Annotated in this window: 59 protein-coding genes and 5 pseudogenes (2 of these 64 cut by a window edge); 25 read left to right on the top strand and 39 right to left on the bottom strand. The window is 71.7% G+C overall.

Features of this window, described 5'->3' with window-relative positions; genetic code table 11:
- Positions 1 to 67: the final stretch of a nucleotidyltransferase family protein gene (locus ABZ267_RS27890; protein WP_356755667.1), read on the top strand. Its footprint begins 653 nt before the window's first position; 67 of the gene's 720 nt are visible here — the last part of the coding sequence; its start codon lies beyond the left edge, outside the window; it ends in the stop codon at positions 65 to 67.
- Between the two features lie 83 nt (positions 68 to 150).
- Here the strand turns inward: ABZ267_RS27890 and ABZ267_RS27885 are convergent, their stop codons facing one another.
- On the bottom strand, positions 151 to 1,800 hold the full coding sequence (locus ABZ267_RS27885; protein ID WP_356755669.1) for a DoxX family membrane protein: 1,650 nt from the start codon (positions 1,798 to 1,800) through the stop codon (positions 151 to 153).
- A gap of 161 nt (positions 1,801 to 1,961) precedes the next feature.
- Between ABZ267_RS27885 and ABZ267_RS27880 the strand changes: the two genes are divergently transcribed.
- Positions 1,962 to 3,443, top strand: a complete 1,482-nt coding sequence (locus ABZ267_RS27880) for a hypothetical protein (protein WP_356755671.1) — start codon at positions 1,962 to 1,964, stop codon at positions 3,441 to 3,443.
- 67 nt (positions 3,444 to 3,510) lie between these two features.
- Positions 3,511 to 4,137 (top strand): NUDIX hydrolase, encoded by a 627-nt coding sequence (locus tag ABZ267_RS27875; RefSeq protein WP_356755672.1) that lies wholly within the window; start codon positions 3,511 to 3,513, stop codon positions 4,135 to 4,137.
- 83 nt (positions 4,138 to 4,220) lie between these two features.
- Here ABZ267_RS27875 and rlmB read toward each other — a convergent pair whose 3' ends face one another.
- The 6 genes from rlmB to ABZ267_RS27845 form a co-directional block, all read right to left on the bottom strand.
- A complete protein-coding gene (gene rlmB, locus ABZ267_RS27870) occupies positions 4,221 to 5,177 on the bottom strand; it encodes a 23S rRNA (guanosine(2251)-2'-O)-methyltransferase RlmB (RefSeq protein WP_356755674.1) in 957 nt (318 codons plus the stop codon).
- 101 nt (positions 5,178 to 5,278) lie between these two features.
- Positions 5,279 to 6,679: a cysteine--tRNA ligase gene (gene cysS / locus ABZ267_RS27865; RefSeq protein ID WP_356755676.1), complete on the bottom strand. Its 1,401-nt coding sequence runs from the start codon at positions 6,677 to 6,679 to the stop codon at positions 5,279 to 5,281.
- 196 nt (positions 6,680 to 6,875) lie between these two features.
- A complete protein-coding gene (locus tag ABZ267_RS27860) occupies positions 6,876 to 7,280 on the bottom strand; it encodes a PPOX class F420-dependent oxidoreductase (protein WP_356755678.1) in 405 nt (134 codons plus the stop codon).
- A gap of 215 nt (positions 7,281 to 7,495) precedes the next feature.
- Positions 7,496 to 8,014 (bottom strand): 2-C-methyl-D-erythritol 2,4-cyclodiphosphate synthase, encoded by a 519-nt coding sequence (gene ispF / locus ABZ267_RS27855; protein ID WP_356755679.1) that lies wholly within the window; start codon positions 8,012 to 8,014, stop codon positions 7,496 to 7,498.
- Entirely contained in the window at positions 8,004 to 8,771 is a 768-nt protein-coding gene (gene ispD / locus ABZ267_RS27850; RefSeq protein ID WP_356755681.1) for a 2-C-methyl-D-erythritol 4-phosphate cytidylyltransferase, read from the bottom strand. The genes ispF and ispD overlap by 11 nt, the downstream gene beginning before the upstream one ends.
- A gap of 293 nt (positions 8,772 to 9,064) precedes the next feature.
- Positions 9,065 to 9,547 (bottom strand): CarD family transcriptional regulator, encoded by a 483-nt coding sequence (locus ABZ267_RS27845; protein ID WP_006380568.1) that lies wholly within the window; start codon positions 9,545 to 9,547, stop codon positions 9,065 to 9,067.
- Between the two features lie 711 nt (positions 9,548 to 10,258).
- Here ABZ267_RS27845 and ABZ267_RS27840 point away from each other — a divergent pair.
- Positions 10,259 to 10,912, top strand: a complete 654-nt coding sequence (locus ABZ267_RS27840; protein ID WP_356755683.1) for a DUF461 domain-containing protein — start codon at positions 10,259 to 10,261, stop codon at positions 10,910 to 10,912.
- Between the two features lie 121 nt (positions 10,913 to 11,033).
- On the opposite strand, the gene ABZ267_RS27835 is transcribed toward ABZ267_RS27840, so the two are convergent.
- Both ABZ267_RS27835 and ABZ267_RS27830 read right to left on the bottom strand, forming a co-directional pair.
- Positions 11,034 to 11,714 carry a response regulator transcription factor gene (locus ABZ267_RS27835; RefSeq protein ID WP_003968183.1) on the bottom strand — a complete coding sequence of 227 codons (681 nt, stop codon included), beginning with the start codon at positions 11,712 to 11,714 and terminating at the stop codon, positions 11,034 to 11,036.
- On the bottom strand, positions 11,711 to 12,991 hold the full coding sequence (locus tag ABZ267_RS27830) for an ATP-binding protein (protein ID WP_356755685.1): 1,281 nt from the start codon (positions 12,989 to 12,991) through the stop codon (positions 11,711 to 11,713). The genes ABZ267_RS27835 and ABZ267_RS27830 overlap by 4 nt, the downstream gene beginning before the upstream one ends.
- A gap of 198 nt (positions 12,992 to 13,189) precedes the next feature.
- Between ABZ267_RS27830 and phoU the strand changes: the two genes are divergently transcribed.
- Complete coding sequence (gene phoU, locus ABZ267_RS27825; protein WP_356755687.1) at positions 13,190 to 13,867, top strand: phosphate signaling complex protein PhoU; 678 nt, start codon at positions 13,190 to 13,192, stop codon at positions 13,865 to 13,867.
- A 218-nt stretch (positions 13,868 to 14,085) separates the two neighbouring features.
- Positions 14,086 to 14,235: a hypothetical protein gene (locus ABZ267_RS27820; protein ID WP_176727548.1), complete on the top strand. Its 150-nt coding sequence runs from the start codon at positions 14,086 to 14,088 to the stop codon at positions 14,233 to 14,235.
- A gap of 88 nt (positions 14,236 to 14,323) precedes the next feature.
- Here the strand turns inward: ABZ267_RS27820 and ABZ267_RS27815 are convergent, their stop codons facing one another.
- Positions 14,324 to 15,649, bottom strand: coding sequence for an MFS transporter (locus ABZ267_RS27815; protein WP_356755688.1), 1,326 nt, complete (start codon positions 15,647 to 15,649; stop codon positions 14,324 to 14,326).
- 242 nt (positions 15,650 to 15,891) lie between these two features.
- Between ABZ267_RS27815 and ABZ267_RS27810 the strand changes: the two genes are divergently transcribed.
- A complete protein-coding gene (locus tag ABZ267_RS27810; protein ID WP_356755690.1) occupies positions 15,892 to 16,653 on the top strand; it encodes a phosphoglyceromutase in 762 nt (253 codons plus the stop codon).
- A gap of 404 nt (positions 16,654 to 17,057) precedes the next feature.
- Here the strand turns inward: ABZ267_RS27810 and ABZ267_RS27805 are convergent, their stop codons facing one another.
- The gene (locus ABZ267_RS27805; RefSeq protein WP_356755692.1) at positions 17,058 to 17,354 is read right to left on the bottom strand and encodes a hypothetical protein; all 297 of its coding nucleotides are present in this window, start codon (positions 17,352 to 17,354) and stop codon (positions 17,058 to 17,060) included.
- Between the two features lie 347 nt (positions 17,355 to 17,701).
- Between ABZ267_RS27805 and ABZ267_RS27800 the strand changes: the two genes are divergently transcribed.
- Positions 17,702 to 17,950 (top strand): hypothetical protein, encoded by a 249-nt coding sequence (locus tag ABZ267_RS27800; protein ID WP_356755694.1) that lies wholly within the window; start codon positions 17,702 to 17,704, stop codon positions 17,948 to 17,950.
- Positions 17,947 to 18,189, top strand: a complete 243-nt coding sequence (locus ABZ267_RS27795) for a hypothetical protein (RefSeq protein WP_018511077.1) — start codon at positions 17,947 to 17,949, stop codon at positions 18,187 to 18,189. Before ABZ267_RS27800 ends, ABZ267_RS27795 begins: the two co-directional genes overlap by 4 nt.
- Positions 18,190 to 18,218: 29 nt before the next feature.
- Here ABZ267_RS27795 and ABZ267_RS27790 read toward each other — a convergent pair whose 3' ends face one another.
- Positions 18,219 to 19,040 (bottom strand): hypothetical protein, encoded by an 822-nt coding sequence (locus tag ABZ267_RS27790; RefSeq protein WP_356755696.1) that lies wholly within the window; start codon positions 19,038 to 19,040, stop codon positions 18,219 to 18,221.
- Positions 19,041 to 19,311: 271 nt separating this feature from the next.
- Between ABZ267_RS27790 and ABZ267_RS27785 the strand changes: the two genes are divergently transcribed.
- Positions 19,312 to 19,932, top strand: a complete 621-nt coding sequence (locus ABZ267_RS27785) for a phosphotransferase (protein WP_356363416.1) — start codon at positions 19,312 to 19,314, stop codon at positions 19,930 to 19,932.
- Here the strand turns inward: ABZ267_RS27785 and ABZ267_RS27780 are convergent.
- Entirely contained in the window at positions 19,898 to 20,410 is a 513-nt protein-coding gene (locus ABZ267_RS27780; protein WP_356363413.1) for a YbjN domain-containing protein, read from the bottom strand. The genes ABZ267_RS27785 and ABZ267_RS27780 overlap by 35 nt on opposite strands.
- A gap of 42 nt (positions 20,411 to 20,452) precedes the next feature.
- Positions 20,453 to 21,844: a D-inositol-3-phosphate glycosyltransferase gene (mshA, locus tag ABZ267_RS27775; RefSeq protein WP_356755699.1), complete on the bottom strand. Its 1,392-nt coding sequence runs from the start codon at positions 21,842 to 21,844 to the stop codon at positions 20,453 to 20,455.
- Positions 21,845 to 22,070: 226 nt separating this feature from the next.
- Between mshA and ABZ267_RS27770 the strand changes: the two genes are divergently transcribed.
- The 3 genes from ABZ267_RS27770 (at position 22,071) to ABZ267_RS27760 (ending at position 25,876) form a co-directional block, all read left to right on the top strand.
- Positions 22,071 to 22,859 (top strand): class I SAM-dependent methyltransferase, encoded by a 789-nt coding sequence (locus ABZ267_RS27770; RefSeq protein ID WP_356755700.1) that lies wholly within the window; start codon positions 22,071 to 22,073, stop codon positions 22,857 to 22,859.
- A 260-nt stretch (positions 22,860 to 23,119) separates the two neighbouring features.
- Complete coding sequence (locus ABZ267_RS27765; protein ID WP_356755702.1) at positions 23,120 to 24,208, top strand: NlpC/P60 family protein; 1,089 nt, start codon at positions 23,120 to 23,122, stop codon at positions 24,206 to 24,208.
- Between the two features lie 276 nt (positions 24,209 to 24,484).
- A complete protein-coding gene (locus ABZ267_RS27760; protein WP_356755704.1) occupies positions 24,485 to 25,876 on the top strand; it encodes a SpoIIE family protein phosphatase in 1,392 nt (463 codons plus the stop codon).
- Here ABZ267_RS27760 and ABZ267_RS27755 read toward each other — a convergent pair.
- From ABZ267_RS27755 to ABZ267_RS27735, 5 genes and pseudogenes are all read right to left on the bottom strand, one after another.
- A complete protein-coding gene (locus ABZ267_RS27755; protein WP_356755706.1) occupies positions 25,849 to 26,190 on the bottom strand; it encodes a DUF2516 family protein in 342 nt (113 codons plus the stop codon). The genes ABZ267_RS27760 and ABZ267_RS27755 overlap by 28 nt on opposite strands.
- A 174-nt stretch (positions 26,191 to 26,364) precedes the next feature.
- Positions 26,365 to 27,045, bottom strand: a complete 681-nt coding sequence (locus ABZ267_RS27750) for a hypothetical protein (protein ID WP_356755708.1) — start codon at positions 27,043 to 27,045, stop codon at positions 26,365 to 26,367.
- Between the two features lie 37 nt (positions 27,046 to 27,082).
- Positions 27,083 to 27,508, bottom strand: coding sequence for a helix-turn-helix transcriptional regulator (locus ABZ267_RS27745; protein WP_356755710.1), 426 nt, complete (start codon positions 27,506 to 27,508; stop codon positions 27,083 to 27,085).
- 90 nt (positions 27,509 to 27,598) lie between these two features.
- Positions 27,599 to 27,955 (bottom strand): annotated as a pseudogene (locus ABZ267_RS27740) (hypothetical protein); the annotation flags it as partial.
- A 111-nt stretch (positions 27,956 to 28,066) separates the two neighbouring features.
- Positions 28,067 to 28,416 (bottom strand): annotated as a pseudogene (locus ABZ267_RS27735) (helix-turn-helix domain-containing protein).
- Between the two features lie 49 nt (positions 28,417 to 28,465).
- Between ABZ267_RS27735 and ABZ267_RS27730 the strand changes: the two are divergent.
- On the top strand, positions 28,466 to 29,380 hold the full coding sequence (locus ABZ267_RS27730; RefSeq protein WP_356755712.1) for an NAD(P)-binding domain-containing protein: 915 nt from the start codon (positions 28,466 to 28,468) through the stop codon (positions 29,378 to 29,380).
- A 113-nt stretch (positions 29,381 to 29,493) separates the two neighbouring features.
- Positions 29,494 to 30,417 (top strand): LLM class F420-dependent oxidoreductase, encoded by a 924-nt coding sequence (locus ABZ267_RS27725; RefSeq protein ID WP_356755713.1) that lies wholly within the window; start codon positions 29,494 to 29,496, stop codon positions 30,415 to 30,417.
- Between the two features lie 4 nt (positions 30,418 to 30,421).
- Here the strand turns inward: ABZ267_RS27725 and ABZ267_RS27720 are convergent, their stop codons facing one another.
- Entirely contained in the window at positions 30,422 to 31,576 is a 1,155-nt protein-coding gene (locus ABZ267_RS27720; RefSeq protein ID WP_356755715.1) for a WYL domain-containing protein, read from the bottom strand.
- A 113-nt stretch (positions 31,577 to 31,689) separates the two neighbouring features.
- Here ABZ267_RS27720 and ABZ267_RS27715 point away from each other — a divergent pair, with 113 nt between their 5' ends.
- Positions 31,690 to 32,262, top strand: a complete 573-nt coding sequence (locus ABZ267_RS27715; protein ID WP_356755717.1) for a DinB family protein — start codon at positions 31,690 to 31,692, stop codon at positions 32,260 to 32,262.
- Positions 32,263 to 32,279: 17 nt separating this feature from the next.
- Positions 32,280 to 33,397 (top strand): annotated as a pseudogene (locus ABZ267_RS27710) (winged helix DNA-binding domain-containing protein).
- A gap of 99 nt (positions 33,398 to 33,496) precedes the next feature.
- Here ABZ267_RS27710 and ABZ267_RS27705 read toward each other — a convergent pair.
- Complete coding sequence (locus ABZ267_RS27705; protein WP_356755779.1) at positions 33,497 to 34,399, bottom strand: MarR family transcriptional regulator; 903 nt, start codon at positions 34,397 to 34,399, stop codon at positions 33,497 to 33,499.
- Positions 34,400 to 34,506: 107 nt separating this feature from the next.
- Positions 34,507 to 34,959 carry a MarR family transcriptional regulator gene (locus ABZ267_RS27700; RefSeq protein ID WP_356755719.1) on the bottom strand — a complete coding sequence of 151 codons (453 nt, stop codon included), beginning with the start codon at positions 34,957 to 34,959 and terminating at the stop codon, positions 34,507 to 34,509.
- 131 nt (positions 34,960 to 35,090) lie between these two features.
- Between ABZ267_RS27700 and ABZ267_RS27695 the strand changes: the two genes are divergently transcribed.
- Positions 35,091 to 35,723 (top strand): HAD-IA family hydrolase, encoded by a 633-nt coding sequence (locus ABZ267_RS27695; RefSeq protein WP_356755721.1) that lies wholly within the window; start codon positions 35,091 to 35,093, stop codon positions 35,721 to 35,723.
- A 32-nt stretch (positions 35,724 to 35,755) separates the two neighbouring features.
- On the opposite strand, the pseudogene ABZ267_RS27690 reads toward ABZ267_RS27695, so the two are convergent.
- A pseudogene (locus ABZ267_RS27690) lies at positions 35,756 to 35,977 on the bottom strand (MFS transporter); the annotation flags it as partial.
- A gap of 20 nt (positions 35,978 to 35,997) precedes the next feature.
- Between ABZ267_RS27690 and ABZ267_RS27685 the strand changes: the two are divergent.
- Positions 35,998 to 36,258, top strand: a pseudogene (locus ABZ267_RS27685) (MFS transporter); the annotation flags it as partial.
- On the opposite strand, the gene ABZ267_RS27680 reads toward ABZ267_RS27685, so the two are convergent.
- Together ABZ267_RS27680 and ABZ267_RS27675 are read right to left on the bottom strand one after the other, a co-directional pair.
- Positions 36,259 to 36,969, bottom strand: coding sequence for a TetR family transcriptional regulator (locus ABZ267_RS27680; RefSeq protein ID WP_356755781.1), 711 nt, complete (start codon positions 36,967 to 36,969; stop codon positions 36,259 to 36,261).
- A gap of 62 nt (positions 36,970 to 37,031) precedes the next feature.
- Positions 37,032 to 37,802 (bottom strand): TetR/AcrR family transcriptional regulator C-terminal domain-containing protein, encoded by a 771-nt coding sequence (locus ABZ267_RS27675; protein WP_356755723.1) that lies wholly within the window; start codon positions 37,800 to 37,802, stop codon positions 37,032 to 37,034.
- Positions 37,803 to 37,913: 111 nt separating this feature from the next.
- Between ABZ267_RS27675 and ABZ267_RS27670 the strand changes: the two genes are divergently transcribed.
- Positions 37,914 to 38,894, top strand: a complete 981-nt coding sequence (locus ABZ267_RS27670; protein ID WP_356755725.1) for an ATP-binding cassette domain-containing protein — start codon at positions 37,914 to 37,916, stop codon at positions 38,892 to 38,894.
- Positions 38,887 to 39,675 carry an ABC transporter permease gene (locus ABZ267_RS27665; protein ID WP_356755727.1) on the top strand — a complete coding sequence of 263 codons (789 nt, stop codon included), beginning with the start codon at positions 38,887 to 38,889 and terminating at the stop codon, positions 39,673 to 39,675. The genes ABZ267_RS27670 and ABZ267_RS27665 overlap by 8 nt, the downstream gene beginning before the upstream one ends.
- A gap of 19 nt (positions 39,676 to 39,694) precedes the next feature.
- Here ABZ267_RS27665 and ABZ267_RS27660 read toward each other — a convergent pair whose 3' ends face one another.
- The 3 genes from ABZ267_RS27660 to ABZ267_RS27650 form a co-directional block, all read right to left on the bottom strand.
- Entirely contained in the window at positions 39,695 to 40,945 is a 1,251-nt protein-coding gene (locus ABZ267_RS27660) for a GNAT family N-acetyltransferase (protein ID WP_356755729.1), read from the bottom strand.
- Between the two features lie 82 nt (positions 40,946 to 41,027).
- Complete coding sequence (locus ABZ267_RS27655) at positions 41,028 to 42,002, bottom strand: asparaginase (protein ID WP_356755730.1); 975 nt, start codon at positions 42,000 to 42,002, stop codon at positions 41,028 to 41,030.
- Between the two features lie 97 nt (positions 42,003 to 42,099).
- Positions 42,100 to 42,612: an ABC transporter substrate-binding protein gene (locus ABZ267_RS27650; RefSeq protein WP_356755783.1), complete on the bottom strand. Its 513-nt coding sequence runs from the start codon at positions 42,610 to 42,612 to the stop codon at positions 42,100 to 42,102.
- A 223-nt stretch (positions 42,613 to 42,835) separates the two neighbouring features.
- Here ABZ267_RS27650 and dtd point away from each other — a divergent pair, with 223 nt between their 5' ends.
- A complete protein-coding gene (gene dtd, locus ABZ267_RS27645) occupies positions 42,836 to 43,285 on the top strand; it encodes a D-aminoacyl-tRNA deacylase (protein WP_356755732.1) in 450 nt (149 codons plus the stop codon).
- Between the two features lie 50 nt (positions 43,286 to 43,335).
- Here dtd and ABZ267_RS27640 read toward each other — a convergent pair whose 3' ends face one another.
- The 3 genes from ABZ267_RS27640 to ABZ267_RS27630 form a co-directional block, all read right to left on the bottom strand.
- Positions 43,336 to 44,301, bottom strand: a complete 966-nt coding sequence (locus tag ABZ267_RS27640; RefSeq protein WP_356755734.1) for a folate-binding protein — start codon at positions 44,299 to 44,301, stop codon at positions 43,336 to 43,338.
- Positions 44,302 to 44,311: 10 nt separating this feature from the next.
- Entirely contained in the window at positions 44,312 to 44,752 is a 441-nt protein-coding gene (locus tag ABZ267_RS27635) for a transcriptional repressor (protein WP_356755735.1), read from the bottom strand.
- A gap of 64 nt (positions 44,753 to 44,816) precedes the next feature.
- Entirely contained in the window at positions 44,817 to 45,389 is a 573-nt protein-coding gene (locus ABZ267_RS27630; protein ID WP_356755737.1) for an FABP family protein, read from the bottom strand.
- 293 nt (positions 45,390 to 45,682) lie between these two features.
- Between ABZ267_RS27630 and ABZ267_RS27625 the strand changes: the two genes are divergently transcribed.
- Positions 45,683 to 46,045 carry a DsrE family protein gene (locus ABZ267_RS27625; RefSeq protein WP_356755739.1) on the top strand — a complete coding sequence of 121 codons (363 nt, stop codon included), beginning with the start codon at positions 45,683 to 45,685 and terminating at the stop codon, positions 46,043 to 46,045.
- 19 nt (positions 46,046 to 46,064) lie between these two features.
- Here the strand turns inward: ABZ267_RS27625 and ABZ267_RS27620 are convergent, their stop codons facing one another.
- The 8 genes from ABZ267_RS27620 to ABZ267_RS27585 all read right to left on the bottom strand — a co-directional run bounded on the left by ABZ267_RS27620 (position 46,065) and on the right by ABZ267_RS27585 (position 51,587).
- Positions 46,065 to 46,322 (bottom strand): DUF3099 domain-containing protein, encoded by a 258-nt coding sequence (locus ABZ267_RS27620; RefSeq protein WP_356755741.1) that lies wholly within the window; start codon positions 46,320 to 46,322, stop codon positions 46,065 to 46,067.
- A 125-nt stretch (positions 46,323 to 46,447) separates the two neighbouring features.
- The gene (locus ABZ267_RS27615) at positions 46,448 to 46,735 is read right to left on the bottom strand and encodes a DUF1416 domain-containing protein (protein WP_018490348.1); all 288 of its coding nucleotides are present in this window, start codon (positions 46,733 to 46,735) and stop codon (positions 46,448 to 46,450) included.
- A 42-nt stretch (positions 46,736 to 46,777) separates the two neighbouring features.
- Positions 46,778 to 47,617, bottom strand: a complete 840-nt coding sequence (locus tag ABZ267_RS27610; protein ID WP_356755743.1) for a sulfurtransferase — start codon at positions 47,615 to 47,617, stop codon at positions 46,778 to 46,780.
- 168 nt (positions 47,618 to 47,785) lie between these two features.
- Positions 47,786 to 47,866, bottom strand: a complete 81-nt coding sequence (locus ABZ267_RS27605) for a putative leader peptide (protein ID WP_350240574.1) — start codon at positions 47,864 to 47,866, stop codon at positions 47,786 to 47,788.
- A 261-nt stretch (positions 47,867 to 48,127) separates the two neighbouring features.
- Positions 48,128 to 48,817: a DUF2993 domain-containing protein gene (locus tag ABZ267_RS27600; protein WP_356755745.1), complete on the bottom strand. Its 690-nt coding sequence runs from the start codon at positions 48,815 to 48,817 to the stop codon at positions 48,128 to 48,130.
- Positions 48,818 to 48,981: 164 nt separating this feature from the next.
- The gene (locus ABZ267_RS27595) at positions 48,982 to 50,355 is read right to left on the bottom strand and encodes a hypothetical protein (RefSeq protein WP_356755747.1); all 1,374 of its coding nucleotides are present in this window, start codon (positions 50,353 to 50,355) and stop codon (positions 48,982 to 48,984) included.
- Between the two features lie 10 nt (positions 50,356 to 50,365).
- On the bottom strand, positions 50,366 to 50,620 hold the full coding sequence (locus tag ABZ267_RS27590; RefSeq protein ID WP_356755748.1) for a MoaD/ThiS family protein: 255 nt from the start codon (positions 50,618 to 50,620) through the stop codon (positions 50,366 to 50,368).
- Between the two features lie 46 nt (positions 50,621 to 50,666).
- On the bottom strand, positions 50,667 to 51,587 hold the full coding sequence (locus ABZ267_RS27585; protein WP_356899730.1) for an alpha/beta fold hydrolase: 921 nt from the start codon (positions 51,585 to 51,587) through the stop codon (positions 50,667 to 50,669).
- Positions 51,588 to 51,856: 269 nt separating this feature from the next.
- Between ABZ267_RS27585 and ABZ267_RS27580 the strand changes: the two genes are divergently transcribed.
- On the top strand, positions 51,857 to 52,663 hold the full coding sequence (locus ABZ267_RS27580; protein ID WP_356755752.1) for a response regulator transcription factor: 807 nt from the start codon (positions 51,857 to 51,859) through the stop codon (positions 52,661 to 52,663).
- 24 nt (positions 52,664 to 52,687) lie between these two features.
- On the top strand, positions 52,688 to 53,309 hold the 5' portion of the coding sequence (locus ABZ267_RS27575) for a LacI family DNA-binding transcriptional regulator (RefSeq protein ID WP_356755754.1). The gene runs 413 nt beyond the window's last position; 622 of the gene's 1,035 nt are visible here — the first part of the coding sequence; the start codon lies at positions 52,688 to 52,690; its stop codon lies beyond the right edge, outside the window.

The raw sequence follows: 53,309 nt of genomic DNA, 5'->3' as shown, positions 1-53,309 counted from the left end.
GGCGATCGACACGGCGAAGGACCTGACCGAGGCGGCGCGCGAGCTGGGTGCCCGGAGCGGCAGCTGACTCGTACGGCAGGACAGCTGAACCCGTACGGCGAGAGGGGCGGCCCCTATCCGGGCCGCCCCTCTCGCCGTGTGCCGCTCCGGTCAGCCGAGGAGGCCGCCGATGGGGTTGCGGCCGCCGCCGGTGGAGCCGCCCGGGTCGGCGCCTTCGCCGCCGCCGGTGGCGGGCGGGGCCTCGGGTTCAGCGGCGCCGCCGCCGGTGGAGCCGTCGCCGCCGGTGGAGCCGGAGGAGGTGGGTCCGGCGCTGGTGGCGGCGGGGGGCTGCTGGGGGGTGGTCTGCGGCGGGGGCTCCTGGCCGGTGCCCTGGGTCTGGCTGGGCTGGGTGTCGTTGCCGGTGCCGGCACTCTGGCCGCCGCCGGACTCGCGGGTCTCGTCGGGCGTGGTGGCCTGGCCGCCGGTGGCCGGGGTGGTGGGGGCGCCGGAGCTGGTGGGCTCGGGGCTGCGCTCCTGCTCATCGGGCGTACGGGAGGCCTGGCGTTCGCCGGTGGACTCCTGCGGGAGCGGCTGGCCGGGGAGCTGGTTGGTCGGGTAGTCGTTGCGGCCGGGGACGGTGACGACCTCGGCCGAGCGGACGGCGCCGCCGAGGATGGAGCCGATGAGGAGGGTGAGGCCGATGACGACGGAGCCGACGACCGCTCCGCGGCGCAGGACGCGGCGGCGCAGGTCCCAGATCTCGGAGCGCGGCCCGAGCGTGCGCCAGGCCTCTCCGGCGAGCCGTGCGTCGACGGAGTAGACGGGCGCGCCCGCGATGATCAGCGGGCTCCAGGCGGCCAGCAGGATGATGTCGGGCGCGTCGTACACGGCGACCGTGCGCCAGCTGACGGTCACCAGGAGGGCGGCGGAGAGCAGCGCGCCGACGGAGGCGGCGACGCGCTGCCAGAGGCCGAGGACGGTGAGGACGCCGACGACGACCTGGAGGAAGGCGACGGTGAGGCCGGCGCCGACCGGGTGGGAGAGGGCGAAGTCGCGCAGGGGTTCGGCGAGGGCCCAGGGGTGCAGCGAGGTCAGCCACTTGACCATGGAGCCGCGTTCGCCGCCGTCGAAGTAGACGGGGTCGCAGAGCTTGCCCATGCCGGCGTAGATGGAGATGAAGCCGAGGAGGACCCGCATCGGGAGCAGGACGACCCCGAGGTTCATCCGGTGGCCGGGGTAGTAGGCGTGGCGGACGGGGTCGTTGCCGTGGCGCCGGGCGCGGGCCTCGGTGCTCTCCTCGTAGCCGTCGTCGTCACCGTCGGGGCCGGTGGTGGCCGCGTCGTCGAAGGAGTCGTACGCGCCGGTGGCCTGGCGCATGGGCGGCAGGAGCGGGCCGGTGCGTCCGGGCTGCTGCGGGGCGGTCAGTACGGGGTTGGGCTGGGTCTCCTCCAGGAGCGGGATGACCTGGGTCGCGCCCGACGCGAGGCCGTCCGCGGCTCCGGCGGTGAGCGCGGTGTCGAGGTGGCCGGCGGTGGAGTTGCGTACGGCCTGGAGGAGGCCGGTGGCGCCGGGGTCGCCCGGGGCCGATCTGCCGCTCCAGACGACCGGCGCCCGCCTGCGGCCGCCGCCGGCTCCGGCACCGCTCATGGCGGGGATGCGGGCGGTGTCCGCGAGACCGCGCAGCCGTGCGCGCTGGCCCGGGGCGAGCTGCACCCGGAAGCTGGCGTGGTTGACGATGACCTGCGCGGGGTCGCTGTCCACCTTGGTCATGCTCAGGGCGGGTTGCTCGTCGAACCGAGGCGTTCTGGTGTCCACACTCATCTAACCGAGTGACGGCTGTTTAGGACACTGCCTTGACAGGGCTGATGTGTCCGAGACCCGTCAAGATCCGGCCATTCCTCCCCGCCGGGGAACCTTTGTTCACCACTCGGGCGTCAACTACGGGACCATCGCGGCGTGTTGCCGGAGTGATCGGGGGAGACGTGGCCGGACAGCAGCTCACTTTCGCGGACCTGAACCGGTATCCGGTGATGGCCCAGGCCCTGGACAGCCAGTGGCTGCCCAGCGATCTCACCAAGGCCAGGCAGCGGCTGAACGCGCCTCCGGGCCGCTCGCCGCAGGACGTGGCGGCGTCGGCGGCGGAGCTCCGGCGCGCGTTGGTGAACAGCGGCACGCTGGTGGTGAACCGGGCGTACTTCCTCAACAACGAAGCGGTTTCGGCCAATTATGTTCCGGAGGCCGAGACCGCCGAACGCGAGGCGCTCATCCGCCTGTTGAACGACCGTGCTCTCGTTCCGTTCCTCTACCGCGAGCGCGACCCGGCCGACCGGTTCACCTGGTCGCACGACGAACGGGTGTACCGGGCCTGGCAGCGGCTGATCGGCGAGGAGGCGGAGCCGGCACTGGTCAGGTTCGACTGGGACGACGAGGCGAACCTGGAGGCGACGGACCAGGTCACGCAGTTCTTCGGCAGCCAGATGCACACGCTCCAGCGGCTCCGGGAGAAGCCGCTGGGCAAGCAGCTCGGCATTCCGACGGCCCAGGCGCGGGCCCTCAAGGAGGGGCTGCTCACCGACATCGCGGCGTGGGCCGTGCGCCAGGACCTGTACACGCCCATCACCCGCGAGGCGGTGTACCGGGAGTTCCTGATCCGGCCCGGCACGACGCCGTCGGAGAGCCTGCTGCGGGAGGGTGATCAGGTCGGTCCCGCCAAGCAGCTGATCGACCTGGTCTACAACCTGGCGGTCCCCAAGGCGAGCCGGATCACGGCCCTGACCCCGCCAGGATCGCCGCCGCGCTCCACGCTCCAGGAGCTCCGCGACGACGTCCGCCGGCAGGCGGAGGACCCGGAGGCGATCGGTCTGCTGCTGCGCGACCTGTTCGCCGACGAGCTGCACCGGGCGGTGGACGGGCCGAACTCGTACGGTTCGCTGTCGCTGGCGGACATCGCGCGGCTGCGGACCACCGAGGAGTGGTACGCCTACGTCAACGCGCTGGACTCCTTCGTCATCGGGAACTTCCGTGACGGCCGGCTGCCCACGCCCGACGAGTTCCGTACGGGCACGAAGGACGTGGCCCGGCTGCACCGCGGGATGCTGCGGGCGGCGCGCGAGACGAGCGGCCAACGGCGCGGCTTCGAGCGGGAGATGACGGTGGCGCTGGTGCTGGAGTCGGCCGGCATCGCACTCCAGGTGACGGCGGGCGAGGAGATCTCGCTGCTGTCCGGCTCGGTCCAGCTGGCGACGGCGCTGGCCGGGGCGCTGAGCGTACGGCTGGAGTTCTTCGACCGGGGAGCCGACGGCAGGCGCAGCGGCCTCGGCCACTCGCTGACCCTGCCGTCGTTGCAGCTGAGCAGCGTCAAGCGGGACTGGACGACGATTCTGAAGGCGTACGGCGGCCGCGTCGAGGAGGTGGGCACGGGCCGGCGCAGGCCGCAGGCGGACCAGCAGTCCCCGCAGGCCTGACCGGACCACCGGCACCGGACCGTACCGGCTTCGCGTTCCTCGCCGCTCCAGCGGGTACGACAGCAGGATGAGCACCGAACGCTACGAACGGCTGCGCGCCGAGCGGCCCGAACTGTTCCGCAACGAGCCCGACGGCATCGACATCCTGACGGAGCCGGACGCGGTGGCGGCCGCGGGAGGGGTGCTGTACGAGGACCAGTACCTGATGCTCGTACGCGATCCTGTGCGCTTCCCGGGCGGCGAGGAGGGGACGTACATCCGCTCGATGAGCCCGTATCGCGAGCCGGGGTGTGTGGTGCTGCCGCTGCTGGACGGCGGCGTGGTGCTGGTCGAGCACTTCCGGCACGCCACACGGTCGTGGCACTGGGAGGTGCCGCGCGGTTTCGGTACGGCCGGGCTGAGCGACGAGGAGAACGCGGCCAAGGAGCTGTGGGAGGAGATCGGCGCGGTCCCGCGGGAGGTGGTCGCGCTGGGTGTGGTGCACCCGGACACCGGGATGACCGCCGAGGCCGTACGGCTGTTCGCGGTACGGATCGCCTCGACCGGTGACCTGGACCGTGCCGAGGGCATCCGCAGGTGTGTCACGGTGCCGTTCGCTGAGGCGGAGGCGATGGTGGCCGACGGGCGGATCACGGACGGCTTCACCGTGGCGGCGCTGATGCGGGCGAGGCTGGCTGGGCTGGTGGCGGGCTAGGGAAGTGCCCGGTGCTCCCGGCGGGCCCGAGGCGGGGCGCAGCCCGAAGGCCGCGCTCCCGCCCGCCGCAGTGTCCGGTCCCGCTATCCGCGGCGGCGCGCCACCTCGTACAGCACGATGCCCGCCGCGACACCGGCGTTGAGCGATTCGGCGCCGCCCGGCATGGAGATCCGGACGCGGTAGTCGCAGGTCTCGCCGACGAGGCGGCCCAGGCCCTTGCCCTCGCTGCCGATGACGATGACGACCGGGCCGGCCAGCTCCTGAAGGTCCTCGACCGTGTGCTCGCCGTCGGCGGCGAGGCCGACGACCGTGAGGCCCGCCTTCTGGTAGCCCTCCAGGGCGCGGGTCAGGTTGGTGACCCGGGAGACCGGGGTGCGGGCCGCCGTGCCGGCCGAGGACTTCCACGCTCCGGCGGTCATGCCGGCCGCGCGGCGCTCGGGGACGACGACGCCGTGGCCGCCGAACGCGGAGACCGAGCGGACGATCGCGCCGAGGTTGCGCGGGTCCGTGACGCCGTCGAGGGCGACGATCAGCGGGTCCTCGTTGTTGTCGTACGCGGCGGCGGTGAGGTCCTCCGGGTGCGCGTACTCGTACGGCGGGACCTGGAGGACGAGGCCCTGGTGGTTCAGGCCGTTCGTCATCCGGTCCAGCTCGGGGCGCGGGGCCTCCATCAGGTTGATGTTGCCGCGCTCGCCCGCGAGCTTGATCACGTCGCGGACGCGCTCGTCGTTGTCGATGTACTGCTGGACGTACAGAGTGACGGCGGGCACGCCGTCGCGCAGGGCCTCGTAGACCGGGTTGCGGCCGACGACCATCTCCGAGGTGCCCTTCACACCGCCGCGCCGGGGCGCGGGACGGCGGGCGGCGGCCTGCTTGGCCTGGGCGTTGGCGACCCGGTTCTTCTTGTGTCCCTTGCGGGCGGAGGCGGGCGGCGTGGGTCCCTTGCCTTCGAGACCACGGCGTCGCTGACCACCGCTGCCGACCTGCATGCCCTTCTTGTTGGACGTGCGGCGGTTCCTGCGCTGGCTGTTCCCGGCCATGACCTACCTGTTTCGTTGCTTTCAGACGTGCGTACGTATGTGGACAAGTGTGCCGCCCGGATCGCCGGGCGGCACAACTGCGCTGTTCAAAGGGGTGCGGCTCAGCGCGGCCCGAGCGTCCACCGGGGACCGTTGGCGCTGTCCTCGATGACCAGTCCGGACTGGTTGAGCTGGTCGCGGATGGCGTCGGCGGCGGCCCAGTCCTTACGGGCGCGGGCCGACTGCCGCTGGTCGAGGACGAGGCGTACGAGGGTGTCGACGACGCCGTGCAGATCCTCGCCCCGGTCGCCCTCGCCCGCCCAGTGCTCGTCCAGCGGGTCGAGTCCGAGGACGCCGAGCATGGCCCGGACCTCGGCGAGGCGGGCGACGGCGGCTTCCTTGTCGTCGGCGGCGAGCGCGCTGTTGCCCTGGCGGACCGTGGTGTGGACGATCGCGAGGGCCTGCGGCACGCCCAGGTCCTCGTCCATCGCCTCGGCGAAGGCGGGCGGCACCTCGGCGGCGGGCGGGACGGTCTCGCCGGCCTTCTCGGTGACGCGCTGGACGAAGCCCTCGATCCGCGCGAACGCGGACTCGGCCTCGCGCAGCGACTCCTCGCTGTACTCGATCATCGAGCGGTAGTGCGGGGTGCCGAGGTAGTAGCGCAGGACGATCGGGCGCCAGTGCTTGACCATCTCGCTGACGAGGACCGAGTTGCCGAGCGACTTGGACATCTTCTCGCCGGCCATGGTGACCCAGGCGTTGTGCACCCAGTAGTTGGCGAACTCGTCGCCGTACGCCTTGGCCTGGGCGATCTCGTTCTCGTGGTGCGGGAAGATCAGGTCGAGTCCGCCGCCGTGGATGTCGAACGCGGAGCCCAGGTACTTGTGGGCCATCGCGGAGCACTCCAGGTGCCAGCCGGGCCGGCCGCGGCCCCACGGGGTCTCCCAGCTGGGCTCGCCTTCCTTGGCCGCCTTCCACATGGCGAAGTCACGCTGGTCGCGCTTGCCGGTCTCGCCCTCGCCGGAGGGCTGGCGCAGGTCGTCCAGCTCCTGGTTGGAGAGGGAGAGGTAGCTCGGGAGGGACCGGACGTCGAAGTAGACGTTGCCGTCGGCCTCGTAGGCGTGGCCGCGCTCGATGAGGCCGCGCATCATCTCGATCATCTCGGTGATGTGGCCGGTGGCGCGGGGCTCGTAGGTGGGCGGCAGGCAGCCCAGCGCGTCGTAGCCGTCGTTGAACGCGCGCTCGTTCTCGTAACCGATCGACCACCAGGGGCGGCCCTGTTCGGCGGACTTCTTGATGATCTTGTCGTCGATGTCGGTGACGTTCCGGATGAACCTCACGTCGTAGCCGCGGTAGGTGAACCAGCGGCGCATGATGTCGAAGTTCAGCCCGGAGCGGATGTGCCCGATGTGCGGTGCGGCCTGGACGGTAGCGCCGCAGAGGTAGATCGAGACACAGCCCGCGGTGAGCGGGACGAAGTCACGGATCTGCCGGGCGCTGGTGTCGTGCAGGCGAATAGTCACGCCTCAAGGGTAGTAGGCCGACACCAGTGCCCCGCGACCCTTGGGCGATCGCGGGGACAACTTTCTGATACCGGCCTGGTCGGAGCGGCTGTGCAAGGGGCGCGGGGCGGCTCTTTCGGGGCGCTTCGGGGGCGTTGGGGGCTTGTTCCGGGGCGCGTTCGGGGCTTTCCGGGCTCCTTCGCGCCGCCGGTTGCTCTCAGATGCCGCCGACGACCTTGCGCGGCGTGATGCGGACCACGACTCGCGGGTCGTCCTGGGCGGAGTCCGGGTTGAATTCGGCGTACGGCTTGCCGGTGTACTTCACCGAGAGCTCGTCGATCAGCTCCTGGCCGCCCTCCGTGGTCAGCTCCGCCCGGCCCCGGATCTCGGCGTAGGTGTACGGGTTGTCGGCTGGCTGGACGACGACGGTGACGCGCGGGTCGCGGCGGAGGTTCTTCTCCTTGCGGCGGCCGACCGTGGTGGAGATCAGGACGTCGTCGCCGTCGCGCTTCACCCAGACCGGCGATACCTGCGGGCTGCCGTCCGGCTGGACGGTGGCGATGTTGACGAAGACCGGGGTGTCGAGAAGGTTCTTGAGCTCGGTGGAGAGTGCGGCGGTCATGACGTACGTCCTCCTGGTGGCCGGCGTGGTCCACGGGCCTTCGGTCCGCGGTGTGCGGCCGGTGTCCCGTGGTTCGGTGGTCCTACCCCCCAACCGCGCGCGCCCTCCGTTACTTCCCGCGTCGCCCTTACTTCTGCTTCTCCTTCTCGGCACCGTTGGGCCGTACGGGTGACGGAGCGCCCCGTACGGCCTGTCGGCGGTGGTGGTGGCGTACGTCAGCGCGCCCGGTACACCAGTGCCGTCGCGATCCCCGCGAGCCCTTCGCCGCGGCCGGTGAAGCCGAGGCCGTCCGAGGTGGCGGCGGAGAGCGAGACCGGCGCGTCCACGGCGGCGGACAGCACCTTCTGCGCCTCGTCCCGCCGCTTGCCGATCTTCGGGCGTACGCCGACGACCTGGACGGCGACGTTCCCGATCTCGAACCCCTCGGCGCGGACGATCCGGGCGGCCTCGGTGAGCAGGGTCACGCCGCCGGCGCCGGACCACTCGGGGCGGCCGGTGCCGAAGTGCTGGCCGAGGTCGCCGAGGCCGGCGGCGGAGAAGAGCGCGTTGCAGGCGGCGTGCGCGACGACGTCGGCGTCGGAGTGGCCGGCCAGGCCGGGGCCCTCGCCTTCCCACTTCAGGCCCGCGCACCAGAGTTCGCGGCCCTCCTCGAAGGCGTGGATGTCGGTGCCGATCCCGACGAGCGGGATGACCGAAGCGCCGGGGTCGTGGGCCACGTGCTGGTCAGAAGCCATCGTTGGCCCTCCTGCGGGCGAGTACCGCTTCGGCCAGCACCAGGTCGAGCGGTCGGGTCACCTTGAACGCCTCCTCGTGGCCGGGGACGACGACGACCTGCGTGCCGAGGCGCTCGACCATGCCCGCGTCGTCCGTGGCGCCCTCGCCGTCGAGTGCGACCTCGGCGTGGGCCCGTACCAGCGTGTCCCGGTCGAAGCCCTGCGGGGTCTGCACCGCGCGCAGCCTGGCCCGTACGGGAGTGGAGAGCACCGGCTCCGGCTCGCCGGCCACCACGGCGGGCTCGACCTCCTTGACGGTGTCGGTGAGCGGCAGCGCCGGAACGACGGCCGAAGCCCCGTTCCGTACGGCCTCGACCACCGCGTCCACCGTGTCGACCGGCACCAGCGGGCGGGCGGCGTCGTGGACCAGGACGACGGAGATGTCCTCGGGCAGCGCGTCGAGGCCGAGGCCGACGGACTCCTGGCGAGTGTCGCCGCCGGGCACGACCAGGTAGTCGGTGCGCTCGGGCAGGGCGTGCTCGTCGAGGAGGTGCTTCACCTCGGGCGCGCCGTCCGGCGGGGCGACGACCACGACGAGGGAGACGGTCCGGGAGGCGGCCATGGCGCGTACGGCGTGGATGAGCATGGGCGTGCCGCCGAGCGCCCGGAGGGCCTTGGGAGCACCCGGTCCGAGCCGTATGCCCCGCCCGGCCGCCGGGATGACCGCGGCGGTGCGCGGCGGGCGCGGCCGGTCGGGCGGGGGTGGCGTCGATGTCATCGATTGCGCTCCGAAGGTCCGAAGGTTCGGCAGGTTTGTTTCCACGGGCGACGTGGGTAGGGGCCCAGCAAGCCGGGCGCGACGCCCTCGGGCTTGACCGGGCCCCTTCCGTGACACCCGGTCGAGCGTGGAGCGGAGTCGCGGCGGCGATCAGCGGTGACGATCGGCGGGCGTCACGAGCGACGCCGGGATGTCGTTCCGGGTCCGGACATGCCGCAGCGCCCGACGACACACCGTACAAACGGCTGGTCAGCGGGCACCGCGGCACATTCTTACGACCGGTGCGATCCGGTTCAGGACGCGAGGACCTCGTCGAGCAGAGCCTCGGCCTTGTCCTCGTTCGTGTTCTCCGCGAGAGCGAGCTCGCTCACCAGGATCTGGCGGGCCTTGGCGAGCATGCGCTTCTCTCCGGCGGAGAGACCGCGCTCGCGCTCACGACGCCACAGGTCACGCACGACTTCAGCGACCTTGATGACATCGCCCGAGGCGAGCTTTTCCAGATTTGCCTTGTAACGCCGGGACCAGTTGGTCGGCTCTTCGGCATACGGTGCGCGAAGCACCTCGAAGACCCGGTCCAGCCCCTCCTGCCCGACTACGTCGCGCACGCCCACGAACTCCGCATTGTCCGCCGGCACACGAACCGTCAAGTCGCCCTGGGCGACCTTGAGCACCAAGTAGGTCTTGTCCACGCCTTTGATCTGGCGAGTTTCGATAGCCTCGATCAGCGCGGCCCCGTGATGGGGATAGACCACGGTGTCGCCAACCTTGAACGTCATGTGACAGGTACCCCTTCCGTGGCTATCCAGAGTAACACGAGAATCGCCTCTCCTGAATGGCGTTTTCGCAGGTCAGGGCATATCTCAGGGCTTGACAACAGCGACACGGACGTGCTGCGGAAGGCTTCCGGAAGACGGTATTCGCAGGTCGGAGCGGCTGTGCGCCCGGAGCGAAACGTTCGCGTCACACGGCCCGGAAGCCTCACAGAAGAGGGCGAAAGTCCCGTTTTGTCGGGTTCTAGATGGTGAACTTTGCGTACTCCGTTCGGTCGTCGATCACCCGTACGGAGGTAAGTGCGCGTGCCCCATGAAATTGATCAAGGCCCATGTCTGAAGAGGCCTCTCGCGAGGTCACTCGGGAGACCTCTCGCAACCCCTCTCACTAGGCCTTTCGCGGGGAATGCGCCGCGGCCGGAAAATTGATCACCGCGATTATGTGAACAGCACGTGACACGTCGGCCCCGAAGCGCGGTCCGCGCCGGCCTCTCCGCTCGCACCGGCCCCCGGGAAGCGCTCCCCGGGAAGAGCCGCGCTCCCTAGAGGCGGGTCGGGTGCGGGGCGGGAGCGGTGGCTCGGTAGCCTAAGGCCGCTGACACACCCTTAGGACGGCTTTACGTCACCCTTTCCCGGTCGTCCACGGGGCGCTCGGCACACGTACAACGCCCGACGTCCGAAGTCCGCAGTCCGATCGTTCAAGGAGTTGCCGCCGCCGTGAGCCGCAGCCTTCGACACGGCGCCCTCGCCGCCACTGCCATCGCGTTCTCGATCGTCTCGCTGTCCGCCTGCGCGGCGGGCAACAACGCCGAGACGCTCAAGGTCAGGCCGGACAACGCGGCCACCTCGGTGGGCACCGTCAAGGTCCAGAACGTGAACGTGATCACGCAGGCCGAGCCCGAGGCCGAGGGCCCCGCCGTGGTCGCCGCGACGCTGTTCAACGACGGCACCGAGGCCGAGGTCCTGGAGAGCATCACGCTGCCCGGCACCGACGTCCAGGTGAAGCTCCAGGCCGCGAAGGGCAGCGGACCCGTCGAGATCCCGGCCGGCGGCCGGGTCATCCTCGGCGGCGAGGGCAACGCCTCCGCCGTGATCGACAAGGGCCGCGAGGCGACGCAGGACGGCAACGTCCAGCAGATCGTCTTCAAGCTGAGCCGCACCGGCGATGTCGGCCTCGGCGCCAACGTCGTCCCGGCGACCGGCTACTACAAGGACTTCGGCCCCAGCGCGCAGCCCGAGGCCCCGGCCACGACGCCGAGCGCCACCCCGGACGCGGCCGGCTCCGAGACCCCGGAGACCCCGGCCGGTGAGACGCCCGAGTCCCCCGCCGCCGGCACTTCCGAGTCCCCGGCGGCCGGTACGGAGCAGTAGGGCACGCCGGAGACCGCGACGGCCGGGACGACCGGCTGACGCCGCCCGCGTACGTACGGAAGAACACGAAGGGGCGCTTCCCGGCGGGAAGCGCCCCTTCACGTGTCAGCCGCCGCGCGGTTTACGGCTCGAACTTGTATCCCAGGCCCCGCACCGTGACGAGGTAGCGCGGCGCGCCGGGGTCGGGCTCGATCTTGGCGCGCAGGCGCTTGACGTGGACGTCGAGGGTCTTGGTGTCGCCGACGTAGTCCGCGCCCCAGACCCGGTCGATGAGCTGCATCCGGGTCAGCACACGGCCCGCGTTGCGCAGGAGCATCTCCAGGAGGTCGAACTCCTTGAGCGGCAGGTCGACCTTGCCGCCGGAGACGGTGACCACGTGCCGGTCCACGTCCATCCGGACCGGGCCCGCCTCCAGGGCGGCCGGAGTGACCTCCTCCGGCTCGCCGCGGCGGCGCAGGACGGCGCGGATGCGGGCCACCAGCTCGCGCGAGGAGAACGGCTTGGTGACGTAGTCGTCGGCTCCTATTTCGAGACCGACGACCTTGTCGATCTCGCTGTCCTTGGCGGTGACCATGATCACCGGAACGTTGGAGCGGCTGCGGAGCTGGCGGCACACCTCGGTGCCGGGCAGTCCGGGCAGCATCAGGTCGAGCAGGACCAGGTCGGCGCCGTTGCGCTCGAACTCGTCCAGGCCGTCGGGGCCGGTCGCGGCGATCGCGACCTCGAAACCTTCCTTGCGCAGCATGTAGGACAGGGCGTCGCTGAAGGATTCCTCATCCTCGACGACAAGCACTCGGGTCACGGAAGAGCCTCCGGGGCAGGGAAGGGGTCATAGGAGTCGGTCTCGAACGGGGGCTTGTCCTTGTCGCTGACGCCGTTGACATCGTTGACGATAAGGAGTCCGCCGGTGGTGCGCTCCCTCACGCCGCCCGATTCGGGCAGCCGGAGGGTGAAGGTGGAGCCCTGTCCCTCGGAGCTCCAGACGGTGACCTCCCCGCCGTGCGAGGCGGCCACGTGTTTGACGATGGCGAGGCCGAGACCGGTGCCACCGGTGGCCCGTGAGCGGGCCGGGTCGACGCGGTAGAACCGCTCGAAGACCCGTTCGCGGTCCTTCTCGGAGATGCCGATGCCCTGGTCGGTCACGGCGATCTCGATCAGCTCCCCGCCCGGTCCGGCGGTGCGGCGGGCCGCGATACCGACCCGGGTGCGGGCGGGACTGTAGTTGACGGCATTCTCGACGAGGTTGCCGAGAGCGCCGACGAGCTGGCCCCGGTTGCCCCAGACCGTGAGGCCTTCGGTGCCGCCGGAGGCCATGGTGATCTGTTTGGAGCCGGCCTGCTGGCGGCAGCGGTCGATCGCCTCGGCGACGAGCACCTCCACCTTGACCGGCTCGGCGTCCTCCAGGGGATCGTCGTTCTGCACCCGGGAGAGGTCGATGAGCTCCTGTACGAGGTTGGTGAGCCGGGTCGCCTCGATCTGCATCCGTCCGGCGAACCGCTCCACCGCCTCCGGGTCGTCGGAGGCGTCCATGACCGCCTCGGAGAGCAGCGAGAGCGCTCCGGTCGGGGTCTTGAGCTCATGGCTCACGTTGGCGACGAAGTCGCGCCGGACCGCCTCGATGCGGCGGGCCTCGGTGAGGTCCTCCACGAGCAGCAGCACCAGCCGTGAGCCCAGCGGTGCGACCCGGGCGGAGACCGCGAGGGTGTCGCCGCGGCCGGTGCCGCGCCGCGGCAGGTCCAGCTCGCCCTGGCGTATCTCGCCGTCACGCCGGGTGTCACGGGCCATGGTGAGCATCGGCTCGACGGCCAGGCGGCCGCCTCGGACCAGGCCCAGCGCATACGCGGCGGAGCTGGCCTTGACCACGCTGTCGCTCTCGTCGAGCACGACGGCCGAGGAGCTGAGCACGGAGAGGACGGTGTCCACTCCCGGCGGCAGTGCGGCGTTGCTGTCCGGCCGCAGGGACGTACGCGTGGGCCGTTTCAGGTCGCGCTCGCTCCAGCGGAACGCCAGCATGGCGATCACACCGGTGCACAGCCCGGCGATCGCTGCAGCTGCGGCGACCGCCGCGTTCACGTCCATGCTTCAAGGTTATGCGGGTGCTCCGACACTCTCCCAGCCGTCCGAGTGCCATCTCGAACACTCGTCGCCCAGAGTTCACCGAGGGGTAGGAGCCGGTTCACTTAGGAGGCCGGATACGGACGCGTTGCGGCCCCACCGTGTAACCGTGGGGGTCGGTCCGAGACCCCGGCCTCAGTTGGAACTGGAGAGGGACTTCCCATGCGCGACGCTTACCACGAGGAACTCGACTCGATCGGAGAAGGCCTGGTCGAGATGGCCCGGCTGGTCGGTTCGGCGATCGGCCGGGCGACCACGTCCATGCTCGACGCCGACCTGAAGCTCGCGGAGAGCGTGATCGCAGGCGACCAGAAGGTCGACGACCTCCAGCACGACCTGGAGGCGCGCGCGATCGCCCTCCTCGCCCGTCAGCAGCCGGTGGCGACCGATCTGCGGATCGTGGTGACCTCGCTGCGGATGAGCGCCGACCTGGAGCGCTCCGGCGACCTCGCCCAGCACGTGGCGAAGCTGGCCCGGCTGCGCTTCCCGCAGTCGGCGGTCCCGCACGACCTGCACGCCACGATCCTGGAGATGGGCCAGCTCGCCCAGCGGCTGATGGCCAAGGCCGCCGAGGTCATCATCACCAAGGACGTCGATCTGGCGCTCCAGCTGGAGCAGGACGACGACGAGATGGACCTGCTGCACCGCACGCTCTTCCAGCACCTGATGGACGACCGCTGGAAGCACGGCATCGAGACGGCCGTCGACGTGACGCTGCTGGGCCGCTACTACGAGCGCTTCGCGGACCACGCGGTGTCGGTGGCGAAGCGCGTCGTCTACCTGGTGACGGGTGAGCACGCGGACGAGCTCCAGGCGGCGACGCCGGTGGAGGGTTCGTAACCTCTCCGGACGCTGTCAGAGGTTCGCGCGCTCCCGGCGCACGCGAGTCGCACATGCGTTTCTGCATGTGTGCGCCGTTGATGCGCCGGGCGGGATGGGCATGCAATGGGGCGGGGACGGTGCCATGGCCGTACACGGTACGTACGGGCCATGCCGTCTCGTCCCCGGCGGCGGCGCAGCGGCGTCGGCCGCCCTGCCGTACGCCCTGAGGAGGGACCATGGCCGAATCCCCCACGACCGAACCCCAGCTGGAGACCCCGACCGAAGTGGTGCACCTGACCGTGCTCGGCGCCTGCGGCTGCGGCTCGGGCTGCGGGTGCGGCTGCCAGTCCGGTGCTCCGTGCCAGTGCGGCGGCTGCTCGGGCTGACGCGGGCCGGCGCGTCCTTGCGGACGGCGTCCGCCCGGTGGTTCGCGCCGGGCGGACGCCGTCGCCGCCTCCCGTCTCCGTACGGAGGTCAGCCCGCGCGCTCCACCGCTGCCGCCGGGTCGGGCTCGGCCTGGTCCGGCCGGGCCTGGGCGGGTACGGGGGCGGGCTCGATCACCGGCTCGTCGGCGAGGGGCTCCTCGCGGGGCAGGTTGCGCATCAGCAGCCAGTAGCCGAGGCCGGCGACCGTACCGATCACCGCGCAGGCGCCCCAGAGCCAGGCGGCGCCGTAGTGGTCGATCACGAAACCGGACATCAGCGGCGCGACGAGGGCCGCCACCGACCAGGACATCGTGTACATGCCCTGGTAGCGGCCCCGGCCCTGAGCCGGCGACAGTTGGACGACGAGGCCTGTCTGGGTCGGAGCGTTGACGATCTCGGCGAGGGTCCAGACGCAGACCGTCAGCGCGTACACGGCGACGGACCCGGCGAAGGCGGTCAGCCCGAAGCCGTACCCGGCGAGCAGGGAGGAGATGATCAGCAGCCGGCGCGGGTCGCGGTGCTGGATGAAGCGGGTGACGGGGATCTGGAGGGCCACGATCAGCACGCCGTTGACGGCGATCGCGGTACCGAAGTCGGAGCTGGAGAGCCCGTCGGCCCCCATCGCCACCGGCAGCCCCACGTACCCCTGCTGGAAGATCAGTGACACCAGGAACGACAGCCCCACGACGCCCATGAAGCGCCCGTCGCGCAGCACGGTGATGATCCGCACCTCGTCCTTGGCCCGCTTGCCGCCGGCGGTCTTCACCGGGGCGGCCTGCTCGGGCCGCGACTCCGGCACCTTCAGGAAGACGACGACGGCGCAGGCGAGCATCATCAGGGCCTCGCCGAGGAAGCCGGCGAGATAGCTGTACTCGGCGATGAACCCGGCCCCGGCGGAGGAGATGGCGAACCCGAGGTTGATGGCCCAGTAGTTGAGCGAAAAGGCCCGCACGCGGTCCTTCGGGGGCACGATGTCGGCCATCATCGCCTGGACGGCGGGCCGCGAGGCGCTGCTCGCCATGCCGACGAGGAACGCCACGAAGGCGATGGCGACCGGGTGTTCCATGAACCCGAGCAGCGCCACGGACCCGGCCATCGACAGCTGCGCGATCAGCATGGTGGGCCGCCGCCCGAGCCGGTCGGTCATCACACCGGCACCGAGCGAGGAGATGACGCCGCCGAGCCCGTGGAGAGCGGCGACGAGACCGGCGTACGAGGCGGAGTAGCCCCGGTCCAGGGTCAGGTACAGCGCCATGAACGTGGCGACGAAACCGCCGAGCCGGTTGACGAGCGTGCTGAGCCAGAGCCACCAGAACGCGCGGGGCAGGCCGGAGACGGTCTCCCGCGCGGCTGCTCTGAGACCGGCGACGGACATGCGGTTTCCCCCCACGGGACGTGACGAACGATCGCCTCGGGCAGGCTCCCGGGACGTACGGAACGGTCGTCTTCGGTAAGGCTCCCGACGACCATCCGAACGTTACGAACCCCGACGGCTCACCCGCCACCGGATTGACGCCCGCCGTCAATCGTCAGCCGCGCCCGCCACCCGCGCCTGCGCTTTGTCCGCCACGCGGGCGGGCGCGCGGAGGGCGCGTGGGTTCGATTACGCTCGGGCTCATGGCCGACGCACCGTACAAGCTGATCCTCCTCCGCCACGGCGAGAGCGAATGGAACGCGAAGAACCTGTTCACCGGTTGGGTGGACGTCAACCTCACCGAAAAGGGTGAGAAGGAAGCAGTCCGCGGCGGTGAGCTGCTCAAGGACGCCGGTCTGCTCCCCGACGTCCTGCACACCTCCCTCCAGCGCCGCGCGATCCGCACCGCGCAGCTGGCCCTGGAGTCCGCCGACCGCCTCTGGATCCCGGTCCGCCGCTCCTGGCGTCTGAACGAGCGCCACTACGGTGCGCTCCAGGGCAAGGACAAGGCCCAGACGCTGGCGGAGTTCGGCGAGGAGCAGTTCATGCTCTGGCGCCGCTCGTACGACACCCCGCCGCCGGCGCTGGCCCGCGACGACGAGTACAGCCAGTTCGACGACCCGCGCTACGCGGACCTCCCGCCGGAGCTGCGCCCGGACACGGAGTGCCTGAAGGACGTCGTGGTCCGGATGCTCCCGTACTGGTTCGACAGCATCGTCCCGGACCTCCTGACCGGCCGCACGGTCCTGGTCGCCGCGCACGGCAACAGCCTCCGCGGCCTGGTGAAGCACCTGGACGGCATCTCGGACGAGGACATCTCGGGCCTCAACATCCCGACGGGCATCCCGCTCTCCTACGAACTGGACGCCGACTTCAAGCCGCTGAAGCCGGGCGGCACGTATCTGGACCCGGATGCGGCGAAGGCGGCCATCGAGGCTGTGAAGAACCAGGGCAAGAAGAAGTAGCCGAAGCGCGTTCCGAGCCCCTGCCCGCCGGCCCACCCGGCGGGCAGGGGCTCTTCGTCGTCCCCGGCCGTTCGCCATCGGCCCGAGCCGGCCGGGTCGGCGTCCTCGACCCGTACAACGAAGACCTCACCGAAGCGGAGTGGCTGGGGGTCCGTCCGAGCGGACCATGACGTGGCCGGGGGCCGACAGGGTGATGCGCCCGCGCAGATCGCCCTCCCGCTCCGCCGCCACGGGCCTCCCCCGCCGGTCCGTGACCTGGATCCAGGACCAGTTCTCGGGCCCGTTGAGGGTGAAGGCGAAAGCGCGGCGCGGTCCCTCCCAGCGCAGGAGCGCGGGCCCCGTGCCCGGGTCTCCCCGGTGGAGGCGAGGGCGCCGATCCGGTCCTGCGGCAGCGTGTCCAGATATTAGCGGGCCAGGCCCGAGGAGCCCGAGCCGCTCCGCTTCACCAGGACATGGGTGAACTCGGCGGGGACGATGAACGGCAGGGCCTTCGACCCGTAGGTGGAGAGCCCGATCGCGGCGTCCTGGGAGCTGAGTTCGGGGGTGTCGATCACTCCGGTGACGCTGAACCAGCTGAACGGTCCCCCGGCCCTGATCGTCAGGAAGGCCGGTTCCCCGCCCTGTCGCGGGATGGGTATCAGCCGCCCCCGCCAGCCGCCTTCGGATACGACGCCGGCCGGCTCCTTGCGCTCCGGGCCCATGTGCCCCCTCTGCCCCGTCGGTGGGCACACCCTAGTAGGCGTGCCCGCCGCCGGTAGGCGTGCCCGTCACGTCGAACCCCGTGCTAGTCGGACAAAGGTGACGAGGGAACAGGTCGGTTCTCGGGGCGGGGCGGTCGCGTTCGCGGAGGGTGCGGGCGAACAGGCGGTCCGGGGCGAGTCCGAACACGTTTCGGCCCCGCACGGGTCGTGCGTTCGGAGGCCGAACTCGCGGCGTCACGCACTACGGTGTCCCCAAGCTGTCCGGCGGACAACCCCGCGCGGGGAGGACCCCGGGGCAGCGAACACGGGTGGCGGCACCAAGGGCGAGGAGATCGGGGAGAGCGATCATGGGCGAGTCTCTGAAGACCTTCGTCGGAGGTACCGAGGTCGAGGTGCCCAACAGCATCCCGGACATCCGGGCGGCCCTTCCCGAGGAGAGACGCGAGGAGTTCGACCTCGCCATCAACGAGGCCGGTGTCCACGAGATCTCGGCCGTCATGCGGCACTGGATGCTGGAGGCCGTTCCCGATCCCGAGGCCGAGAAGATCCTGGACCGGCTGGCGCAGGACGAGGCCGAGAGGCGGAGCGTCGCTTGAGCTTCCGCATCTCCTACGCCCCGCCCGCCGACGACACCCTGGCCAAGATGCGCGACGGGCAGTCCTTCCGAGACGAGATGGCCCGCACGCTGGGCAGGGAGCCGTACGGGCACGCCTCCTCCGCCGTCAAGAGCGAGCGCGACCGGCGCGAGGCGACCGTCTCCGGGGCCATCGTCCTCTACTACGTCTCCCGGTCCGTGCTGACCGTCACCGTCGTACGGCTCGTTCCTCTGCCCTGACACCGAGGCACCGGGGCGGAGGAGGCGGATCAGCCGAGCTTCTTCGCCTGTGCCGCCACGACCTCGGCCGGCACGGTGAACTTCGCGCCGCCGTCGCCGCCCGCCGCCAGGTTGAAGGAGAAGAACGTCGCCACGGCGCCCTCCTTACGGAGCGCCACCAGCTTGAACGGCGCCTTCGCGCCCTCGTCGTCCTGGATGAGCGTCCAGGCCGCCGCCTCGTCGCCGCCGGTGATCTTCTCCTCGGTGATCGAGACGATCTTCTGCGGAGCGCCCGCGACCGTCGCGGTGAAGCCGCCCGCGCACGCCGTCGCGGCCTTCTTCAGCGCGGCGAACGTGTCCGGGCCCGCCGTCCCGTCGTACGCGTTCAGCGCGACGAGGGTCGACGTCAGGTCGAAGGCCGCCTTCAGGGCGCCCTCGGCCTCGCCGTCCGTCATGTCCTCCAGCGACTTCTTGGCGCCCGCCTTCGGGTCCGTGATCACCTTGCGCTTGCTGGTGGCCTGCGAACCGGCCTCCGCGGCGCCGTACATGGCGTGGACGACCGGCAGGCACTCCGCCTTGTCGGTCTTCAGCTGGTCCGCCGGGACCTCGTCGTCCGGGCCCGCCTCGGCGATCTTGTGACCCTCGACGTCACCCTGCTTCAGCGACGCGGTCTCCAGCTCGGCGGCGCTGAGCGCCTTGGCTCCGGAGGCCTTCGGGGCCGAGCTGCTCCCGCTCGTGGCGGCGTCCTGGTCGTTCTTCCCGCCGCCCGTGTCGGTGTCGGCGTCGGACGAGCCGCCGCAGGCCGTGGCCAGCAGGGTCAGCGAGACCGCGCAGGCGGCGAGGGCGGTACGGCGTACGGCGGTGGCGCGCATGGTTCTTCATCTCCGGTTCGGGGAGCAACCGCCCTTCACCCGTACGGCACTTCGACGCCGCCCGGGACGGACCGTCGCAGTGATCCACACTTTACGATCGAACCTGTGAGCGATGATCCGGTCGACGGTCCTCTCCCGTGATCGTGATTCGGCTGTGATCATCCTGTGAACGCACGGTGCGGAACCGCCGTACAACCCCACCCGCCCGCGCCGCAGCCGGAAAGGACGTCAACCACGTGTCCGACCCGACCTCGGCCTCTCGTCTCCCCGCATCCTCCGCGCCCTCGGCGTCGACGGCCGCGACCTCGCCTCCTCCACGCCGCTCACCGGCGGCACCTACAACACCGTCACCCGCGTCACGCTCACCGACGGCCGCGACTGGGTGGTGAAGGTGCCTCCGCCGCACTCCGGCGGCCTACGGTACGACCGCGACCTCCTCGTCAACGGGGCCACCTTCTCCACCGCCGCCGCGAAAGCCGGCATCGGCGGCCCCGCGACCCCTCGCCTCGTCCACAGCGAGCCCGACCCCACGGCGCCGACCGGCGCGTACCTCGTCATGACCGCCTGTCCCGGCTGCCCGTGGCACGAGCTGGACGCGGTGGAGGACGCGGGCGACGAGGCCCGACTGCGTACCGAACTCGGCTTCCTAATAGGGCGGTTGCACACGACCACCGGTCCCGGTGGCTTCGGCTGTCCCGCCGCGCCGTTCGGGCCGCCCGCCGCCACCTGGCGTACCGCTTTCACCGCGATGACCGAGGCCGTGCTCGCCGACGCCGTGACGTACCGGGCTCCACTCCCGTACCCCGTCGACCGCATCCGTACGGTGCTGGCGCACGCCGCTCCGGTCCTGGACGCCGTCAGTCGCGCGGCGAACGCTCGATCAGGTGGCTGAACGCGTCGAGGTTGCGCGTCGACTCGCCGCGTGAGACGCGCCAGGCGTGCTCTTTGCGGATAGAGCTGGCGAAGCCCAGTTCGAGAAGGGTGTTGAACGAGTCGTCGGCCGCGTCCAGGACCACGCCGAGCAGCCGGTCCAGCTCCTCGGGCGTGACCACGGAGAGCGGCAGCCGGCCGGCCAGGTAGATGTCTCCGAGCGGATCGATGGCGTAACTCACGCCGAAGAGGCGGAGGTTGCGCTCCAGGAGCCAGCGGTGCACTCCGGCCTCGTTCTCGTCCGGATGGCGGATGACGAAGGCGTTGAGGGAGAGGGAGTGCTTGCCGACGATGAGCGAGCAGGTCGTCGAGAGCTTGCGCGTGCCGGGCAGGGTCACCACGTAGGTGCCGGGTGCGGGGCTCTCCCAGACGAGCTCGGCGTCGTTCAGCGTCGCCTCGATGACCTGGGCCGCTGCTGTTTCCTCTGGTACGTCAGCCATGCAGCGAGCGTACGTCAGCCCTGGATGGCAGGCAGGAGGGGCTCAGCCGTGGTGCGTACGCGCCCGGCGGCGGTGGTCGGCCACCGCCGCCGTGTACACGTCGGCGGTGGCGGAGGCCGCCGTGTCCCAGCCGAAGGACTGCGCGTGCGCCGCGGCCGCCGCACCCATCCGCTCCACCAGCTCCGGCGCCACCGCGAACCGTGTCAGTGCGCGGGCGTACGCCTCCGGCTCGTGGCCCGGTATGAGGAAGCCGCTGACCTCGTCCCGCACCGCCACCGGCAGCCCGCCGACCGCCGCCGCGATCACCGGCGTACCGGCCGCCTGGGCCTCGATGGCGACCAGGCCGAAGGACTCGCTGTACGACGGCATGACCAGCACCGACGCGGCCCGGAACCAGTCCGCCAGCCGGTCCTGGCCCACCGGCGGGTGGAACCGTACGACGTCGGCGATGCCGAGCCGCGCGGCCAGCTTCTGGAGCCCCTCGGGTTTGGCCAGACCGCTGCCGCTGGGCCCGCCGACCACCGGCACCACGATCCGCGAGCGCAGGGACGGGTCCCGGTCCAGCAGGACGGCGACCGCGCGCAGCAGCACGTCCGGGGCCTTCAGCGGCTGGATGCGGCCGGCGAAGAGCGGGATCAGCGCGTCCTGCGGCAGGCCGAGTCGGGCCCGCGCGGCGGCGCGGGCGGATGGGGCCTCCCCTGGACGGATCCTGTCGGAGCCCTTGGGGAACGGACGGAAGCGGTCCAGGTTGACGCCGGGATGCACGACGGCGACGGAGGACGGGTCGGCGTCGTAGAAGCGGACCAGCTCGTCGGCCTCCTCGGCGGTGTTGGCGATCAGCCGGTCGGAGGCGCGGACGATCTGGGTCTCGCCGATGACCCGGGCGGCCGGCTCGGGGGTGTCGCCGTGGGCGAGCGCGGCGTTCTTGACCTTGGCCATGGTGTGCATGGCGTGCACGAGCGGGACGCCCCAGCGCTGGGCGGCGAGCCAGCCGACCTGGCCGGAGAGCCAGTAGTGGGAGTGGACGAGGTCGTAGTAGCCGGGGCGCTGGCCGGCCCACGCCTGCATCACGCCGTGCGTGAAGGCGCAGAGCTGGGCGGGCAGGTCCTCCTTGGCGAGACCCTCGTACGGCCCGGCGTCGACGTGCCGGACCAGGACACCGGGCGCCAGCTCGACCTCGGGGGGCAGCGAGCCGGTGGTGGCCCGGGTGAAGATCTCGACCTCGATGTTGAGCGCGGCGAGGCGCTTGGCCAGCTCGACGATGTAGACGTTCATCCCGCCCGCGTCGCCCGTGCCGGGCTGGTGCAGCGGTGAGGTGTGGACGGAGAGCATCGCGATGCGGCGCGGCTTGCGGGAGGAGCCCGGGAAGCCTCCGGGGAACCTGATGCGCGGGCCGGTCCGGGTGGAACCGAGCCGGGAGACGTACTGGCTCACGTCGTCGGTCCTCCTCACTCAGGGCATGCCACGAGGGGGCGCGGGGCCCTCCGAAGGGCGAGAACAGCGGAATGCCGCCTTTCATTTCCGCTTTGCCAAATCATTACGGAGGCTGGTGCGGCCCGCAGGCGGAGGCTGGTGCGGCCACGGCTTGCTCGGCGCCCGTATCCGTCTGCCGCTTCCGCCTGCGGGTATCCGCCGCCACCCTGTCGCATACGCTCACCGCATGCGCCAGCGCCCCATCGGCACCGCCACCCGCGGGACCACCAACCCGAACCGGCTGCGCCGCATGGACCGCTGGATCGCCGCCGCGCACGGTCCGGCGCTGCGCCGCGCGGAGACGCCGGTGGCCGTCGATCTCGGGTACGGGGCCGCGCCCTGGACCGCCGTCGAGCTGCTGGCCCGGCTGCGGACCGCCGAGCCCCGCACCGCCGTGGCGGGCGTCGAGATCGACCCGGAGCGGGTCGCCGCGGCGAAGCCGTACGAACGGGAAGGGCTCACCTTCGTGCACGGCGGGTTCGAGATCCCGCTGGCGGTGCGGCCGACGCTCATCCGGGCGGCGAACGTGCTGCGCCAGTACGAGGAGGGCCAGGTCGCCGAGGTCTGGGCGCGGCTCCGCTCGCGGCTCGCGCCGGAGGGGCTCCTGGTGGAGGGGACCTGCGACGAGATCGGGCGCCGGCATGTGTGGGTGGCGCTGGGGCCGGAGGGGCCGCGGACGGTGACCTTCGCGGCCCGGCTCGGTTCGCTGGAGCGCCCGTCCGACCTCGCGGAGCGGCTGCCGAAGGCGCTGATCCACCGGAACGTGCCGGGCGAGCCGGTCCACGCGTTCCTGCGCGACTTCGACCGGGCGTGGGCGGCGGCCTCGCCGTACGCGTCGCTCGGCGCCCGACAGCGCTGGATCGCGGCGGTGCGGGCGCTGTCGGCTCACTGGCCGGTGACGGATGACGTACGGCGGTGGCGGCAGGGCGAGGTGACCGTGAGCTGGGACGCGCTGCGGCCCGGAGGCGACCGCTGAAGGATCACCCGATCGGGCGAACGTATGCTCTTCCGGGGAGGGACGGGAACGGCGCCTGTGTGCTGTTCGTCCTGAGGGTGGGGATCAAGAGGCGCGGGACACCGGCCGACTCTGTCGCCGGATGGTGACTGCCTCTGTTGCTTTACGGGACGACATGGCACGATCGCGACGTCGCCTGGATGTTACTGATGGTAAGTCAGGTGCGGGCTGTCCGGCCTCTGTTGCTTTTGTCTTGATGGTGTTTCTTGCTGGGGGAGCTTGTGAACCGACGCCACTGTGCCGCCGCGGCCATCACGCTGGTCTGCGCGCTGGGCCTGCTGACCGTTCCGGTCCAGGCGATGGCCGCACCGATGCCGGACTCGTCGCCGTCTCCTTCCGCCTCGGCGCCCGCCGCGCCCACCTCCTCCGAGGAGGATCTGGAGAAGATCCGCGAGCAGATCGAGACGCTCTACCGGAAGGCCGGAGCGGCGACGGACGCGTACAACCTGGCGCAGGAGCAGGCCGAGAAGCAGTCCGGCGAGATCGTGAAGCTGGCCAAGGCGATCGTCGACGGCCAGGCCCGGATAGCCGAGCTGAAGGACCGCGCCGGCGCCCAGGCGCGCGAGCAGTACCGCAACGGCGGCCTGCCGCCCGGCGCCCAGCTGGTCCTCAGCGACGACCCGCGGCTCTTCCTGGACGGCGTCAACAAGGTCCGCACCAGCCAGCAGGCGACCAAGACGGTCCTGGCCGAGCTGAACCGGACCCAGGAGGACCTGCGGACGTACACCCAGGACGCCAGCACCAACTGGCAGAAGCTGGAGACGAACCGGGTCGAGCAGGCCAAGGCCAAGAAGAAGATCAACGCGCAGATAGCCGCGGCGGAGAAGCTCGAACTGCAGCTGGAGAAGGAGGAGCGGACCCGGCTCCGCCAGCTGGAGCAGGACGCCGCGAACAGGGCCCAGTCCGCCTGGCTCGCCACCCGGCCCGCGCCGAACGTCGCCGTCAGCGGCGCGACGACCGCGGCCGGCAAGGCGGCGGTGGCCTTCGCGACCGCGCAGATAGGCAAGCCGTACGTATGGGGGGCCACGGGCCCGGGCTCGTACGACTGCTCGGGACTGACCTCGCAGGCCTGGGCCGCGGCCGGCCGGCCGATCCCGCGCACCTCGCAGGAGCAGTGGCGGCTGCTCCCGCGCATCGACATCCAGGACATGCGCCCCGGCGACCTGATCATCTACCACGCCGACGCCAGCCACGTCGGGATGTACGTCGGCGACGGCGCGATCGTCCACTCCCCGCGCCCCGGCCGCCACGTGACACTGGCGGGCGCGGGCTCGATGAAGATCCTCGGGGTTGTCCGGCCGGACAAGTAGGAGTCCCGGGGGTCTTCGGGAGTACGTGAGCGGCGCCACGTCACGGACTCCGGAGCAGGCGCACGCGGGTGATGTATGTCATGGGCTCCCGCCCGCCCCGCTCGCGCCCCATCCCGCCGGATCCGTGCCAGGAAGCGGCTTATGACGGCGCATATGACAGGGGCCGATCTCCGTGCGCCATTCCGTTCTCCCGCCGGGGACCGCTATCGTCCCCGACTGGCGGTTCGTCGATCGGCGTCCCGTCGCGCCCTCGGGGGGAGGGGAGGACCCGAACCGATGCCCGTACCCGTACCGCAACAACGTGACGTTCCCGCTGCGGAGACCAACCATGGCGCCGACCACGGAGCCGGCCTCACCGTCCTGGTGATCGAGGGCGACCCGGCGGGCAGCATCACGGGGCCGGAGCTCTCGGCGGCGGCCGGCACCCGGGTCCGTATCCGTACCGCCCGCAACCTCACCGAGGCCGACCGGCTGCTCACCGACGACGTCGACTGCATCCTGCTGGACCTCGCGCTGCCCGTACCGGCCACCACAGCGACCCCCGCCGCACCCGAACACCGCCCGGAGCCCGCACCCTCCCGCGCCGACGAGCTGGCGGTGCTCACCCACGTACTGCGGATCGCACCGCTCCACGCGGTCCTCGTGCTGACCGCGCAGGACGACACGGAGCTGGCGGCCGAGGCGGTACGGGTCGGTGCGCAGGACTACCTCTTCCGCGGCGAGCTGGACGCGCGGGTGCTGAGCCGCGCCATCCGGTACGCCGTCGAACGGAAGCGCGCCGACATCGCGCAGCACCAGCTGACGGAGTCCGGCCTGCGCGCGCAGGAGAACGCCCGCCTGGAACGCGGCCTCCTGCCGACCCCGCTCCTGGACGGCTCCGACCTGAGCTTCGCGGCCCGCTACCGGCCCGGCCGCAGCCGCGCGCTCCTCGGCGGCGACTTCTACGACACCGTGCGCACGCCGGACGGCACGGTCCACGCGATGATCGGCGACGTCTGCGGCCACGGCCCGGACGAGGCGGCGCTCGGCGTCGAGCTGCGGATCGCCTGGCGGGCGCTGACGCTGGCCGGGCTCTGCGGTGACCAGCTGCTCTCGACGCTCCAGCAGGTGCTGGAGCACGAGCGGCAGAGCGAGGAGATCTTCGCGACGCTCTGCACCGTGGACATCGCGCCCGACGGCCGCCGCGCCGGACTCTGCCTGGCCGGCCACCCGGCACCGCTGCTGGCCCGCCACGGCCGGCCGGCGCGGCTGCTCCCGTACGAGGACGGCGGCCCGGCGCTCGGGCTGCTGCCGCGCGCCAGGTGGCCGCGCCGCCAGGTGGAGCTGGGCGGTGAGTGGAGCCTGATGATGTACACGGACGGGCTGATCGAGGGCCGCGTCGGCCCGGGCTCCCGTCAGCGGCTCGGCCAGGACGGCATGGTCGCGATGGTCAACAGCCGGCTGGAGCAGGGGCTGACGGGCGAGGATCTGCTGGAGGCCGCGGTCGCCGAGGTGCGGGAGCGACACGGCGGCGAGCTGACGGACGACGTGGCGGTGCTGCTGCTGGGCCGCGACCCGGAGCGGATACGGCGACGGGGCCGGAGCGCCTCGCGCCCCGGCCCCGTATCGGCCACTCCCACGGCTCCCGCCGCCGCGAGCGCTCAGCGCCCGCCGTTGTACGGCCCGTAGGGCCCGTCGCTGCTGGATCCGCCGCGCCGGCCACCACCGCTGCCACCCGAGACCTCCTTGAGCGCGGGCCGCACGTCGACCATGAACACGATCGACGCGACCACGCCCGCCAGCTGGAGGAAGAGGAACGGGATGAGCAGGTTCACGGCGACGGCGACGCCGAGAAGGATCAGCCAGAAGGACTTCTTCTTCTTGTCGGCGGCCCGGTAGGCGTCCTCCCGGGCGATCGCCGCGAAGACGAAGGCGACCACGGCCAGCACCAGCATGCCCAGGTAGAGCAGCCGGAGGAGTGAGCCGAATGCGGAGAGCAACATGGTGTGAACCGCCTAGTGAGTGGATGAGCGCCCTGCGGCCGAGAAGGCCAAGGTACCGGGAGAACGAACCGGCCACCGGTAAAGGTGCCCGCCTCGCGCCCCGGTCACGCTTCGTACGTACCCGCCTTTGAGGCCCCGGTCACGCTTCCTGCGTACGGGTCGGATCCGCCGGGGTCACTTGCCGGCGGGCGGCGTGGTCTTCTTGGCGGCGGGCTTGCGCGGCGCGGGCGCCTTCTTGGCGGGAGCGGTCGCGGCCTCGGCGGCGGACGCGTCCTTGACCGGGGCGGCGGGCTTGGCGGCGGCCGCGGGCTTCACCGCCGTCGGCTTCACGGCGGCCGGCTTGGGCGCGCTCCTGGTCGTGGCCGCGGGCTTCGGCTCGCTCTTGGTCGCGGGCTTCGGGTCGGCCTCCACCACGGCGGCGATCTCGACGATCTCGTCGGCCGTCTCGCCACGCCAGGTCCGCACGGCCTGCTCACCGTGGACGGCGACCTTCTCGTACGTCTCCCGGGCGCGCACCGCGTACTCGGCGGCGATGCCGACACTGCGCAGAGCCAGGTCCTGAGCGTTCTCGCCCAGCTTCTTCAGGTCGGCGGCGTCGAGCGCCCCGAACACCTCGGTGACCTTCGCCTGCACGGTGGCCTGGGCCTCCTTGGCCTGCGCGGTCACCTTCTCCTGCACGACCTTGGGATCGGTGTTGCGCACCGCCTCGAACCGCTCGGGCGCCTCGGCCCGCAGCTGCTCGATCAGCGCCGGAACCTTGAGCGCCTGCTGCACGGCGAGGTCGGCCGTGCCGGCGGCGAAGTAGAGGGGGGTGCGGTCGGTGAGGGTCTTGCGCAGGTCATCGGTGATGGCCATGACTGTGGTCCTCCCGGATCATCAGAAGCAGCTGCTACTAGCTGTGAGGGTTGTCGTCTTTCCTGGCATCGGCCTTGAGCGCCTCGTCCGGCTCGGGTGTCACTTCCGCCTCGGGTACGAACCCGTTCTCGCGGCGGAAGGAGTCGTAGATCTGCAGCAGGACGTTCTTCTGCCGCTCGTTGATCGACGGATCGGCGAGAATCACCGCTCGCGTCTCCAGCTCCTCCCGCTCCCGCTCGTCGAGGATTCCCGCCCGTACGTAGAGGGTCTCGGCCGAGATCCGCAGCGCCTTGGCGACCTGCTGCAGCACTTCCGCACTGGGCTTGCGCAGGCCGCGCTCGATCTGGCTGAGGTAGGGGTTCGACACCCCGGCGGCATCGGCGAGCTGCCGCAACGAGAGCTGCGCGGCGTTGCGCTGCTCCCGGAGGTACTCGCCGAGATTGCCGACGTTGAGTGATGCCATGACTCGATACTGCAACACCTGCGCTAACTATTGCAAGCGCATGCTTGCAATAGTGTCGCGCGCCACGCGTACGGGGGCGGGTGGCCGGACGACCAGGGCGCGGGTCTTCCAGTGGAGGCCGTCCTGCTCATCCTCGGCGGAATCCTCCGGCCAGGCCACCACGGGCAGGTCCGGCAGGCCCGGCCAAGGCGCGACGCACTCGTCGGCGTCGGCCATCCATGTCGTCGCCCACACCAACTCGTAGCCCAGCGCCGCCAGTCGCGGACGGTGCGCCGGATCGATCCTGGTCAGGAGCGGGTTCGCGGCAGCGGACCGGAGAACCGAGGCCGAGTGAGCCGAGCGGTACGTCGGATATCCGTCCGGGTACTGCCGCGGCGTCGCCCCGAACGGGATGAGAGGTCCGTCGACGTCCAGGAACAGAAGCGGGCGTTGGTCGGTGCTGGTCACGGCCGCACGATAGCGGCCCGTACCTCCTGTCCACCTTTTTGTGCGTACTGGGCAACGGCCGGCGGACCGCCGATCCTGGTGGAGGCCGAGGAGAGGAAAGGGCGTGGTGCTTCAGGAGGCCGAGCGGGATTCGGCGAGTCTCCGTACGCGGCGGTGGCCCCAGTCGGAGAGGTTGTCCAGGAGCTCGGCCAGTTCCTTGCCGTCCGCCGTCAGCGAGTACGTCGTCTTCAGCGGCAGCACGTCGTGCACCTCCCGGTGCACCAGCCCGTCGGTCTCCATGTCGCGGAGCGCCTGAGTCAGCACCTTCTCGCTGAGGCCCGGCAGTTGGCGGCGTAGTTCGCCCGGGCGGCGCGGGCCGGATTCCAGCAGCCAGATCAGGCCCGTCTCCACTTTCCGTCGACCACGGCGATCGCTGCGGTTACCCCGCAGACGTCCGGGTCCTGTGCGCGGCTGCGCGTCATCATCGCCCCATTCGTTGGATAAGTACCTATTATTTCAGGGAGTTGAGTCATGTCTCTGTCGCTTGGACAGCAGGAACAGCAGGAACAGTCTGCCGTCACCGTCACCGTCATCGGCCTTGGACCCATGGGGCGGGCCCTCGCGGGCGCGTTCCTCGATGCCGGAGTGCGGACCACCGTCTGGAACCGGACTCCGGGGCGGGACCGGGAGCTGGTCGATCGGGGTGCGGTCAGCGCCTCCTCGGCCGAGGAGGCCGTCGCCGCGAGCGCGTTGACCGTCGTCTGCGTGGTGAACTACGACGCCGTGGACGCGATCCTGCGGCGCGACGCCGTCGCCGGTGCGCTCAAGGGTCGTACGGTGGTCAATCTGACGGCCGACACGCCTGGCCGGGCCCGGGATGCCGGTGCGTGGGCGGCCGAGCACGGTGTCCGGTACCTGGATGGTGCGATCATGACGCCGACCGTGACCATCGGGACCCCGGACGCCGTCCTCATCTACAGCGGGCCCGAGGATCTTTACCGCCAACACCGGTCCGCGCTGGACGTGTTGGGCGGCACCCACACCCATCTCGGCGAGAAGATCTGCCGGGCGGCGGCCTACGACATCGCGCTGCTCGACATCTTCTGGACCGCCATGTCCGGCTTCCACCACGCCTTGGCCGTCGCGCGGGCCGAAGGCATCACCGCGCGGGAGCTGGCGCCCTTCGCCGCGGGCATCGGCGCCATCCTTCCGGCCATCTTCACGGAGGTCGCGGAGGAGGTGGACGAAGGGACGTTCTCCGACGAGGGCAGCCCGCTCACCTCCACGGCGTCCACCATGGCCCACGTCATCCACACCTCCGAAGCCCACGGCATCGACGCCGGCGTCATGCGCGCCGCCGAAGGCCTCGCCCGGCAGGCCATCGAGCTCGGTCATGGCGCGGAGGGCTACCACCGGGTCGTGGAGCTGCTGGAGCGGGGCCGGTGAGTTCGTACCCCTAGGAGGGTTTCGACTCCGGTGGTGCGGCCGTTCATACGAATGACGAGCAGCCTTCACACGCGTGCGGAATTCCGTTGCTGCCGAAGCCTGTTGGAACCCGTATGGCTATTGGAGTAGCACTCAACGCGCGCGACGCCGAGAACGAGATCGACTCCACCGTGGAGCTCGCCCGAGAGGCGGCGGCCGCCGGGCTGCGGTCGGCGTGGTTCGGGCAGCGGTTCGGCGTGGACTCGCCCGCGCTCGCCGGGATCGTCGGGCGGGAGGTGCCCGGCCTGCAGGTCGGGACCTCCGCCATCCCCATCTTCGGCCGCCACCCTCTCCTCGTGTCCAGCCAGGCCCAGACCGCGCAGGCCGCCACCCACGGCCGCTACCACCTCGGGCTGGCCCTCGGCGCCAAGCACCTCGTCGAAGGCGGCTTCGGGATCCCCTTCGAGCGGCCCATCGCCCGGCTGCGCGAATTCCTCACCGCACTCCGGCAGTTGACCGAGACCGGGACCGCCGACTTCCACGGCGAGCTGCTCACCGCAACCACTCCGATCCCCGCGCGCGTCCCGGGCGCCGAGGCCGGAGTGCCGCTGCTCGTCGCCGCGATGGGACCGCAGGCGCTCCGGGTCAGCGGCGAGCTGGCCGACGGGATCCTGCCCTATCTCGCCGGGCCCCGCGCCCTGGCCGAACACATCGTCCCGGCCGTCACCGCGGCGGCCGAGGCGGCCGGGCGGCCCGCGCCGCGGATCGTCGCGCTGGTGAACGGTGTCGTGACCGACGAGGTCGACTCCGTACGCGAACGGGTCACCGAGCAGCTGGCGTTCTACGAGAAGATCCCGTCCTACATGCGGGTCATCGAGCTCTCCGGCGGCAGGCAGGCCTCCGATGTGGCGGTCATCGGCGACGAGAAGACGGTCGCCGCGGAGGTCCGGCGCTACCGGGACGCGGGAGCCACCGAGGTCGTCTTCGCGGGGACGGAGGTCGCCGGAGAGGCGGATCGGCGGCGTACCTGGGCGCTCCTCGGGGAGTTGGCCGGCTGACGCGTCACCGGTCACGGTCGGGCGGTTCTGCTGCTGCCGCGTACCGGGTCGCCAACCGGCCGAAGGCCGAGCGGAGTTCAGGTGGGCCGATCACCTCGATGCCGGCGTCGAACCTGCCGATCGCGGTGGCAAGACCGAGCCATGACCAGGAGCCCAGGACGAGACGGCAGCGGTCCGGGCCGAGTTCCTCGACGATCCCCTCACGCGTATGGCGGACGACCTCGGCGGCGGGGAGAGCGAGGATCACCTCGCCTCGGCAGGGCCATCCGCCGATGTCGTCCTCGGTGGCGGCGGCCGCGCCACGGAACCGGGCGGTGATGAAGGCCGCCACGCTCCCGCCGGGCAGCTCACGCGACGTGAAGCGCGGGCCGGTGGGCGTGCGCGGGACGATCCGGTCGGCGCGGAAGGTCCGCCAGTCGGCGCGTTCGAGGTCCCAGGCCACGAGGTACCAGCGCCGGCCCCAGGTGACGAGGTGGTGCGGCTCCACACGGCGGGGCGGGGACAGCGGCGCCGATGCCGGGCTCGGGCCCGGACTCGCGCTCGGGCCCGGACTCGGACTGGCGCTCTGGCTCGGGCCCGGACTCGGACTCGGACTCGCGCTCTGGCTCGGCCCCGGACTCGCGCTCGGCCCCGGCCCCGGGCTCGGCACCACCCCCGAGCGCGGCAGCGACACCGGGCTGTAGTCGAAGCGCAGCACCTCGCGTGCGTGCACCGCCGCCCCCAGCGCCATCAGTACACCGCCGTCCACCTGCGGTTCCGGGCGGCTCGTCGGGCGGTCCACCGCTGTGACCTGGAGCGTGTCGACGCGGTGGCGGAGCCGGGCGGGCAGGACCTGGCGGACCGTGTTCAGCGCGCGGGCCGCCGCCTCCTCGATGCCCGCGCCGGAGGCGGTCGCGATCTGGAGGGCCACCGCCAGGGCCACGGCCTGCTCGTCGTCGAAGAGGAGCGGCGGCAGTTCCGTACCCGCGTCCAGGCGGTAACCACCGTCCGGGCCCTTCATCGCCACGACCGGATAGCCGAGCTCACGGAGCCGGTCCACATCGCGGCGTACGGTACGCGGCGTGACGTCCAGCCGTTCGGCCAGCAGCGCTCCCGGCCAGTCCCGGCGCGTCTGGAGCAGGGAGAGCAGCGACAGCAGCCGCGCTGAAGTTTTCTGCATGACATCCATGGTGCCCGGAGTAGCGGACACAACCTGTCCTCTTCTCCTGGGATGGTGAATCCGTGCCCGAGAACGCGACCACGCGTACGAAGCGAGACGAAGCGAAAGGCCAGATGACCATGACCTCCTCCCCCGCCCTCGACGGCGAGCGCGCCGACCTCATCGCCGAGCTGGCCGAGGCGCGTGGCGCCCTGATCCGTACCGTGCACGGGCTCAGCGACGAGCAGATCGCCGAGCGGCCGACCGTCAGCGCGCTCTGCCTGGGCGGGCTGATCAAGCACGTCACCTCGACCGAGGAGGGCTGGCTGAACTTCGTGGTCGACGGCCCTTCCGCCATGTCCTTCGACCTGCCCGACGGTGTGACCTGGGAGGACTTCGCCGCCGGAACCGCCCACACCTTTCCGCAGTGGGCCATCGACCGGCAGGCCGACTTCCAGGTGCTGCCCGGCGAGACGCTGGCCGGCATTCTCGCGCGGTACGAGGAGGTCGCCGCCCGCACCGAGAAGCTCGTCGCCGGCCTCCCCGACCTCTCCGTCACGCACCCGCTGCCCGACGTGCCGTGGAACGAGCCCGGAGCCGTACGCAGCGCCCGCCGCGTCCTGATCCACGTCATCGCCGAGACGACCCAGCACGCCGGCCACGCGGACATCCTGCGCGAGGCGATCGACGGGCACACCGCGACGTGAGCCGTACGCAAGCGCCGGTGCTCGACGCCCGCGCGCTCAACCGGGCGACGCTCGCACGGCAGTTGCTACTCGACCGGGCCGACCTGCCGGCTCTCGACGCCGTCTCGCACCTCTGCGGATTGCAGGCGCAGGAGCCGCAGGAGCCTTTCACCGGGCTCTGGTCGCGGTTGCGCGCGTTTCAACCAGGCACGCTTTCAGAGTTGTTGACCGGTCGTCACGTCGTACGCACCCACCTCATGCGCCGCACCGTGCACCTCGTCACCGCCGAGGACGTCCTCGCCTGGCGGGCCCGCCACAACGCCTTGCTGCGGCAGCGCGTGCTCGGCGTCTACCGCCGCGAGCTCGCCGGGGTCGACCTCGACGAACTCGCGGCGGCCGGACGGGCGGTGCTGGCCGACGGCGAACCCCGATCCATGGCCGAGCTGGCCCGCGCGGTCGCCGACCGGTGGCCGGAGCCGGGCACGCGGCCGCTCGGCGAGATGCTCGTCGCCGGTGTCCTGCCGATGGTGCAGCTGCCGCCGCGCGGTGTGTGGCGGACGAAGGCGGGCGTGCGCAACGCGCTGGTCTCGTCCTGGCTGGGGCGCGAGGTCGATCCGCTGCCTGCGGAGGACGACGGTTCGGATCCGGTGGGGCAGGAGCTCGTACGGCGTTATCTCGCCGCGTACGGGCCCGCCGCCACCGCCGACGTACGTGCCTGGTCCGGTCTGGCCGGGCTGCCGCGCGCGGTCGCCGCCCTCCGACCCGAGCTGGTCACCTTCCGTGACGAGCGCGGCCGCGAGCTGCTGGACCTCCCCGACGCGCCGCGCCCGGACCCCGAAACCCCGGCGCCCGTAAGGTTCTTGCCCGCCTTCGACAACGCGATCCTCGGCTACGACGACCGCACCCGGATCATCGACGACGCCGACCGTGGCCTGTCGGTCGCCGGTGCCCGGGTCGTCCTGGTCGACGGCCGGGTCTCGGCGACCTGGGACGTGGAGGCGGGAGCGACCGGGACGGGCAAGGACACGGTGGTCGTCACGCCGCTGCGGCCGTTCTCCCGAGCCGAGCGGGAAGAACTCGGCGAGGAAGGGCGGGAGTTGGCGGACTCCTCTCCGACGGCGAGAGCCAGGCGGTACGGCTCGCCTCGCCGGCGTGAACGGAAGCGCCCCGGCGCGAACGGAGGCGCCCCGGTGTGACCGGGCTTGACCGGGCGCGAGTGAAGCGGCCCGGCCTCAGTCTCGCCGTGCGCCGGTCCTCAGTCTCGCCGTGCGGTCGCCTCGGCGGCCCCCGGGTGCGCCGGTTCGAGGAGCCGGCCGAGCAGGGCCCGCAGCTCGTCCTCGCCGCCGGTGCCGAGCAGTTCGGCGATGTCGGCGGCCAGCATGCCTACGGCCTCGGCGACCGCCTTCAGCTGGATGTGCCCGAGCCCGGTGAGCTCCAGGGCGTGCCGGCGCCGGTCGTGCGGGTCGCGGCCGCGGTGGACCATGCCGCCGTCCACGAGCTCGTCCACCAGCTGCGAGGCGGCGGGCCCGGTGATGGCCAGCTCCTGGGCCAGGCGCCGCTGCGGACAGGGTCCGTGGGTGGCGAGGATGGAGAGGGGCCCGTAGTGGCGGACGCGCAGGCCCGTGCCGGCCAGCTTCTCGTCGCCGAGGCGGCGCAGCCGGTGGTGGGCCTGTTCGACGAGGTGCTCGGTGCCTTGCACGAGGTCCTGCGTGCCTTGCGGGAGCAGCCGCGCCAGGAGCGTGTTGAGGCGCGCGACCTGGTCGGGGCTGAGGGCGGCGGTGAGGCGCGCGTCCCGCTCGGCGACGGCTCGGCGGCCCGCCTCCACGGCGGAGCGGCCCTCGTCGGTGAGGGAGAGGATGTACTGGCGGCGGTTGTCCGGATTACGGGTGCGGAGCACCTGGCCCCGGCCCTCCAGGCGGTCGATGACGCCGACCATGATGGTCCGGTTGATACCGAGGCGCTCGGCCAGGTCGAGCTGCGAGACCCAGTCGCCGCCGGTCAGCGCGTCGAGGACGAGGAAGTCGCGGGAGCCGTCGTCGGGGCCGTCCGTGGAGGTCGTGAACTGCGCGAAGACGCGGCGCAGGAGGTAGCCGACGAACCCGGTGAGCGCTTCCGGCAGAGCGCCGGGGACTTCAGCCGTCTCCTCGGCCTCGGTCACGGTCTCCGCGTCGGGGCCCCGCGTCCCGCCGCCGGGTTCGACTCGCACGATCGCCCTCCCCCTTCGGAACCGGGAGGTCGATTGTACGGGGGCGCAGGCCCGGTGGGTCAGGCGGTCAGTGCCGCGAGCTCCGCATTGGCACGCTCGGTGACCAGCGCGAGGACGCGGCCGGCGGCGGCCAGGTCCTCGGCCGGGATCCCGCCCCAGACGCGGGCGGAGATGGGGGCGGTCTCCGCGGCGACGGCTGCGAGGAGCTCGCGTCCCGCGTCCGTGGGGCGAAGGTGCATACCGTCGGCGACGAGCAGCCGCTCGGCCCGGAGCTCATCGAATGCGGCGCGGATGCCGACCGGATCCGCCTTGAGCGACTCCTGGACCCGGGCGAGGAGGTCGTCCGGGGTCTGCGGGGCGTCGGAGGTGACGGCGGCGCGCAGGGCTATCTGCTGCGGGAACGTGGCGCCGTGCCGGGCCAGTACGTGCTCCAGAACGCCGCGGGCCGCGTAATGGGCCAGGCCGAGGTCACGGGCGGTGGCCGCGGGTGTGGTTGATGCGGTGGTGGTCATGGTTGTCTCCCTCTGCCGGCACACGTCCGGCCGTCGGCACGCGACCGGCTCAAGAGAAAGCTATCGTCAACTTGCTTAACCATCAAGAACTTAATCATCAACTCTCCAATCAGTTTCCGGCACCGGGTGCCGTGCTCTGCGACCTCGACAACGTGATCCGCTTCTACGACACCGAGCCCCTCGCCGCTCTGGAGCGCGCGGCCGGACTGCCGGTGGGCACGACGACGGAGATCGCCTACGCCCCCGAGATCGACCTCCCGCTCCTCCTCGGCCGCATCACTCCCGACGCCTGGGTCGAAGCCATCACCACCGGCCTCGCCGAGCGGCTGAACGGCGACACGGAGTCGGCCCGCACGCTCGGACGCGCGCTGGCCGACGCGCCGTTCCGCGCCGATACGGAGGTGGTCGCGCTGCTGCGGCGGGCGCGCGCGCACGTCCCGCTGGTGCTCGTCACCAACGCGACCCTCCAACTGGACGCCGACCTGGCTCTGTTGGGCCTCACGGACCTGGCCGACGCGGTGGTGAGCAGCGCGGTGGAGCAGGTGGCCAAGCCGGACCCGGCCATCTACCGCATCGCCGCCGAACGGGCCGGCGTACCGGCCCGGCGGTGCCTGTTCGTGGACGACCGCCAGGAGAACATCGACGCGGCCACCGCCCTCGGCATGACGGGCGTGCTGTACCGCGAGCCGGCGGACCTGCGGCGGGCCTTGGGACCGTACGCGGACGAGGCCGCCGAGAGGCAGCACTCGTCCCTTTCCGGATGATCCATCACGGATCGAACCGCTACGCTGGCCGTCATGACGGTCCGCTCACCGAGACGGGCGGACAGCCGGGCCGAGAGGCCGAGCGATACGGCCCCGATGGCGACGGCGGCCGGAAGCATCGCCAGACCGGTCGCGGCGGCCCCGTAACCGAGGACCTTCTGCAGGTGGAGCGCCACCACGACCTGGAACGAGAACAGCGCGGCCACCATCAGCATCTGGACCAGGTTCGCTCCGGACACCGGAATACGTGACCGATCTGCTCCCGGTGATGCTGCTGGCCTCCGGGCTCTTCAACACCACCCAGCAGATCGGCATGGCTCTCGGCGTCGCCGTCCTCTCCACTCTGGCCGCCGGGCGGACCGAGGCGCTCAGCGCCGCCGGCCACCCGTCCGCCGAAGCGCTGACCGGCGGCTACCGGCTGGCGTTCACCGTCGGCGCGGCACTCCTCGCGGCGGCCTTCGCCGTGGCGTTCCTGACGCTGCGCCGGGAAACCGGCCACCGCGACCCGGCTCCGGCCGCGGCCACCGCCCCGTGACTACGGCCCCTCCAGCCCTCTCCGCAGCTGCACGAACGCCTCCTCCGCCGCCCGCACCGCGCCCGGGTACCCCGCGTCCGCGCTCTCGCCCGTGTCGATGCGGCGCCAGTTCTCCTCGGCCAGGATGCGCAGGACGGCGATGATCTGGCCGGCCGCGAGGCGGGCGGTGACTCCGCCGCCGAGGGCTCGGGCGAGGGCCGCCTCGGAGCGCCCCTGGTAGGCGTGGAGGCGGGCGACCAGTGCGGGCGTTCCGTACAACAGGCGGTGGAAGGCGAGGACTTGAGGGACGTCGCAGAGGCCGGTCATCGGGTCGCGGCGGTCCAGCGCGGCCAGGAAGTGGCGACGGAGCGCGTCCAGCGGGCTCTCGTCGGAGGTCCTGGCGGCGACGACCCGGGCCGCCTCGTCCTCGTGGTCGGCGAAGCGGTGGAGCGCGAGGTCCTCCTTGGCCGGGAAGTAGCGGAAGAGCGTCGGCTTGGAGATGTCCGCCGCGGCCGCCACCTCCGCCACGGAGACCTTGTCGAAGCCGCGCTCCAGGAACATCGCGATCGCCGCGTCGGAGATCGCCCGGTACGTCAGCTGCTTCTTCCGCTCGCGCAGACTGATCCGGGGCGGGGCCGCCGGTTCCGCCCGCTCCCGCGTCCCTTCTCCCACCGTCCCGGCGGCGCTTCCGTTTCCGTTTCCGCCGCCGCCGTTCTCTGCGCTCATGACCATGAAGCGTACGCCCTTGACCTCGGCCGGACTTGATGTCGCGAGCACGACAGCACGGGCACCTCCTAGGACGTGCCCGTGCTCCGGATCAGCGTCTCGACGCCGTCCAGCAGGGTCGCCAGACCGAAGGTGAACTCGTAGTCCGGGTCGTCCGGTTCGCTCATCACGCCGGAGGCCAGCAGCCGGTGGATCGCCGGATGGCGGGCCGGGTCGACCAGCCGCCGCAAGGTGCGCTCATGGCCGGCCACCACCTCCTCCGGAGAGCTGCCGCGCGCGGTGACGGCGGCGGCGAGGTCGCTCATCAGCAGCGCCTCGCTCCGTACGAAGTTGGAGATCAGCAGGATCACCGAGATCTTGTCGCCCTCGCCGAGCCCACTGCCTTCCAGCGCCTGCAGCCCCTGCTCCCACCAGGCGAGCGAGTTCGGCGTGGCGGGCGGGCCGCCGATCGGGATGCGGAGAACCCAGAGGTTGGCGAGGAACTGCTCGCGCTGCCCGGTGGCCCACTCGGTGAGCGCCTCGCGCCAGCCCGCGCCGGCCTCCAGTGCGGCGAGCGGAGCCGGCGGGCCGATGGCCGCCTCCTGCATCAGGACGTAGAGCTCGTCCTTGGCGGAGACGTACCGGTACAGCGACATCGTGGAGGCGCCGACCTCCTGCGCGACCCGGCCCATCGACACCGCCGCGAGCCCCTCGGCCGCCGCCACGGCCACCGCCGCCGACACGATCCGCTCCAGGCTCAGACCGGGCTTCGGCCCCTTCGCCGGGCGCTCCCGCAGCCCCCAGGCGGCCTCGATGGAGGCCGGCAGGTCACCGCCGCCGGTGCTGCTCTTCTCCGCCACCGCATCCCCTTGCCCGCGTCCCGCCACGCCTGTGCGCCTTGACCCCATCCTAGAGTTGCGTAATGCTTACGCAAAAACGCGTATGTCATACGCAGAAGGGGGCCAGCCACCATGACCAGCCCGAGCACCGAGAAGAACGGGTACGCCATCGAGGCGTACGGCCTCACCAAGTCCTACGGGAGCCACGGAAAGCGCGGAGAGCCCGCCGTCCGTGTCCTGGACGGCCTCGACCTCCGCGTCGGACACGGCAGCGTCTTCGCGCTGCTCGGCCCGAACGGAGCCGGCAAGACCACCTCCGTACGGATCCTCGCCACGCTCACCACCGCCGACTCCGGCACCGCCCGCGTCGCCGGGTACGACGTCGTCGCCGAGCGGAGCGCGGTGCGCCGCGCGATCAGCCTCACCGGCCAGTTCGCCGCCGTCGACGAGACCCAGACCGGCGCGGAGAACCTGCGGATGATGGGCCGGCTCACCGGCCTGACCCGCTCCGCCGCCCGCCGCCGGGCCGAGGAGCTGCTGGAGCGCTTCGACCTCACCGCGGCGGCCCGGCGGCCGGCCCGTACGTACTCCGGTGGCATGCGCCGCCGGTTGGACCTGGCCGCCGGGCTCGTCGGCTCACCGGAGCCCGGCGTCTTCTTCCTGGACGAGCCGACCACCGGCCTCGACCCGCGCAGCCGCCAGGAGCTGTGGCAGGTGGTCCGAGGGCTGGCGGAGCGCGGCGCGAGCATCCTGCTCACCACGCAGTACCTGGAGGAGGCCGACCGCCTCGCCGACCGGATCGTCCTGCTGGACAAGGGCCGCGTCGCCGCCGAAGGCACCGCCGCCGACCTCAAGGGCCGGGTCTCCGGCCACCGCATCGACCTGGTCGTCACCAGCCACGCCGCCTACCTCCGGCTGGCCGGCCGCGCCGTCCACCACTCCCCCGAGACGCTGACCCTCGGCCTGCCCACCGACGGCAGCGCCGCCCACGTCCGCGCGCTGCTCGACGAGATCGACCCGGCCGGCACCGAGATCGACCGCTTCACCCTGCACAGCGCGACCCTCGACGACGTCTTCCTGGCCCTCACCTCGGAGGTACCGGCCCATGTCTGACCCGGCCACCGCACACCGCCTGGGAGGAACCGCCCAGGCAGCCGTCATGGCCGGCCGCAGCCTGCGCATCAGCCGCCGCAACACCGACGCGCTGATCATGTCGCTGGCCCTGCCGATCATGCTGATGCTGATCTTCGTCTACTTCTTCGGCGGCGCGATCAACACCGGGGCGGCCTACGACTCGTACGTCACGTACGTCGTCCCCGGCGTCCTGCTCCTGTGCGCCGGGTTCGGTGCGGCGACCACCGCCACCGCCGTCAGCGAGGACATGAAGGGCGGCATCATCGACCGCTTCCGTTCGCTGGACGTGGGCGGTACGCCGGTGCTCGCCGGCCATGTCGCGGCGAGCACCGTCCGCAATCTGGTCGCCACCGCCGTGGTCTTCGGTGTCGCGCTGCTCATCGGCTTCCGGCCGGCGGCCGGCTGGGACGGCTGGCTCCTCGCGGCCGCCGTCCTGATCGCCTACATCGTGGCGCTGTCCTGGATCTCGGCGGCGATCGGCCTGCTGGCGAAGAGTCCGGAGGCGGCGAGCGGCTTCACGTTTTTCATGTCGTTCCTGCCCTACCCGAGCAGCGCGTTCGTCCGGATCGAGTCGATGCCGAGCTGGCTGCACGGCTTCGCCGAACACCAGCCGATCACGCCGGCCATCGACTCCCTGCGGCTGCTCCTGCTGGATCAGCCGGCGGGCAACTCACCCTGGATCGCGCTCGCCTGGGCCGGCGGGATGGTGACGGTGGCGATGGTCGTCTCAGGAGCGCTGTTCCGGATGAGGACGCGCTGAGGACGGCGGCCGGCGCGGCTCAGAAGACGTCCGGGCACCAAGGACGGCGTCCCGTACGGAAGACGGCGTCCGCCGTCACCGCCGCGCCGGTCCGCAGCTCCTCGGCCCGGCCCAGGTCCACCAGCCGCCGCGCCGACTCGTCGCCGAGATACAGCGCCGCCAACTCCCCTGCCCCCAGCGCCAGATCGGCGCTCCGGGTGGTCGGGGTGCAGCGCGCGCCGTCCGGTGAGACGTCCAGCAGATAGCGTCCCTCGGCCACGCCTCCGCCGTCCCGGACGTCCAGGACGAGCGACGCCTCACGCTCGTAACCACGGGCCTGAAGCGCGCGCTCCACGTCCAGCAGCCGCAGCCAGAGCCAGTCCGCGTGCGTGACCGTCCTGGCGGCGCGGGGGTCAGGGAGGAACTGCGGGAGGAGGTCGTCCGGGGCGCGGGAGCCGGAGCGGACCGTGGTGATCCAGTCGACCGAGCAGAGGAAGAGCCACAGCGCCCGCTCGGCGGCCGGAGTGAGCGCGATCAGGTCGCGTACGGTCGCGGTGTTCAGCGGCTGCTTGGCGTCGCCCCACTTGTCGTCGGTGTCGTAGACCAGCAGGCCGTCGACCTCGCCCGACGCGTCGCGGCGGATGACGTAGAACGGTTCGTTCCACTTCTCGTGGGCCGGGATGACGGTCGTGCCGGTGTGCCGCTTCCACCAGCGCTCGCCGCGGCTGACGACGCCGGGCCGGAGCGCCGCCAGCCGGGTGTGCAGCTCGGGGCCGTACTTGCGGACGTCGGCGCCGTCCACCATCTCGATCCGGCCGCCGTCCTCCGGCTGGCCCGACCGGCGCGGGTCCAGTCCGGCGCGGTGGACGGAGACCTCCCACTCGGTGGTCCAGGTGGCCGGGCCGAAGCCGAACCGCCCGTAGATCGGGTACTCGGCGGCGATCAGCGTGGCGACCACCTCGCCGCGCTCCTTCGCCGCCGCCAGGTCGGCCGCCATCATCCGGCTCAGCAGCCCGCGCCGGCGGTGCGTCGGCGCCACCGTCACGCCGCTGATCGCGTCGGCCGCCACCGTGGCGCCGCCCACCACGGTCAGCTCCTGTGCGAACGAGCGGTACGTCGCCACGCACCGCCCGGCGTCGAACGCGCCCTGGAGGCGGGAGAGGTCGGTGTCGGCGAGCCGGTCGGCGACATCCTCCTCGCTCGGTGAACCGGCGGTCAGAAAACCGTTCTGCACCGCCCGCAGCCAGTCGGGATAGTCGGACGCGGTGACCGTACGGACGTCGAGGCTCATACCGCCACGCTAAGCAGACCCGCCTCGGAATGTCGCGCGAATTTCGCCGCGCGCAACGCCGGCCGGACGCCTCACGCGGAGCTCAGAACGCCGCGCGGATTTCGCCGACCTCGACCGCGCCGCCGAGCAGCGGCGAACGTCCGATCCGCGCGACCACCGGCGCGTCCACGCCGAGCAGCTCCAGCGCGCGGGCCAGCACCGGCCCGAGCGCGCGGGTCGCGCCGTCGTCGATCTTGAAGGCGAGGGCCCGTCCGTCGGCCAGCGCCACCGCCTGCACGGCCTCGGCGCCCATCTTCGACAGCGTCCCCGGCACCTCGCTCATCAGCCAGGTGTCCGGCCGCCGCGTGCCCGCCACGTACTCCGGGTGCGCGCGCATGGCGTCCGCGACCCGGCGCTCGGCGCTGCCCGGCTCCGCCAGCACGAAGGACCGGAAGGCGCGGGCCAGGCCGGTCAGTCCGATCGCCATCAGCGGAGCACCGCAGCCGTCGGTGCCGAGCGAGGCGACCGGCTCGCCCGCCGCCTCGGCCACGACCTGGCCGACGAGGAGCTGGAGCGGGTGCACGGGATCGAGGTAGCTCGCGGTGTCCCAGCCGTTGCGGACGCAGGCGGCGAGCATGGCGGCGTGCTTGCCGGAGCAGTTCATGGTGATCCGCTCGCGTACGTTCCCGGCGGCGAGGTAGGCCTCGGCGGCGACCGGGTCCAGCGGCAGATCGGGCGGGGTCTGGAGGTCGTCGGCGGACAGCCCGTGCTCGGCGAGCATCTTCGCCACCAGTTCGAGGTGGAAGGGCTCTCCCGAATGGCTGGCCGCCGCCAGCGCCAGCCGCTCACCGGAGAGCTCCAGGCCGGCCCTCAGGATCGCGGCGGCCTGCATCGGCTTGTTGGAGGACCGCGGGAAGACCGGGGCGGCGGGGTCGCCGAGCGCGTACTCCACGCTGCCGTCGGCGGCGAGCAGGACCAGCGAACCGCGGTGGTGGCCCTCGGTGAACCCGGACCGTACGACCTCGGCCAGCACGGGCGGGGCGGGGGCTATGGCGGCGGGGGCGTCGGTCGACGTCATGGTGGCCTTCCGAAGACGGGTTGCGTACGGGAAACCGCCGCCCGGAAGGATCGGCCGGACGGTCGGGGTGCGGGACCCGCCGTCCGGAAGGGTCGCTTCAGGCGAGCAGGTCGTCCACTTGGGCTTCTCCGTCACGGTACCTGCGGGCGATCTCCGCGCTGCAATCGTCGGTGGTGCGCTGGAGCTCGTGACGGCGCCGGGAGACCTGCTGCTCGTAGCGGACCAGGCGGCCCATCGCGTCGTGCAGCTCCTCGTCCGTCCGGGCCGCCAGGTCGGAGAGCTCCACCTCGGCCAGGGTCTCGGCGGCGAGCCGCCGGAACTCGTCGCCGCGCGGCGTCGTCAGCGTGACGTGCCGGGCGGAGGTGCGGTGCCGGGACGGTGCGTCGGCGAGGATCTCCGAGAGCCGGTCCACCACCGGGGCCTCCGGAACCGGCGCCTGCGGATCCCGCCGGCGGCCCAGCTCGGCGCGGAGGATGTCGATCCGGCCCTGGACCAGCCGGCGTACGTAACTGAGGTCGGCCTCGTCCCGCTGCGCGTCTCGCCGCAGCGTCCGCAGCTCCGGCAGCCGCAGCCCGCCGAACCCGGCCTCGCCGCCGCCCTGCTCCGGCACGGACGCGAGCCCGGGCCGCGGCGGCCGTACGGGTGGGTGCAGGGTGCTGGTGCGGGTTGACGCGCCCGGTACGGGCCCGGGAGATTGTCCGGCTCCATAGGTACTCATGCTGTTCCGTCCCCTCGACCGGTGCGTCGGCACACCGCCATCGTGCATCGTGCCACCCTGCGAGGTGCCCACGCCCACACTCTGTACCCGTTCAGCCCAAGATAGGTTGGTCTGTATGCGTGCAGTGGTACAGCGAGTGGACGGTGCGAGCGTCTCGGTGGCCGGGACGGGCGAGGACCCGTCGGCGGCCGGTGTGGTCGGCGAGATCGTCGGCGAAGGCCTGTGTGTGCTGGTCGGAGTCACCCATGAGGACACTCCGGAGAAGGCGGCCCAGCTGGCCCGCAAGCTCTGGTCCGTCCGCATCCTGGAGGGCGAGAAGTCCTGTTCGGATGTGAATGCCCCCCTCCTGGTGATTTCGCAGTTCACCCTCTACGGGGACGCCCGGAAGGGCCGCCGTCCCACCTGGAACGCGGCGGCGCCGGGCGCGGTGGCCGAGCCGCTGGTGGACGAGGTGGTGGCCCAGCTGCGGGCGCTCGGCGCGGAGGTGGCGACGGGCCGGTTCGGAGCGGACATGCGGGTCTCGCTCACGAACCACGGCCCGTTCACGGTGATCATCGAGGTGTGAGGCCGTACGGCTCCGGGATCATCGAGGTGTGAGGCTTACCGCTCCGGGGCCTACGGCTCGACGACCGTCTCCTGAGCCGCCGCCGTGTCCCCGGCGATCAGCTCGGCGTCCACCGCCACGTTCCGCTTGACCAGGGCCAGCGCGATCGGGCCCAGCTCGTGGTGGCGGGCCGAGGTGGTGATGAAGCCGAGCTGCCGGCCCTCCTCACCGTCGGCGGCCAGCCGTACCGGCGTTCCGTGGCCGGGCAGGTGCACCTCGCTGCCGTCCAGGTGCAGGAAGACCAGCCGGCGCGGCGGCTTCCCCAGGTTGTGGACGCGGGCGACGGTCTCCTGGCCCCGGTAGCACCCCTTCTGCAGGTGGACGGCGGTGCCGATCCAGCCCAGCTCGTGCGGGATGGTGCGGTGGTCGGTCTCGAAGCCGACGCGCGGCCGGTGCGCCTCGACGCGCAGCGCCTCGTACGCCAGGATGCCGACGGCCGGGCCGTTGGCGGCGGCGTACGCCTCCAGGTCGGCACGCGGCAGGAACAGGTCCCGGCCCTGCGCGGTCTCCCGTACGGCAACGCCTTCCGGGACCTCCACGATGGAACCGGCCGGCAGGTGCACGACGGCGGTGTCCGCGGTGCGGTCGGCGACCTCGACGCGGTAGAAGAACTTCATCGACTCCAGGTAGGCGATGAGATCGCCTTCGGTGCCGGGTTCGACGTGCATCCACACGGTGGTGCCGTCGTCCACCAGGTACATCGCGTGCTCGATGTGCCCGTTGGCGGAGAGGATCAGGGCCTCGGTCGCCTGGTGCGGTGCGAGGTCGCTGACGTGCTGGGTGAGCAGCAGGTGCAGCCAGCTCAGCCGGTCGTCACCGGTGACGGCGACGACGCCGCGGTGGGAGAGGTCGACGAGGCCGTTGCCGTCGGCGAGGGCGCGTTGCTCGCGGAACAGGTCGCCGTAGTGTGCGGCGACTCCTTCGTCGCGGCCTTCGGCGGCGACGGCGCCGGGCAGGGACAGCAGGGGGCTCTTCATACCGCCCAGCCTACGGCTCGGGCTGCTCGTCCTTCGCGGCCGTACAGGCCTCGCACCGGCCGAAGATCGCGAAGTGCTTCATATCGGTCTCGAAGCCGAAGTCGGCGCGGAGCTTGTCGGTGAACTCGGTGACGACGGAGACGTCCGCCTCGATGACGTCCTCGCAGTCCCGGCAGACCAGGTGGATGTGGTGGTGCCGGTCGGCCAGGTGGTACGTCGGAGCGCCGTGACCGAGGTGCGCGTGGCTGACCAGCCCGAGCTCCTCCAGCAGCTCCAGGGTCCGGTAGACGGTGGAGATGTTCACGCCGGAGGCGGTTTTGCGCACCTCGCACAGGATGGAGTCCGGAGTCGCGTGTTCCAGGACGTCCACGGCCTCCAGGACGAGCTGACGCTGCGGCGTCAGCCGGTAGCCACGCTGCCGAAGATCGGTCTTCCAGTCGGTGCTCACCACGGGCCCAGTGTAGAGCGGGTGAGCACCGGCCTGGAGGCTGGTGCGGTACGGGCCTGTGCGCGGCCTACTTGAAGAACGCGATGCCGTCGTCCGGCATGTCCGGGAGGTTGCGCGCCATCTCGGCGACCTCTTCCGGGGTGACGACCTTCTTCAGGTGCGCCGACATGTACGGCCGCAGCTCGACATCGGGCGTCGACTTCTCGCCGACCCACATGAGGTCGCTGTTCACGTACCCGTAGAGCCGCTTGCCACCGCTGTACGGGCCGGAGGCCGCGGTGCGGGCGACCGCGTCGGTGACCAGGTCGATCTGCGGCTTCTGCTTCGCCAGCTCGCCGTACCAGATCTCGACGACGCCCTGGTCGCGGACCATGACGATCTCGACCTTGCGGTCCTTGTCGATGCGCCAGTAGCCGGACTCCGACTCCAGCGGCCGCACCTGGTTGCCCTCGCCGTCCAGGACCCAGGAGTGGGAGACGTACTCCAGGAAGTCACGGCCGTCGTGGCTGAATGTGACCTCCTGTCCGAAGTTGCACTTCTCGGCCCCGGGGAAGTCGGAGACGCCCGCGCCCGCCCACTTGCCGATGAGGAAGGCCAGCGGGACGAGGTCCGGGTGGAGGTCGGACGGAATCTCGATCATGAGCGCTCAGACGATCTGTGAGGGAGGGGAGGAACGATCGGGTGCGGCGAGGGTCAGCGCTGGCCCTGGTACAGCTTCTTCACGGCGACGACCGTGAAGGCGAGCACGCCGACGCAGACCAGGATGAGCAGGGCGGAGAAGAATGCCTCAAGCACGAAGGGCTCCTCGGAATGAGCGGTATGACGGCAGTACAGGGCCGCGCCCCAGCCTAATGGGTGGAGGTCGGGCCTTCTCGTCCAGGTGGCGGACGTGCGGCCGAACGGGGCCGGCCGGCGCCGATTACAGTTCGGGCCATGTCGAAGAAGCTCGTGATCAAGGTGACCGCCGGGCCCGAAGCCGCCGAGCGCTGTTCGCAGGCCTTCACCGTGGCGGCGGTGGCCGTGGCCAGTGGCGTGGAGGTCTCGCTCTGGCTGACCGGGGAGTCGTCGTGGTTCGCGCTGCCGGGGCGGGCCGCCGAGTTCGAACTGCCTCATGCCGCACCGCTGCCCGATCTGCTCGACTCGATCCTGGCGGGCGGCCGGGTCACCCTCTGCACGCAGTGCGCGGCCCGGCGGGAGATCACGGAGAAGGACGTGGTGGACGGCGTACGGATCGCGGGCGCGCAGGTCTTCGTGCAGGAGGCCATGGCGGACGGCACACAGGCGCTCGTCTACTGATCCCTCCCCGGGGGCGGGCTCAGTGGCGCTTCTTCCCGTCCAGCTCGTCCCACCACTCGTCCGACTTCGGGTCGCCGGAGGGGCCGTCCCACCAGCGGTCCTCCGGTCCCCGCCGGTTGGCGAGCACCGCGGCGATCGGCGGGATCACCATCGCGACCAGGCACATCACGATGGCGGCCGGCATCGACCACAGGCGGACGACGGCCCAGGCGGAGACGAAGAGGGCCACGCATCCACCCATCAGGAGGAAGTAGTTCCGCCGGCGTCGGACGTACATACCTCCAGCGTAGGACGGTCTCCGGACGGCGCGAAGGGCCGCACCCCGCGTCAGGTGGCGTCCAACCCCCTGGGGTGCGGCCCTTCGGCCGTATCGGTGCCGCCGGTCGGCGGCCATGCCGTGGATCAGACGGCGATCGCGACCTCGGAGAGTCCACCGGTCTGCGCGACGACCGTGCGGTCGGCACTGCCGCCCGGGACCAGGGCGCGGAGCGTCCAGGTGCCCTCGGCCGCGTAGAAGCGGAACTGTCCGGTCGCCGAGGTCGGGACCTCGGCGGTGAACTCTCCGGTCGAGTCCAGCAGACGCACGTAACCGGTGACGGGCTCGCCGTCGCGGGTCACGCTGCCCTGGATGGTGGTCTCACCGGGCTTGATCGTCGAAGCGTCGGGGCCGCCGGCCTTTGCTCCACACATGGGGTTCTGTCCTTCTGGTCGAAGTGGTGCTGGTCGGACGGGTTACTTGTTGGCGCCGAGCTCGATCGGCACGCCGACGAGGGAGCCGTACTCGGTCCAGGAACCGTCGTAGTTCTTGACGTTCTCCTGGCCCAGCAGCTCGTGCAGCACGAACCAGGTGAGCGCGGAGCGCTCACCGATGCGGCAGTACGCGATGGTGTCCTTCGACAGGTCGACCTGCTCGTCCTCGTAGAGGGCCTTGAGCTCGTCGTCCGACTTGAAGGTGCCGTCGTCGTTGGCGTTCTTCGACCACGGGATGTTGCGGGCGCTCGGGACGTGGCCCGGGCGCTGCGACTGCTCCTGCGGGAGGTGGGCCGGGGCGAGCAGCTTGCCGCTGAACTCGTCGGGCGAGCGCACGTCGACCAGGTTCTGGCTGCCGATGGCCTTCACGACGTCGTCGCGGTAGGCGCGGATCGACTCGTCCTGCGGCTTGGCCTGGTACTGCGTGGCCGGGCGCGTGGGTACGGCGTCGGTCAGGTCGCGGGAGTCCAGCTCCCACTTCTTGCGGCCGCCGTCGAGGAGCTTCACGTTCTCGTGGCCGTACAGCTTGAAGTACCAGTAGGCGTAGGAGGCGAACCAGTTGTTGTTGCCGCCGTAGAGGACGACCAGCGTGTCGTTGTCGATGCCCTTCTCGCTGAGCAGCTTCTCGAAGCCGGCCTGGTCCACGAAGTCACGGCGGACCGGGTCCTGGAGGTCCTTCGTCCAGTCGATCCGGATCGCGTTCTTGATGTGGTTCTTCTCGTACGCCGAGGTGTCCTCGTCGACCTCGACGATGGCGACCTGCGGGTCGTCGATGTGGGCCTCGACCCAGTCGGCGTCTACCAGGACGTCGCTGCGGCTCATGTTGTTCTCCTCCGGGGCAGTCTGCGGCGGGTGGTGCGAGATGCGGAGTGATCGTGCGGGTGTGCGGGTATACACGCGGACGGACGGAGCGTGGCGCGTAGGAGGCACGGGGCCGGCCCTGACGGTGGTCGAAGGGCCGAGGGATGCGGGACGGACGAACGGCCCCGCTCAGGAGGTGCGACAGAGCATGGCGGCGACGCGGCACAGGTCTACTGCCCGCCGCTTCGTGAGATCCGCCTGTCGCTTCATGGGTCCGATCGTAGGGAGGTACGGGCGGAGATGTCACCGTCGTGTCGCATCGTGAGACGCGATCATCCACGATGCGAGACGTGGAGCGTGGAGGCACGCCCCGGGACCCATCTCCCGTCACCCTTCGGCCGCCGCGCATCTGCGGACCGGACTCCGGTGTCTCACTATCCGGATCGAGCCCGTGAGCCGTCCGGCTCATGGCGCTGAGCTGATCGGATCGGCGCGCTGAGCTGTCCGGATCGGCGCGGTATGCGGGCGCGCTCAGCCCGTCAGCGACACGTCCGAGCCGTTCAGCCCGATCTCCAGGCCGCTCTCCGTCACCTGGATCTTCCGGAGTCCGAGGCCCTTCGGCAGACCGTCGATGTCCCTTTCGAAGTCCGTCCTCGTCCGCACCAGCTGCTCCACGCCCGGAATGCCCTCGCCCGGCACCTCGTCCGCGCGCACCTTGATCGTGTGGCCGTCGACCCGGGTCACGGTGGACAGCACGCTGCGGGAGATCGAGCGGCCGAGGATCTCGACCGTGCCGGTGACCTTCACCTTGCCGTCGCCGCCGTACGCGACGGTGACGCCGTCCTCCGCCGCCGCCGTCAGGTCCGCGTACGAGACGACGGCGGTGCCGGTGGCTCGGGCCGCCGTGGCGGAGGAGTAACCGGATCCGAGCTTCACGTCGTGCAGCCGCGCCCGCACCTCACCGACCCGTATCGCACGGCCCGCGGCCTCGGTCCTCATGTCCTTCAGCGTCACGTCGACCCGGTCGAACTCGGAGGCGGCGAGCTGCGTCAGGAACGGGAAGCCCTTGATCGAGATCTCGGTCGTCCCGGCGCTGCCACCGCTGATCCTGACCCGGTCCTCGGCCTCCGACTCGGCGAAGTGCAGCGCCAGCCGGTCGGCCGCGACGAAGAGGGCGCCGACCACCACCAGCAGGACCAGCAGTATTCGCAGTGCGCGCATGTATGTGGTTCCCCCACCTCGGCCGTACGGTCAGTGCCCCCGGGTGATCGACGTGCGGCCCCACCCGATCGGTTCCCGGAGCGCGTACCCGCGTTGAGGGCATGTCAGGCCCGTACGACCCGGTGAATACGCGTCAGGCCGGCGCGCGGCCGGGTCCGTACGCGTCAGACCAGCGCGCGGCCGATCAGGTAGACCGCCGGAGCCGCCGCGGTGAGCGGCAGCGCCACGCCCGCCGTCATGTGGACGAACCGCGACGGATAGTCGTAGCTCGCCACCCGCAGCCCGATCAGCGCGCAGACGCCCGCCGCGAGGCCGAGGAGCGCGCCTTGGCCGCCGTACTCCGTGAAGCCGCCCACCGCGATGCCGGCGCCCGCGCTCGCGAGCAGCGCCACCACGACCGACGCGATGCCCGGCAGCGGCAGCGCACGGGCGAGCACGGCGGCCGCGACCGCCACTCCGCCGACCGTCACCGCGTCCGGGATCGCCGCGAGATGTCCGGCGGCGAGGACCGCCAGGGCCGCCGAGACGACCGTGGCCATCAGGCCGGACATCCGCTCCTCGCCGGTCGCGTGGCTGCGGAGCTGGAGGACCACCGTGAGCAGCACCCAGACCCCGAGCGTGCCCAGGAGCGCGGCGGGCCCGTGCTCCCGGCCGGCCGCGAGGAGCGCGACATCGGCGACGAGGCCGCCCGCGAAGGCGAGCGCGATGCCCTGGCGGGCCGGCCACATGCCGTTCAGCCGGAACCAGCCGGCGGCGGTCACCGCCTGGAGGAGGACGAGCGGGACGAGCAGCGCGTACGAGCCGATGGCCGCGCCGCCCGCGAGGAGCAGGCCGAGCACGGCGGTGATCGCGGCGGGCTGCATCCCGGGCGCGATGATCGGCGACCGGCCTTCGGCCCGGGCCCGCTGGGCGTCGGTGATCCGGGCGTTGCCGAGGGTGGTGGGAGCGCTGTAGCCGTCGGGACCTGGCTGGGCCGACTGCGCGGCCGGAGGTACGGGAGTGGGCGCGGCGGCCGGGGCCGGGGCCGGTGCCTCGGGCGGCAGCGGGAGCGAGCCGGAGGCACCCTGAGGCGGGAGATACGGCTGGGGCTCCTGGTACTGCGGCGGGTGGTGAGGCTCCTGGTACTGCGGGTGCTGCTGGGGTTCCTGGTACGGCTGGTGTGCCTGCTGGTGCTGGGGCTCCTGGTACGGCTGGTGCTGCGGCTGCGGTGTCCCGTACGGGTCGTGCTGCTGCTGCCCGGTCCCGTACGAGTCCTGCTGCCCGGCTCCGTACGCCTCCGGCCGTCCGTAAGCCTGGCCCTGCGGCTGTCCGTAAGCCTGGCCCTGCCCCTGCTGGTAAGGCCCCGGATCCCGCTGGATCGCCGGCTGGTACTGCGTGTCCCAGGTCGGCGCCTGCCACGTCTGCGTCCCGCTCTGGTCGTAGCCGCCGGGCTCCTGCGGCAGCGCGGACCGGCCGGTCGTCCCGTCCGGCCAGTGGTGCGGCGCCTGCGGCTGCTGAGGCTCGTACGGATACGGGTACTGCTGATCGCTGCTGCTCATGGCCTGCGGTTCACCCTCCTGCGAACGGCGGGAGCACCTCGACCGTGCCGCCCTCGGCAAGGCGTACGGTCTCATGCCCACGGGTACCGACGGGGTTGCCGTCGATGAGGAACGAGCACCGCTGGAGCACGCGGCTCAGCTCGCCGGGGTGCCTCTCGCGTACCGCGTCGAGCGCCTCGGCGAGGGTCTCCGCCGCGTACGGCTCCTCCGCGATGCCCGCGGCGGCCTTGGCCGCGGCCCAGTAGCGGATCGTCCCCGCTGCCATGGCGCCACTCCTTCGGTCGGTTCGTGCGTCAGCTCTCCATGATGGGTCACGCGGAGAGCGCGCCCGTCGCCCAGTCGGCGATCCGGGCCAGCAGGGCGTCGTCCGCCGCGTTCTCCGCGTGCCCCATCCCGCGCTCCAGCCACAGCTCCGCACCGCCCTCCCCGGCCGCTTCCGCCAGCATCCGCGGGTGGTCGAGCGGGAAGTACGGGTCCCGGTCGCCGTGGACGAGCAGCAGCGGCGCCGGGGCGATGAGCGGGACGGCGGCGACCGGCGGGAGCGGGACGGGGTTCCAGTCGTCGGTGGCGATCCGGGTACGGAATCCGTACCGGCCGACGAGGCGGCCCGAGGGCCGGGTCACCACCCAGTGCAGGCGACGCATCGGAGCCGTACCGCGGTAGTACCAGCGGGCCGGAGAGCTGACCGCGACCACCGCGTCCGAGTGCGCCCCCAAGTGCGCCTCCATGCGCTGTTCGCGCACCGGTACACGAACGGCCGTATCGCGTGCCTCCGATGCGTCCGTATACAGAGCGCCGTGCCGGAGCACCACGGAGCCGCCCATGGAGAACCCGACCGTGACGACCCGCGCGTGCCCGAGGGTCCGCGCCCACGCCACCGCGGCGGCCAGATCCAGCACCTCGCGGTCGCCGACCGTGGAGCGCCCGCCGGACCGGCCGTGGCCCCGGAACGAGAACGTGATCACGGCCGCACGCTGCGAGAACACCCGCGCGGCGCGGCGTACGGCAGGCCGGTCGGCCGAGCCGGTGAAGCCGTGCGCGACGACGATCACGGGGACGTCGGCCACCGGCTGCGTACGGCCTCCGGCGGCTGCCGCGGAACCCGCCGTACACGGTTCGTACACCGCCTCGACCGGGATCCCGTCATCGGTGAGCAATGTGGCGAATCGTGGGACCCGCGTGAGCAAGGGAACAGAAGAACTCAGGAATCGACCCTCGGACGCGGAAGTCATGTGGGCTATTCTGCTGCGAAGAGGACCTGGGCAATGCAGCCCCCGGGTCCTTTTGTGCTTTCCGAGCGTTGTTACGCAGACGTTTCGAGAAGCTCAGCGGTCCCCGGGGCGCGGGACCGCTTGTCATACCGGCTTGACGTACGAAGCAGTGCCGCATACTCCCCCGGGTCCGACCCGGGAGTGCCCCTCTCGCAGGGAACGAGGAGGACCGACGTAATGGGCGAGCGAACCGTGCACCACGATCGACCGAACCAGGCAGGTGGGCGGCGATGAGTTCACTGCTGCTGTTGACGAACGCACTCCAGCCGTCGACGGAGGTGCTCCCCGCCCTCGGCCTCCTGCTGCACAGCGTGCGGGTGGCCCCCGCCGAGGGCCCGGCCCTGGTGGACACCCCGGGCGCCGACGTGATCCTCATCGACGGGCGCCGCGACCTGCCGCAGGTCCGCTCGCTCTGTCAGCTGCTGCGGTCCACCGGACCGGGCTGTCCGCTGATCCTGGTCGTCACCGAGGGCGGCCTCGCGGCCGTCACGGCGGACTGGGGCATCGACGACGTGCTGCTGGACACCGCGGGTCCGGCGGAGGTGGAGGCGCGGCTGCGGCTGGCCACCGGCCGGCAGCAGATCACCTCCGACGACTCCCCGATGGAGATCCGCAACGGCGACCTCTCCGTCGACGAGGCCACCTACAGCGCGAAACTCAAGGGCCGGGTCCTGGACCTGACCTTCAAAGAATTCGAACTGCTGAAATACCTGGCCCAGCACCCGGGCCGCGTCTTCACCCGCGCGCAGCTCCTCCAGGAGGTGTGGGGCTACGACTACTTCGGCGGTACGCGGACGGTCGACGTCCACGTCCGGCGGCTGCGCGCCAAGCTCGGCCCCGAGCACGAGTCGCTGATCGGGACCGTCCGCAACGTCGGCTACCGCTTCGTCACGCCGGAGAAGGTGGAGCGCGCCGCCGAGGAGGCGAAGGAGCGGGCGGCCGCGCAGCGGAAGGCGGAGGGACCCGTCGCCCGTTCGGAGCAGTCCTCCGCGGCCACGACGGCGGAAGAAGCGCCGGTGGAGGCTGCCAAGAGGTAGTTCCATCCGCGTAGACTGCCGCGCGTGGCCAAGGTGACGCGGGACGATGTGGCGAGACTGGCGGGGACGTCGACCGCGGTCGTCAGCTACGTCATCAACAACGGACCCCGGCCGGTCGCCCCGGCCACGCGCGAGCGGGTGCTCGCCGCGATCAAGCAGCTGGGTTACCGGCCGGACCGGGTCGCGCAGGCCATGGCCTCGCGGCGGACCGACCTCATAGGAATGATCGTCCCGGACGCCCGGCAGCCCTTCTTCGCGGAGATGGCGCACGCGGTCGAACAGGCCGCCGCCGAGCGCGGAAAAATGGTGCTCGTCGGCAACTCCGACTACCGCGACGAGCGCGAGGTCCACTATCTGCGGGCCTTCCTCGGTATGCGCGTCTCCGGGCTGATCCTGGTCAGCCAGGGCCCGAGCGAGCGCGCGGCGGCGGAGATAGAGGCGTGGGACGCCCGGGTCGTGCTGCTGCACGAGCGGCCCGAGGCGATCGACGACGTGGCGGTCGTGACGGACGACGTCGGCGGTGCCCAGCTCGCCACCCGCCACCTCCTGGAGCACGGTCATCCGTACGTGGCCTGCCTCGGCGGCACGGAGGAGACCCCGGCGGTCGGCGACCCGGTCGCGGACCACGTCGAGGGGTGGCGGCGGG

Source organism: Streptomyces sp. NPDC006174, assembly GCF_040614075.1.
In the GTDB taxonomy this organism is placed as follows: Bacteria; Actinomycetota; Actinomycetes; order Streptomycetales; family Streptomycetaceae; genus Streptomyces.
The sequence above is the reverse complement of the archived record's forward strand: the minus strand, read 5'-3'. Positions and strand labels throughout refer to the sequence as shown.

Coding starts and splice junctions, on each gene's coding strand:
- ABZ267_RS27660 (WP_356755729.1), bottom strand. CDS start 40,945: ATGAGCCTCGACGTCCGTACGGTCACCGCGTCCGACTATCCCGACTGG.
- ABZ267_RS27715 (WP_356755717.1), top strand. CDS start 31,690: ATGACCATGACCTCCTCCCCCGCCCTCGACGGCGAGCGCGCCGACCTC.
- ABZ267_RS27615 (WP_018490348.1), bottom strand. CDS start 46,735: ATGTGTGGAGCAAAGGCCGGCGGCCCCGACGCTTCGACGATCAAGCCC.
- dtd (WP_356755732.1), top strand. CDS start 42,836: ATGCGTGCAGTGGTACAGCGAGTGGACGGTGCGAGCGTCTCGGTGGCC.
- ABZ267_RS27780 (WP_356363413.1), bottom strand. CDS start 20,410: ATGGCTGACGTACCAGAGGAAACAGCAGCGGCCCAGGTCATCGAGGCG.
- ABZ267_RS27670 (WP_356755725.1), top strand. CDS start 37,914: ATGACCAGCCCGAGCACCGAGAAGAACGGGTACGCCATCGAGGCGTAC.
- ABZ267_RS27665 (WP_356755727.1), top strand. CDS start 38,887: ATGTCTGACCCGGCCACCGCACACCGCCTGGGAGGAACCGCCCAGGCA.
- ABZ267_RS27815 (WP_356755688.1), bottom strand. CDS start 15,649: ATGTCCGTCGCCGGTCTCAGAGCAGCCGCGCGGGAGACCGTCTCCGGC.
- ispF (WP_356755679.1), bottom strand. CDS start 8,014: ATGGCTTCTGACCAGCACGTGGCCCACGACCCCGGCGCTTCGGTCATC.
- ABZ267_RS27580 (WP_356755752.1), top strand. CDS start 51,857: ATGAGTTCACTGCTGCTGTTGACGAACGCACTCCAGCCGTCGACGGAG.
- ABZ267_RS27830 (WP_356755685.1), bottom strand. CDS start 12,991: ATGGACGTGAACGCGGCGGTCGCCGCAGCTGCAGCGATCGCCGGGCTG.
- ABZ267_RS27820 (WP_176727548.1), top strand. CDS start 14,086: ATGGCCGAATCCCCCACGACCGAACCCCAGCTGGAGACCCCGACCGAA.
- ABZ267_RS27720 (WP_356755715.1), bottom strand. CDS start 31,576: ATGCAGAAAACTTCAGCGCGGCTGCTGTCGCTGCTCTCCCTGCTCCAG.
- ABZ267_RS27625 (WP_356755739.1), top strand. CDS start 45,683: ATGTCGAAGAAGCTCGTGATCAAGGTGACCGCCGGGCCCGAAGCCGCC.
- ABZ267_RS27640 (WP_356755734.1), bottom strand. CDS start 44,301: ATGAAGAGCCCCCTGCTGTCCCTGCCCGGCGCCGTCGCCGCCGAAGGC.
- ABZ267_RS27760 (WP_356755704.1), top strand. CDS start 24,485: ATGCCCGTACCCGTACCGCAACAACGTGACGTTCCCGCTGCGGAGACC.
- ABZ267_RS27800 (WP_356755694.1), top strand. CDS start 17,702: ATGGGCGAGTCTCTGAAGACCTTCGTCGGAGGTACCGAGGTCGAGGTG.
- ABZ267_RS27680 (WP_356755781.1), bottom strand. CDS start 36,969: ATGGTCATGAGCGCAGAGAACGGCGGCGGCGGAAACGGAAACGGAAGC.
- ABZ267_RS27875 (WP_356755672.1), top strand. CDS start 3,511: ATGAGCACCGAACGCTACGAACGGCTGCGCGCCGAGCGGCCCGAACTG.
- rlmB (WP_356755674.1), bottom strand. CDS start 5,177: ATGGCCGGGAACAGCCAGCGCAGGAACCGCCGCACGTCCAACAAGAAG.
- ABZ267_RS27750 (WP_356755708.1), bottom strand. CDS start 27,045: ATGGCCATCACCGATGACCTGCGCAAGACCCTCACCGACCGCACCCCC.
- ABZ267_RS27610 (WP_356755743.1), bottom strand. CDS start 47,617: ATGAGCCGCAGCGACGTCCTGGTAGACGCCGACTGGGTCGAGGCCCAC.
- ABZ267_RS27600 (WP_356755745.1), bottom strand. CDS start 48,817: ATGCGCGCACTGCGAATACTGCTGGTCCTGCTGGTGGTGGTCGGCGCC.
- ABZ267_RS27790 (WP_356755696.1), bottom strand. CDS start 19,040: ATGCGCGCCACCGCCGTACGCCGTACCGCCCTCGCCGCCTGCGCGGTC.
- ABZ267_RS27745 (WP_356755710.1), bottom strand. CDS start 27,508: ATGGCATCACTCAACGTCGGCAATCTCGGCGAGTACCTCCGGGAGCAG.
- ABZ267_RS27595 (WP_356755747.1), bottom strand. CDS start 50,355: ATGAGCAGCAGCGATCAGCAGTACCCGTATCCGTACGAGCCTCAGCAG.
- ABZ267_RS27755 (WP_356755706.1), bottom strand. CDS start 26,190: ATGTTGCTCTCCGCATTCGGCTCACTCCTCCGGCTGCTCTACCTGGGC.
- ABZ267_RS27630 (WP_356755737.1), bottom strand. CDS start 45,389: ATGATCGAGATTCCGTCCGACCTCCACCCGGACCTCGTCCCGCTGGCC.
- phoU (WP_356755687.1), top strand. CDS start 13,190: ATGCGCGACGCTTACCACGAGGAACTCGACTCGATCGGAGAAGGCCTG.
- ABZ267_RS27605 (WP_350240574.1), bottom strand. CDS start 47,866: ATGAAGCGACAGGCGGATCTCACGAAGCGGCGGGCAGTAGACCTGTGC.
- ABZ267_RS27585 (WP_356899730.1), bottom strand. CDS start 51,587: ATGACTTCCGCGTCCGAGGGTCGATTCCTGAGTTCTTCTGTTCCCTTG.
- ABZ267_RS27590 (WP_356755748.1), bottom strand. CDS start 50,620: ATGGCAGCGGGGACGATCCGCTACTGGGCCGCGGCCAAGGCCGCCGCG.
- ABZ267_RS27860 (WP_356755678.1), bottom strand. CDS start 7,280: ATGACCGCCGCACTCTCCACCGAGCTCAAGAACCTTCTCGACACCCCG.
- ABZ267_RS27810 (WP_356755690.1), top strand. CDS start 15,892: ATGGCCGACGCACCGTACAAGCTGATCCTCCTCCGCCACGGCGAGAGC.
- ABZ267_RS27700 (WP_356755719.1), bottom strand. CDS start 34,959: ATGACCACCACCGCATCAACCACACCCGCGGCCACCGCCCGTGACCTC.
- ispD (WP_356755681.1), bottom strand. CDS start 8,771: ATGACATCGACGCCACCCCCGCCCGACCGGCCGCGCCCGCCGCGCACC.
- ABZ267_RS27655 (WP_356755730.1), bottom strand. CDS start 42,002: ATGACGTCGACCGACGCCCCCGCCGCCATAGCCCCCGCCCCGCCCGTG.
- ABZ267_RS27770 (WP_356755700.1), top strand. CDS start 22,071: ATGCGCCAGCGCCCCATCGGCACCGCCACCCGCGGGACCACCAACCCG.
- ABZ267_RS27730 (WP_356755712.1), top strand. CDS start 28,466: ATGTCTCTGTCGCTTGGACAGCAGGAACAGCAGGAACAGTCTGCCGTC.
- ABZ267_RS27805 (WP_356755692.1), bottom strand. CDS start 17,354: ATGGGCCCGGAGCGCAAGGAGCCGGCCGGCGTCGTATCCGAAGGCGGC.
- ABZ267_RS27845 (WP_006380568.1), bottom strand. CDS start 9,547: ATGACGTTCAAGGTTGGCGACACCGTGGTCTATCCCCATCACGGGGCC.
- ABZ267_RS27725 (WP_356755713.1), top strand. CDS start 29,494: ATGGCTATTGGAGTAGCACTCAACGCGCGCGACGCCGAGAACGAGATC.
- ABZ267_RS27885 (WP_356755669.1), bottom strand. CDS start 1,800: ATGAGTGTGGACACCAGAACGCCTCGGTTCGACGAGCAACCCGCCCTG.
- ABZ267_RS27620 (WP_356755741.1), bottom strand. CDS start 46,322: ATGTACGTCCGACGCCGGCGGAACTACTTCCTCCTGATGGGTGGATGC.